This is a genomic window from Corynebacterium nasorum, from assembly GCF_032821635.1.
Lineage (GTDB): Bacteria > Actinomycetota > Actinomycetes > Mycobacteriales > Mycobacteriaceae > Corynebacterium > Corynebacterium kefirresidentii.
The window spans coordinates 55,617-113,287 of the sequence record NZ_JAVBIE010000008.1 but is presented as its reverse complement, the minus strand read 5'-3'; the positions used below and the strand labels follow the sequence as shown (position 1 = coordinate 113,287).

Annotated in this window: 52 protein-coding genes and 1 tRNA gene (1 of these 53 only partly in view); 19 read left to right on the top strand and 34 right to left on the bottom strand. The window is 59.7% G+C overall.

Annotated features, from left to right (window positions below; genetic code table 11):
- From RAE07_RS08155 to RAE07_RS08145, 3 genes are all read right to left on the bottom strand, one after another.
- Window positions 1–164: the beginning of a hypothetical protein gene (locus RAE07_RS08155; protein WP_316327379.1), read on the bottom strand. 679 nt of this gene lie to the left of the window's left edge; the window shows 164 of its 843 coding nt (coding positions 1–164); the start codon lies at window positions 162–164; the stop codon falls past the left edge of the window.
- Window positions 165–370: 206 nt separating this feature from the next.
- Window positions 371–1,219: a hypothetical protein gene (locus RAE07_RS08150; RefSeq protein WP_023021822.1), complete on the bottom strand. Its 849-nt coding sequence runs from the start codon at window positions 1,217–1,219 to the stop codon at window positions 371–373.
- A gap of 81 nt (window positions 1,220–1,300) precedes the next feature.
- Window positions 1,301–3,004, bottom strand: coding sequence for a carboxylesterase/lipase family protein (locus RAE07_RS08145; protein ID WP_200287749.1), 1,704 nt, complete (start codon window positions 3,002–3,004; stop codon window positions 1,301–1,303).
- 116 nt (window positions 3,005–3,120) lie between these two features.
- On the opposite strand from RAE07_RS08145, the gene RAE07_RS08140 reads away from it, so the two are divergent.
- Both RAE07_RS08140 and RAE07_RS08135 read left to right on the top strand, forming a co-directional pair.
- Entirely contained in the window at window positions 3,121–3,849 is a 729-nt protein-coding gene (locus RAE07_RS08140; protein ID WP_200287751.1) for a hypothetical protein, read from the top strand.
- 183 nt (window positions 3,850–4,032) lie between these two features.
- Complete coding sequence (locus RAE07_RS08135) at window positions 4,033–7,752, top strand: multifunctional oxoglutarate decarboxylase/oxoglutarate dehydrogenase thiamine pyrophosphate-binding subunit/dihydrolipoyllysine-residue succinyltransferase subunit (protein WP_408910312.1); 3,720 nt, start codon at window positions 4,033–4,035, stop codon at window positions 7,750–7,752.
- 440 nt (window positions 7,753–8,192) lie between these two features.
- On the opposite strand, the gene RAE07_RS08130 is transcribed toward RAE07_RS08135, so the two are convergent.
- The gene (locus RAE07_RS08130) at window positions 8,193–8,936 is read right to left on the bottom strand and encodes a hypothetical protein (RefSeq protein ID WP_259824389.1); all 744 of its coding nucleotides are present in this window, start codon (window positions 8,934–8,936) and stop codon (window positions 8,193–8,195) included.
- 105 nt (window positions 8,937–9,041) lie between these two features.
- Here RAE07_RS08130 and RAE07_RS08125 point away from each other — a divergent pair, with 105 nt between their 5' ends.
- Window positions 9,042–10,172 carry an Mrp/NBP35 family ATP-binding protein gene (locus RAE07_RS08125; RefSeq protein WP_023021827.1) on the top strand — a complete coding sequence of 377 codons (1,131 nt, stop codon included), beginning with the start codon at window positions 9,042–9,044 and terminating at the stop codon, window positions 10,170–10,172.
- Between the two features lie 3 nt (window positions 10,173–10,175).
- Here the strand turns inward: RAE07_RS08125 and RAE07_RS08120 are convergent, their stop codons facing one another.
- From RAE07_RS08120 to sigE, 3 genes are all read right to left on the bottom strand, one after another.
- Window positions 10,176–10,727 carry a twin-arginine translocase TatA/TatE family subunit gene (locus RAE07_RS08120; protein WP_200287762.1) on the bottom strand — a complete coding sequence of 184 codons (552 nt, stop codon included), beginning with the start codon at window positions 10,725–10,727 and terminating at the stop codon, window positions 10,176–10,178.
- 23 nt (window positions 10,728–10,750) lie between these two features.
- A complete protein-coding gene (locus tag RAE07_RS08115) occupies window positions 10,751–11,200 on the bottom strand; it encodes an anti-sigma factor family protein (RefSeq protein WP_023021829.1) in 450 nt (149 codons plus the stop codon).
- Window positions 11,201–11,284: 84 nt separating this feature from the next.
- Complete coding sequence (sigE, locus tag RAE07_RS08110; RefSeq protein WP_034656442.1) at window positions 11,285–11,914, bottom strand: RNA polymerase sigma factor SigE; 630 nt, start codon at window positions 11,912–11,914, stop codon at window positions 11,285–11,287.
- 151 nt (window positions 11,915–12,065) lie between these two features.
- On the opposite strand from sigE, the gene RAE07_RS08105 reads away from it, so the two are divergent.
- Window positions 12,066–12,713 (top strand): O-methyltransferase, encoded by a 648-nt coding sequence (locus RAE07_RS08105; RefSeq protein ID WP_200287764.1) that lies wholly within the window; start codon window positions 12,066–12,068, stop codon window positions 12,711–12,713.
- Here the strand turns inward: RAE07_RS08105 and glgC are convergent.
- Window positions 12,710–13,927: a glucose-1-phosphate adenylyltransferase gene (glgC, locus tag RAE07_RS08100; RefSeq protein ID WP_086588169.1), complete on the bottom strand. Its 1,218-nt coding sequence runs from the start codon at window positions 13,925–13,927 to the stop codon at window positions 12,710–12,712. The two genes, RAE07_RS08105 and glgC, sit on opposite strands and share 4 nt — an antisense overlap.
- A gap of 109 nt (window positions 13,928–14,036) precedes the next feature.
- Here glgC and glgA point away from each other — a divergent pair, with 109 nt between their 5' ends.
- Together glgA and RAE07_RS08090 are read left to right on the top strand one after the other, a co-directional pair.
- Entirely contained in the window at window positions 14,037–15,191 is a 1,155-nt protein-coding gene (gene glgA, locus RAE07_RS08095) for a glycogen synthase (protein ID WP_317001681.1), read from the top strand.
- Between the two features lie 12 nt (window positions 15,192–15,203).
- Window positions 15,204–16,646, top strand: coding sequence for a GH32 C-terminal domain-containing protein (locus tag RAE07_RS08090; RefSeq protein WP_200287768.1), 1,443 nt, complete (start codon window positions 15,204–15,206; stop codon window positions 16,644–16,646).
- 327 nt (window positions 16,647–16,973) lie between these two features.
- Here RAE07_RS08090 and RAE07_RS08085 read toward each other — a convergent pair whose 3' ends face one another.
- From RAE07_RS08085 to dapE, 7 genes are read right to left on the bottom strand one after another with little or no spacing between them, the layout of a single operon-like run.
- The gene (locus RAE07_RS08085; RefSeq protein ID WP_200287770.1) at window positions 16,974–17,840 is read right to left on the bottom strand and encodes a methyltransferase domain-containing protein; all 867 of its coding nucleotides are present in this window, start codon (window positions 17,838–17,840) and stop codon (window positions 16,974–16,976) included.
- Window positions 17,841–17,849: 9 nt separating this feature from the next.
- Window positions 17,850–18,017: a DUF3117 domain-containing protein gene (locus tag RAE07_RS08080; protein WP_005323535.1), complete on the bottom strand. Its 168-nt coding sequence runs from the start codon at window positions 18,015–18,017 to the stop codon at window positions 17,850–17,852.
- A gap of 12 nt (window positions 18,018–18,029) precedes the next feature.
- Window positions 18,030–18,323 (bottom strand): DivIVA domain-containing protein, encoded by a 294-nt coding sequence (locus RAE07_RS08075; protein WP_023021836.1) that lies wholly within the window; start codon window positions 18,321–18,323, stop codon window positions 18,030–18,032.
- Between the two features lie 3 nt (window positions 18,324–18,326).
- Window positions 18,327–19,049, bottom strand: coding sequence for a glucosyl-3-phosphoglycerate synthase (locus RAE07_RS08070; RefSeq protein WP_200287772.1), 723 nt, complete (start codon window positions 19,047–19,049; stop codon window positions 18,327–18,329).
- The gene (gene folP, locus RAE07_RS08065; protein WP_034656441.1) at window positions 19,046–19,858 is read right to left on the bottom strand and encodes a dihydropteroate synthase; all 813 of its coding nucleotides are present in this window, start codon (window positions 19,856–19,858) and stop codon (window positions 19,046–19,048) included. The genes RAE07_RS08070 and folP overlap by 4 nt, the downstream gene beginning before the upstream one ends.
- Window positions 19,859–19,872: 14 nt before the next feature.
- Window positions 19,873–20,637 carry an LOG family protein gene (locus tag RAE07_RS08060; protein WP_023021839.1) on the bottom strand — a complete coding sequence of 255 codons (765 nt, stop codon included), beginning with the start codon at window positions 20,635–20,637 and terminating at the stop codon, window positions 19,873–19,875.
- 3 nt (window positions 20,638–20,640) lie between these two features.
- Window positions 20,641–21,729: a succinyl-diaminopimelate desuccinylase gene (dapE, locus tag RAE07_RS08055; protein WP_034656440.1), complete on the bottom strand. Its 1,089-nt coding sequence runs from the start codon at window positions 21,727–21,729 to the stop codon at window positions 20,641–20,643.
- Between the two features lie 89 nt (window positions 21,730–21,818).
- Here dapE and RAE07_RS08050 point away from each other — a divergent pair, with 89 nt between their 5' ends.
- From RAE07_RS08050 to RAE07_RS08025, 6 genes are all read left to right on the top strand, one after another.
- Complete coding sequence (locus RAE07_RS08050; RefSeq protein ID WP_023021841.1) at window positions 21,819–23,177, top strand: amino acid permease; 1,359 nt, start codon at window positions 21,819–21,821, stop codon at window positions 23,175–23,177.
- Between the two features lie 17 nt (window positions 23,178–23,194).
- Window positions 23,195–24,166, top strand: coding sequence for a 2,3,4,5-tetrahydropyridine-2,6-dicarboxylate N-succinyltransferase (dapD, locus tag RAE07_RS08045; protein WP_023021842.1), 972 nt, complete (start codon window positions 23,195–23,197; stop codon window positions 24,164–24,166).
- 99 nt (window positions 24,167–24,265) lie between these two features.
- A complete protein-coding gene (locus tag RAE07_RS08040) occupies window positions 24,266–25,597 on the top strand; it encodes an amino acid permease (protein ID WP_234288193.1) in 1,332 nt (443 codons plus the stop codon).
- Between the two features lie 747 nt (window positions 25,598–26,344).
- A complete protein-coding gene (locus RAE07_RS08035; RefSeq protein WP_316327705.1) occupies window positions 26,345–26,818 on the top strand; it encodes an endonuclease domain-containing protein in 474 nt (157 codons plus the stop codon).
- A gap of 69 nt (window positions 26,819–26,887) precedes the next feature.
- Window positions 26,888–27,097, top strand: coding sequence for a helix-turn-helix transcriptional regulator (locus tag RAE07_RS08030; protein WP_023021845.1), 210 nt, complete (start codon window positions 26,888–26,890; stop codon window positions 27,095–27,097).
- Window positions 27,090–27,572, top strand: a complete 483-nt coding sequence (locus RAE07_RS08025; protein ID WP_308767269.1) for a transcriptional regulator — start codon at window positions 27,090–27,092, stop codon at window positions 27,570–27,572. The genes RAE07_RS08030 and RAE07_RS08025 overlap by 8 nt, the downstream gene beginning before the upstream one ends.
- A 188-nt stretch (window positions 27,573–27,760) precedes the next feature.
- Here RAE07_RS08025 and RAE07_RS08020 read toward each other — a convergent pair whose 3' ends face one another.
- The 7 genes from RAE07_RS08020 to RAE07_RS07990 are packed head-to-tail and all read right to left on the bottom strand — an operon-like array spanning window position 27,761 to window position 33,523.
- Window positions 27,761–28,324 carry a GtrA family protein gene (locus tag RAE07_RS08020; RefSeq protein ID WP_200287781.1) on the bottom strand — a complete coding sequence of 188 codons (564 nt, stop codon included), beginning with the start codon at window positions 28,322–28,324 and terminating at the stop codon, window positions 27,761–27,763.
- Between the two features lie 30 nt (window positions 28,325–28,354).
- Window positions 28,355–29,194 carry a pseudouridine synthase gene (locus RAE07_RS08015; protein ID WP_248099003.1) on the bottom strand — a complete coding sequence of 280 codons (840 nt, stop codon included), beginning with the start codon at window positions 29,192–29,194 and terminating at the stop codon, window positions 28,355–28,357.
- Window positions 29,187–30,275: a succinyldiaminopimelate transaminase gene (dapC, locus tag RAE07_RS08010; RefSeq protein WP_316327706.1), complete on the bottom strand. Its 1,089-nt coding sequence runs from the start codon at window positions 30,273–30,275 to the stop codon at window positions 29,187–29,189. The genes RAE07_RS08015 and dapC overlap by 8 nt, the downstream gene beginning before the upstream one ends.
- A gap of 3 nt (window positions 30,276–30,278) precedes the next feature.
- Entirely contained in the window at window positions 30,279–30,602 is a 324-nt protein-coding gene (fdxA, locus tag RAE07_RS08005; protein ID WP_005323553.1) for a ferredoxin, read from the bottom strand.
- Between the two features lie 53 nt (window positions 30,603–30,655).
- The gene (locus RAE07_RS08000) at window positions 30,656–31,033 is read right to left on the bottom strand and encodes a hypothetical protein (RefSeq protein WP_259824481.1); all 378 of its coding nucleotides are present in this window, start codon (window positions 31,031–31,033) and stop codon (window positions 30,656–30,658) included.
- Window positions 31,033–31,902, bottom strand: a complete 870-nt coding sequence (locus RAE07_RS07995; protein WP_316327709.1) for a PIG-L family deacetylase — start codon at window positions 31,900–31,902, stop codon at window positions 31,033–31,035. Before RAE07_RS07995 ends, RAE07_RS08000 begins: the two co-directional genes overlap by 1 nt.
- Window positions 31,892–33,523, bottom strand: a complete 1,632-nt coding sequence (locus RAE07_RS07990; protein WP_317001680.1) for an ABC transporter family substrate-binding protein — start codon at window positions 33,521–33,523, stop codon at window positions 31,892–31,894. The genes RAE07_RS07995 and RAE07_RS07990 overlap by 11 nt, the downstream gene beginning before the upstream one ends.
- A gap of 89 nt (window positions 33,524–33,612) precedes the next feature.
- On the opposite strand from RAE07_RS07990, the gene RAE07_RS07985 reads away from it, so the two are divergent.
- Entirely contained in the window at window positions 33,613–34,275 is a 663-nt protein-coding gene (locus tag RAE07_RS07985; protein ID WP_316327712.1) for a GOLPH3/VPS74 family protein, read from the top strand.
- Between the two features lie 11 nt (window positions 34,276–34,286).
- On the opposite strand, the gene typA is transcribed toward RAE07_RS07985, so the two are convergent.
- Window positions 34,287–36,197 (bottom strand): translational GTPase TypA, encoded by a 1,911-nt coding sequence (gene typA / locus RAE07_RS07980; RefSeq protein ID WP_316327714.1) that lies wholly within the window; start codon window positions 36,195–36,197, stop codon window positions 34,287–34,289.
- 227 nt (window positions 36,198–36,424) lie between these two features.
- Between typA and RAE07_RS07975 the strand changes: the two genes are divergently transcribed.
- Genes RAE07_RS07975 through RAE07_RS07965 form a run of 3 tightly spaced genes read left to right on the top strand, consistent with a single transcriptional unit; the run spans window position 36,425 to window position 38,689 of the window.
- Entirely contained in the window at window positions 36,425–37,201 is a 777-nt protein-coding gene (locus RAE07_RS07975) for an Rv1157c family protein (protein ID WP_316327716.1), read from the top strand.
- Window positions 37,202–37,738 carry a ribonuclease FAU-1 family protein gene (locus RAE07_RS07970; protein WP_284835702.1) on the top strand — a complete coding sequence of 179 codons (537 nt, stop codon included), beginning with the start codon at window positions 37,202–37,204 and terminating at the stop codon, window positions 37,736–37,738.
- A 3-nt stretch (window positions 37,739–37,741) separates the two neighbouring features.
- On the top strand, window positions 37,742–38,689 hold the full coding sequence (locus RAE07_RS07965; protein ID WP_316327720.1) for a DUF808 domain-containing protein: 948 nt from the start codon (window positions 37,742–37,744) through the stop codon (window positions 38,687–38,689).
- A gap of 24 nt (window positions 38,690–38,713) precedes the next feature.
- On the opposite strand, the gene zupT is transcribed toward RAE07_RS07965, so the two are convergent.
- The gene (gene zupT, locus RAE07_RS07960) at window positions 38,714–39,511 is read right to left on the bottom strand and encodes a zinc transporter ZupT (RefSeq protein WP_317001679.1); all 798 of its coding nucleotides are present in this window, start codon (window positions 39,509–39,511) and stop codon (window positions 38,714–38,716) included.
- A gap of 34 nt (window positions 39,512–39,545) precedes the next feature.
- Window positions 39,546–41,483, bottom strand: coding sequence for a BCCT family transporter (locus tag RAE07_RS07955; RefSeq protein WP_316327722.1), 1,938 nt, complete (start codon window positions 41,481–41,483; stop codon window positions 39,546–39,548).
- Window positions 41,484–41,674: 191 nt separating this feature from the next.
- On the opposite strand from RAE07_RS07955, the gene RAE07_RS07950 reads away from it, so the two are divergent.
- Complete coding sequence (locus RAE07_RS07950; protein WP_259824403.1) at window positions 41,675–42,766, top strand: hypothetical protein; 1,092 nt, start codon at window positions 41,675–41,677, stop codon at window positions 42,764–42,766.
- Between the two features lie 26 nt (window positions 42,767–42,792).
- On the opposite strand, the gene selB is transcribed toward RAE07_RS07950, so the two are convergent.
- From selB to RAE07_RS07935, 3 genes are all read right to left on the bottom strand, one after another.
- Window positions 42,793–44,565, bottom strand: a complete 1,773-nt coding sequence (gene selB, locus RAE07_RS07945) for a selenocysteine-specific translation elongation factor (protein ID WP_259824404.1) — start codon at window positions 44,563–44,565, stop codon at window positions 42,793–42,795.
- Window positions 44,566–45,828 (bottom strand): L-seryl-tRNA(Sec) selenium transferase, encoded by a 1,263-nt coding sequence (gene selA / locus RAE07_RS07940; protein ID WP_396335056.1) that lies wholly within the window; start codon window positions 45,826–45,828, stop codon window positions 44,566–44,568.
- 79 nt (window positions 45,829–45,907) lie between these two features.
- A tRNA-Sec gene (locus RAE07_RS07935) sits at window positions 45,908–46,002 on the bottom strand.
- Window positions 46,003–46,180: 178 nt separating this feature from the next.
- Between RAE07_RS07935 and selD the strand changes: the two genes are divergently transcribed.
- Window positions 46,181–47,164, top strand: a complete 984-nt coding sequence (gene selD, locus RAE07_RS07930) for a selenide, water dikinase SelD (protein ID WP_317001677.1) — start codon at window positions 46,181–46,183, stop codon at window positions 47,162–47,164.
- Between the two features lie 187 nt (window positions 47,165–47,351).
- Here the strand turns inward: selD and nrfD are convergent, their stop codons facing one another.
- From nrfD to pcp, 4 genes are read right to left on the bottom strand one after another with little or no spacing between them, the layout of a single operon-like run.
- The gene (gene nrfD / locus RAE07_RS07925; RefSeq protein ID WP_200287806.1) at window positions 47,352–48,467 is read right to left on the bottom strand and encodes an NrfD/PsrC family molybdoenzyme membrane anchor subunit; all 1,116 of its coding nucleotides are present in this window, start codon (window positions 48,465–48,467) and stop codon (window positions 47,352–47,354) included.
- Window positions 48,464–49,522, bottom strand: coding sequence for a 4Fe-4S dicluster domain-containing protein (locus RAE07_RS07920; protein ID WP_200287808.1), 1,059 nt, complete (start codon window positions 49,520–49,522; stop codon window positions 48,464–48,466). The genes nrfD and RAE07_RS07920 overlap by 4 nt, the downstream gene beginning before the upstream one ends.
- Entirely contained in the window at window positions 49,523–52,789 is a 3,267-nt protein-coding gene (fdnG, locus tag RAE07_RS07915) for a formate dehydrogenase-N subunit alpha (RefSeq protein WP_316327725.1), read from the bottom strand.
- 47 nt (window positions 52,790–52,836) lie between these two features.
- On the bottom strand, window positions 52,837–53,424 hold the full coding sequence (pcp, locus tag RAE07_RS07910; RefSeq protein ID WP_317001676.1) for a pyroglutamyl-peptidase I: 588 nt from the start codon (window positions 53,422–53,424) through the stop codon (window positions 52,837–52,839).
- A 355-nt stretch (window positions 53,425–53,779) separates the two neighbouring features.
- On the opposite strand from pcp, the gene RAE07_RS07905 reads away from it, so the two are divergent.
- On the top strand, window positions 53,780–55,141 hold the full coding sequence (locus RAE07_RS07905; protein WP_316327728.1) for a dicarboxylate/amino acid:cation symporter: 1,362 nt from the start codon (window positions 53,780–53,782) through the stop codon (window positions 55,139–55,141).
- A 59-nt stretch (window positions 55,142–55,200) separates the two neighbouring features.
- On the opposite strand, the gene RAE07_RS07900 is transcribed toward RAE07_RS07905, so the two are convergent.
- A complete protein-coding gene (locus RAE07_RS07900; protein ID WP_023021869.1) occupies window positions 55,201–56,130 on the bottom strand; it encodes a PRC and DUF2382 domain-containing protein in 930 nt (309 codons plus the stop codon).
- A gap of 513 nt (window positions 56,131–56,643) precedes the next feature.
- Window positions 56,644–57,555: a cation diffusion facilitator family transporter gene (locus RAE07_RS07895; RefSeq protein ID WP_259824412.1), complete on the bottom strand. Its 912-nt coding sequence runs from the start codon at window positions 57,553–57,555 to the stop codon at window positions 56,644–56,646.
- Window positions 57,556–57,671: the final 116 nt, after the last annotated feature.

The window sequence follows — 57,671 nt, the reverse complement described above, 5'->3', positions numbered from 1 at the left end:
GCCACCAAGAGCAGCACCCAGACGCTGGCGGTCAGATAAGACTCAAAAGTCACGCTCACCGTGGAGTACACGCCAAGCACGGTGCAAAACCACGCGGCAAGCGAGAGTGCTACGGCAACAACGACAAGAACGTATCGCCACGTAGTATCGCGGTTCACTGCCATGGTTTTCTACTCCTCATAAGGTTTGGCCTGGGGCGGATTTTCAGTCCCAGGCCGGGAACCTTCTAAAGCCTAGTTGCCGGCGCGTGAAAGTAGCAAGACAATAAGGAATATATAATCTATACCCCTACCTGCAATGATGCTTTGAAAAAGAGAAAGGCCCAGCCCCACCGCAAGAAGGCGGTGAGCTGGGCTATGGGAGGTAGGGTTTACTTATCTTCAGCTGCTTCGGCCTCGGATTCATCGTCCACGTCGGCATCATCGGTGTCGAAGTAGTCCTCCTCTTCGTCCCCGTCATCCTCACCGAAGATGTCGTAGACGTCCGGTTCTTCATAGTCTTCGTCATCGAAGGATACGAGCTGCGCTTCCCAGTCCAAAGCTTGCTCAGAAACAAGCCCCAGGACGTCGAAGAGGCGATCGAAATCGGTGTAGGTACCAAGCTCGAGGGCCTCGGCAGGAACCTCCACGATGGGGACATCATCAAAGTCGGCGTTATCAAAGAGGGCGAGGCGGTCGGCCTCATCGAGATCCTCATCCTCTTCATCAACTTCCCAGGCGAGGGTGACGGCCTCATCTTCCATGTCATCTAGATCGTCTTCGTCGAAGTCGAAAGCGAGGAAGCGGACGATGGCAGAAGGGACACCGTCTATGGTTTCCACAAGCACGCGCAGCTCCGAGTCATTGGCTACTTCAGCCACGACAAGGTGTGGGTTGAGCTCATCTTGGGAAAATTCTAGTTCCGCAATGCGTTCATCGGTGCCCTCCAGCAGGTCGCGCAGGACGGTGACCACTTGGTCGGTAGCGATGTGGCGAGAAACCGCCTCCACGGCGTCATCTACAGAGAAGGCGACGGAGACCAAGACTGCCTCAAATTCCTCATCGTCTTCATCAACGTCTGCCGCAGCGATATAGACATTTGCTGCAGGCAGGAGCGGATCGATTTCAATAAATTGGATTTCCAGATCAGAGGTGATTGGAACGAACATGACGTCATCATTGACGCGGGACTCGATGCCCTCGGCATCCAATGCAGAAGCAATATCTTCGAAAAAGCTCATGGTGGTTTAAAATCCATCCTTCGGAAGCAGAGGTCCCCACGGTAGGCAAGCCGCCGCCCGCGGTCACTGTGGAGTCTACCGCTATTCCCACCCGTATGGTTGGAAGCCCAAAGATTTCACCAGCTCTGGGCGCCCACTTCCCCACTCCAACATGTGGTATCCTTCCCACGCTTGCCGCTTGAGCTCGTGCGGGGCGTTTTCAATATAGGCTTCCGCATCAAAGATCATGGTGGCCCGCTGCTTGAGCCCGTAGCGCGGCCAGCTCATCTTCGGGCGGCCACCGTGGATAAAGGCGGACCAGTGCTGCTGCATGGTGGCGGTAAGTTCTTCCATCTCCGCGCGCGAGCCCCAATTAGTAAGGAAGGACGCGCGCGAAGAATGTGGGTCACCAAAGACGTTGCCCAGCTCCATCGAGTGCATGGCCCCTAGGCCCAACCACTTGAGTACGGCAGAGGCGAAGTCGAAGCGGTACATCCACGTTGGTGCCACCTGCGCGTGGGCGGCGGCGATGCGGGTGGAGGGTGCCCAAAAGAGGGCGTCGGCAAGCAGGTGCGCAAAGTCTTCGCGGGCCACTGCGCCGTCATAAGCGGCAACCACCTCAGGGGCATGCTGGGGATCGAAGGAGGCCAATAGGCGCAGGGCGGCGCGCTCACGGGAGCTTTGGCGCTGGAAGAGGAATTTGCCAAAGCTAGCCTCGTCCGAGTTCGTGCCGATGAGCAGCGGAACTTGATGCTGGTGGCCGTTTTCAAAGGCGGCAATGGGGTGTTCTGGAATAAGCTCCTCATCCACCGTGGGCGCATAGCAAGAATTAAGGTGAATGAGCTCTCCAGCCCGCCACATCATGGACTGGCCGGAGCGCACCAAATCAGCAAAGTTTTCCTGCCGCAGATCCTCTACCGAGGTGCGGCGCGGCAAGGCCAACCGGTGAACCAGCTCGCGCGCCCACAAGGTGGATTGAGCCCGGGAGTGAATCATGGCGATCGGCGGGGACTGGGCGATGGCGCGATGGAATAGGCCCTCCGCGGGCGGGCTCGTCATCAAGGTCAAAACGGCCGCACCGCCGGCAGACTCGCCCATGAGGGTGACAGAGTCAGGGTCACCGCCAAAGGCGGCGATATTATCGCGCACCCACTGCAATGCCAAGATCTGGTCAGCCACCGCCGGGTTGGCACTGCAGTCGCCGCCTAGGCTGCGCAGGTCCAAATAACCCAAAGAGTTAAGGCGGAAATTGATGGATACGTAGACCACGTCCATGCGGGTGGCTAGCTCGAAACCACGAAGCATGAGCATATGAGACGAACCCATAATGAAGCTGCCGCCATGTAAATAGACCACCACAGGAAGCTTCTCCTCGGTGCGCGGGCGCACGATGTCGAGGTACAGGCAGTCCTCGGAGCCGATAATGCGGTCGGTCCAGGAGTACGTGGGCTGCGGGGCCGGCGGGCCGAACTGACTGCAATCGCGCACGCCCTCCCACGCCGGCGCGGGCTGCGGGGCGCGGAAGCGATTGTCCCCAGCGGTGGTATCTCCAAACGGGATACCGCGCCACGTCAACACCGGCCCGGCGCTAATGGGGCGATCGGGGCGCAGGTCCTCTTCAATAACACCGCGCACCCAACCAGAGGTGGTGCGCACCGTCAGCTCATCTGCCAGGGCGTTTCGAGCTTCCTCGTAGGCGCGGCGGGCGCGTTCGTGCGCCTGCTCCGCCTTCAGTCGCGCCGCCGCGGAGGACTCCTCCGGGAAGACATCCCCGGAATCGCGGTAATTCTCGTGCGGCCTAACCATGTCCACTAGCTTAGGTGGCCTGCACGCCCAGGGCGATCTGATTGCGGCGCGGCGGCACATTAATGCAGCCTTTACTATGCTGGGCACGGATAAGTTTTAGCGAAAGAGAAGGACACATGGGTTTATTCACTAAAGATAAAAAGGACAACTCCACCGAGGTGGATACCGTCGATACCTATGACATCGATCCGGAGGACAGCAACCGCTTTACCTCTGCCCTGCTCAACTCTTTGGACCGCGCGGTATCGATACAATCTGGCGTCATCATCAAGTATGTCGAGAGCCTGAAAAAGCGCAATAAGGGCGCAAGCCCACAGAAGCTGCAGGAGCTCATTGACAAGCACTTCCTTAATATCACCTCCGGTACCGGTGCGGCCGCAGGTGCATCCGCCGCCATCCCGGGTATTGGTTTGGTAACCGGCGCTGCCACCATCGCAGGCGAGTCCGTGGTTTTCTTAGAGGCCGCAGCTTGGTACATCTTGGCTTCTGCCTACCTGCGTGGCGATGACATCAAGTCCCCCGAGCGCCGCCGCGCCCTTGTACTCGTCGTGCTCACCGGCTCGAAGGGGTCCGCTTTGGTCGATACCTTTGTCGGGGACCTCAATAGCGTTGCTGGTATGCGCTCGGCCGCTAGCCTGTCCCGATTCTCCGGCCCCACTCTATCTGGCATCAACGGCCGCCTGACCAAGCTTTTTACCAAACAAGTCACCAAACGCCTCAAGTGGGCGTGGGTAAGCAAACTGATGCCCATGGGCATTGGCGCGGTATTAGGCACCACCGCCAATCGCAAGCTGGCCAAGCAGGTCATCGAGCACGCCGGCGAGCAGCTTTCCCCCCTTACCTAAGGCTAGGGGTAGCCAGAAACCGGAAAGTGGGGCTATTGATACCCCTAACATAGTGAGTTTAGGGGTATGCCCCGTATCATGTAGGCAGACTCTTTGGCGGGTGACGTATGCGCTCGTACAAAGGCCGCACTAAAGTCGAATAAACGACCATTTTAAAGCAGAGAAATGAGGCGAATACCTGCCGTGAGCACATCGAATATCTTCGGCCCCAATGCGTGGCTGATAGACGAGCAGTTCCAGCAGTACTCCAAGGACCCGAGCTCCGTAGATAAGGAGTGGCGCGACTACTTCGAGGCAAACGGCGCGCCTAAGTCTAAGGCCCCAGCCAAGGAGGCCGCGAAGCCGTCTAAGCCAGCCGCGAAGAAGACTGAGGGTACTACTACCGCCCGCAAGCAGGAGGTCCGCGAAACCAACGTGGATAAGTCCGTGTCCAAGGCACAGGAGAAGTCCGCTAAGGCACAGCAGTCCGTAAAGAAGTCTGAGTCCCCGCTGGACCATATTGCGGACTACAAGGGCGGCGAAGAGCGCCAGCTCAAGGGCATGTTCAAGGCCATTGCTAAGAACATGGAAGAATCCTTGGAAATTCCTACCGCTACCACCGTGCGCGATATGCCGGTCAAGCTCATGTGGGAAAACCGTTCCATGATCAATGACCACCTCAAGCGCACCCGCGGTGGCAAGATCTCCTTTACCCACATCATCGGCTACGCCATGGTCAAGGCCGTGCAGCTGCACCCAGATATGAACGTGCGCTACGAGCTCAAGGATGGCAAGCCTTATGTCATCCAGCCCGAGCACATCAACCTGGGCCTAGCCATTGACCTCCCGCAGAAGGATGGCTCCCGCGCGCTGGTCGTTGCCGCCATCAAGGAGTGCGAGACCAAGTCCTTCTCCGAGTTTGTTGCGGCTTATGAGGATATTGTTACCCGTTCCCGCAAGAACAAGCTCACCATGGATGACTTCTCTGGTGTGACCATTAACCTCACCAACCCGGGCGGCATCGGCACCCGCCACTCCATCGCCCGCCTGACTAAGGGCGCAGGCTCCATCATCGGCGTGGGCTCTATGGATTATCCGGCCGAGTTCGCCGGTGCTTCCGCAGATCGCTTGGCTGACCTAGGTGTAGGCCGCCTGGTTACCTTGACCTCCACCTATGACCACCGCGTTATCCAGGGTGCAGAGTCCGGCGAATTTTTGCGCACCATTGGCCAGCTGCTTGTCGACGGCGCGTTCTGGGACGACCTCTTCTCCTCCATGGGCGTGCCTTATGAGCCATTCCGTTGGGCACAGGACGTGCCAAACTCCGGCGTGGACAAGAACACCCGCGTCATGCAGCTCATCGAGTCCTACCGCTCCCGCGGCCACCTGCTTGCCGATACCAACCCGCTGGGTTGGGTACAGCCGGGACTGCCTAACCCGGATCACCGCGACCTCGATATCGCGACCCACGGCCTGACCATTTGGGATCTGGACCGCACCTTCAACGTCGGTGGCTTTGGCGGCAAGGAGCAGATGACTCTGCGCGAGGTGCTGTCTCGCCTGCGCGCCGCCTATACCTTGAAGGTCGGCTCCGAGTACACCCACATCTTGGACCGCGATGAGCGCAGCTGGCTGCAGGACCGCCTCGAGGCTGGCATGCCGAAGCCCACCAACGCGGAGCAGAAGTACATCCTGCAGAAGGTTAATGCCGCCGAGGCATTCGAGAACTTCTTGCAGACCAAGTACGTGGGCCAGAAGCGCTTCTCCCTCGAGGGCGCTGAGACCCTCATTCCGTTGCTGGATTCCATCATCGATACTGCCGCTGGCCAGGATTTGGACGAGGTCGTCATCGGTATGCCGCACCGCGGCCGCCTGAACGTTCTCTTCAATATCGTGGGCAAGCCGCTGGCCGATATCTTCGGCGAGTTCGACGGCAACTACAAGGGCGGCCAGCTCGGCGGCTCCGGTGACGTTAAGTACCACTTGGGTTCTGAGGGCCACCACCTCCAGATGTTCGGCGATGGCGAAATCAAGGTCACCCTTGCTGCCAACCCGTCCCACCTCGAGGCCGTGGACCCAGTCATGGAAGGCATCGCGCGCGCTAAGCAGGACATTTTGGACAAGGGCCCAGAGGGCCACACCGTTGTTCCGGTCATGCTCCACGGCGATGCATCCTTCACCGGCCTGGGCATTGTCCAGGAGACCATCAACCTGTCCCAGCTGCGCGGTTATACCAACGGCGGCACCGTCCACATCGTGGTCAATAACCAGGTGGGCTTCACCACTACCCCGGATTCCGGCCGTTCCACCCACTACGCCACCGACTTGGCCAAGGGCTTCGACTGCCCGGTCTTCCACGTCAATGGCGACGACCCAGAAGCAGTTGTCTGGGTGGGCCAGATGGCTGCCGAGTACCGCCGCCAGTTTGGCAAGGATGTCTTCATCGACCTCATGGTCTACCGCCTGCGCGGTCACAACGAGGCCGATGACCCATCCATGACCCAGCCAGAGCTTTACTCTGTCATCGACGAGCACAAGGCAGTGCGCGAGCGCTACACCAACGACCTCATCGGCCGTGGTGACCTCTCCGCCGAAGACGCCGAAGCAGCCGCACGCGACTTCCATGATCAGATGGAGTCCGTCTTTGCTGAGCACAAGGAAGCTGGCAAGGCTCGCCCGAAGGAGCAGACTGGCATCACCTCCTCCCAGGAGCTCACCCGCGGCCTGGATACCTCCATCACCGCCGAGGAACTCGCCGAGCTGGGTGCCGCCTATGGCAACCCACCAGAGGACTTCGAGTACCACAAGCGCGTGGGCAAGGTAGCCAAGGATCGCGAGAAGTCTTCCCGCGAGGGCGGCATCGACTGGGGTTGGGGCGAACTCATCGCCTTCGGTTCCCTGGCCGGCGAGGGCAAGGTCGTCCGCCTGGCTGGTGAAGATTCCCGCCGCGGTACCTTCACCCAGCGCCACGCCGTTACATTCGACCCACGCAACGGCAATGAGTACAACCCGATGCACGCCATCGCCACCTCCAAGGGCAATGGCGGCAAGTTCATGGTCTACAACTCCGCGCTGACCGAGTACGCTGGCATGGGCTTCGAATACGGCTACACCGTGGGCAACCCAGACGCCCTCGTGGCGTGGGAGGCACAGTTCGGTGACTTCGCCAACGGCGCCCAGACCATTATCGATGAGTACATCTCCTCCGGTGAGGCCAAGTGGGGCCAGCTGTCCAGCCTGGTACTCCTCCTGCCGCACGGCTACGAGGGCCAGGGTCCGGACCACTCCTCCGCCCGCATCGAGCGCTACCTCCAGCTGTGCGCTGAGGGTTCCATGACCGTGGCTCAGCCTTCCACCCCGGCTAACCACTTCCACCTGCTGCGCCGCCAGGCTCTCGGTGAGATGAAGCGTCCATTGGTCGTCTTCACCCCGAAGTCCATGCTGCGCAACAAGGCGGCCACCTCCGCCGTGGAGGACTTCACCGAGGTCAAGCGCTTCCAGTCCGTTATCAACGATCCGAACTACGTTGACGTTGACGGCAAGAAGGTTGGCGATACCGACAAGGTCAAGACCATCATGCTGGTTTCCGGCAAGCTGTACTGGGATCTGGAGAAGAAGCGCGAGGCCGACGGCCGCGATGACATCGCCATCGTCCGCGTGGAGATGCTCCACCCGATTCCGTTCAACCGCCTGCGCGAGGCATTTGAGGCTTACCCGAATGCCACCCAGATTCGCTTCGTACAGGACGAGCCGGCCAACCAGGGTCCATGGCCGTTCTACAATGAGCACCTGCGCACCCTGATCCCAGATATGCCTGAAATGGTTCGCGTTTCCCGCCGTGCCCAGTCCTCGACTGCTACCGGCAATGCCAAGGTGCACCAGATTGAGCAGAAAAACCTGCTGGAAGAGGCTTTTGACATCTAAAGCTCTTCGAAATGTTTAAACCCCAGTGAGGACTCCTCACTGGGGTTTACTCATGCGGGCCAACGTTCCTCAGGAACTACGGACTCGGCTTGCTTCTCAACTAGCACTCTCTTCTTACTCGATTCTCCTCTCCTCTCACGTTCTTAGCGCAGACTTCACTCCTTTCGCGCTCACGGGGAGTGACCGCTGCGAGAAAGGTGCGTTACCGGTGAGCGCGAAGGGAGGGGGTGAGGGTATTGCTGTGCTATGGCCGACCGCGTTCGCACCAGCACCGTTGATCGGATCTGCTGAAATGTTCGGGAATTGGCATCTACGTCAAGCTCGAAGGCTTTGGGCGCCGTTCAGATAACCACGAGCTGTCGGGCCCGTTGGTTTTACTTGACTTGGTGGTTTCCGAGTTGTCGACGCCTGGAAACTTTCGCCTACCCGCCAAAGAAAAACTATTTGGAGCCTCCGGTGAGATCAGACCCACCGGAAGAATCTGAGTCGCCTTCCTCATCGAGCATTTTCGTGCCGGAGCCGTGCAGCCACGTGCGAACCACTTTTGCCACGTCGCCTTTTTGCTCTGCCTCTTGCGCCAATTCAGAGATGTCTTTTCGCGTGATGAACTTCGTCAATGAAGCTATAGATTGGCGTTCCTCGCGGTCCAAGAGATCATCCTGGTAGAGCGCCACAAAATTCTCGGGGAGCTTTGGCTCCGCGTCCTCACAGCCAGTGGCGCTGGATGGTTCCACCGCGCCTAGGTCGCCTGGAAGTGCAGACATTAAAGCGATGTGAGTACGCGCTAGGTAGTCCTCACCGCCTGGTTGGGAGGAGTGCTGAGCTTTTCTATAGTCCTTGGATATTTCCCGCGCCTCACCGGGATTGAGAACGCTGAGAAAAGCCCCCGTGCACCCGACATAAAAATTACCATTGGGGTTCAAATAGCGACCGGACCTAGACTCTTGGAAAATATCCTCCCTAACAAGGGAGGCCTCACGCCCCTGTCTGATCAGCTCTTGGCGAAAGATCTCCGCCAGCACTACTTGGTCGGTCTCACTAGCATCTACCATGATGCCAACGGGGGCACGCTTAGCATTATCCGCATAAGGATCTCCATCAAACTGGGAGGAGCAGCCGGTAAGCAGCATGGCAGAGAGCACCACGCCAGCAATGGCGTGGGCAGGGCGGGCACAGCTGCGCATGGCGATACTATTCTCCTTCAGATTGGCGGCGATCGAGCGTCTAGATGATTCTACACCGAGGGCGTGTTTACCTCCTGTTGCGGCCCGACTAAGATGGCAAGGGTTATGTCTAGCGTTATTACTGAATCCGCCGTACGCGAGGCACTTTCCCGCGTTGAAGATCCCGAAATCGGGCGTCCCATCACCGAGCTCAACATGGTGAAATCAGTTTCTGTCACCGGAAACGATGTAGCCGTAGAAATTTACCTCACCATCGCTGGCTGCCCCATGAAGTCCACCATCGAGTCCAATACTCGCGCAGCAGTAGAGGATATTGAGGGCGTAGGAAACGTCACCGTGACGATGGAAGCCATGAGTGATGAGCAGCGCCGCGAGCTGAAAAAGAAGCTTCGTGGCGGCCAAGCTGAGCCGGAAATCCCGTTTGCCAAGCCAGAATCCACCACGCGTGTCTTTGCGGTGGCTTCTGGCAAGGGCGGCGTCGGCAAGTCCTCGATGACGGTAAATCTCGCCGCGGCGCTGGTGCACAAGGGGCTTAAAGTCGGCATCGTCGATGCCGATATTTACGGCCACTCTGTTCCTAATTTGCTGGGCTGCACCGATGGCCCGACCGTTCTCGATGATGAGATGCTTTTGCCCCCGATTTCCCACGGCATTAAGCACATCTCCATCGGGCAATTCGTCGAAGGCAACGCCCCTGTGGTCTGGCGCGGACCTATGCTCCACCGTGCATTGCAGCAGTTCTTGGCCGACGTTTTCTGGGGTGACCTAGACGTTCTCCTGCTGGATCTTCCTCCAGGCACGGGCGATATCGCCCTGTCCGTGGCCCAGCTCATCCCTAATGCGGAGCTACTTATCGTAACCACCCCGCAGGCCGCGGCCGCCGAGGTGGCAGAGCGTGCCGGGTCCATCTCCCAGCAGACGCGCCAGCGCGTGGCCGGCGTGATTGAGAATATGGGCGCTATGGTCATGCCGGATGGCTCCACCATGGATGTCTTTGGTACCGGCGGCGGACAGATTGTGGCCGATCGCCTCGGCGTCATTCTTGGCCATGAGGTTCCACTGCTGGCTTCGGTGCCTCTGGATCCCACCCTGCGCAGCGGTGGCGATGCCGGCACTCCGATCGTTATAGATGCCCCCGAGTCCCCCGCCGCCCAACAGATCCAGGCGGTGGCCGATAAACTGGCCATCCGCTCCGATTCCCTAGTGGGCAAAAATCTGAACTTGGGCGTGAACTAGCCCCTAGGTTACATCTTCCCACATGCCGCCGCCGGTGGATTCTTCCCCACCGCGCGGCGGTTTCTTTTCGGTCGCGGGTTGCTCCGTCGATTGCGGTTGCGAAGCTGCGGCGCGCTGGTGCGGCTGTGGCTGTGGCTGCTGCGGCTGTTCGGCATAAACCTGGGAATAGTCGAAGCTTGGGCGCTGTTGCGGTTGTTGCTGCTCCGGCTCCTTGGGAGCGGTATTGCTCTTAATATCTTCTGCCATCTTCTGGGGATTGAAGTCATCCCAGGCGGATTCGTCGCCGTCGAAAAGCGCCTTGGTGATTGCGCCCTTCGGCCCCAGACGCGTCCACTGCGCGGCTTGGGTAAGCGGGCCACGGATATCATCAAATTCCGAGGTAATAGAGCCCATCTCCCCATTGAGCTCCGCCTTGGCATTATTGATGGCCTTCCGCGCCGCATAGATGGCTGCGCGCACGTCCTTAATCACCTCAGGCATGCGTTCTGGGCCGATGACGATGATGCCCAAGAGCACAATGACGAAAATCTCGGGCCAACCAATGGAAGAAAACACGCTTAAATACTAGTCCTTCGCTCTTAGCCGCGCTGATTGTGCTTGATTGCGCGAACCACCATCTCCACCTTGTCTAAGAAGTCCTGCTGGGGCCGGTGCGCCGGCGTTGCTGCATCAGGCCCGGGCGCTACCCCCTCCGTGGCAATGCCTGCGAGCTTCGCGAGCAAGGACTGCGGCGCCTTGACCGTTGCGGACTCCGCGCAGTGGCGCACCCATTCCGAGGCACGACGCTGCTGATGCACATCCGCGCGGCATTCAGCGCAGTGCACCAGGTGAATGCGCACACGGTGCATAAATTTTGGCTCCATCTCGCCGTCCACAAAGGCAACAACCGCCTCTGGGCCCAAATGCCCGATGGTATCGCTACGCCGCGCCTTGGCCTTCGCCCTATCGCGAGCCTTTGCTTGGGCGGCATCAAATCCGCCGTGCACGCTCAGCGTGGACAAGGTTCGGCGTCCTCGCAGCGAGTCCATCGATCCCTCCTCCACTAGTTGCTCGGCCTTCATTGACGCGGAAAGTCCCCGCCGGCAGCGGGGACTATGCAGTTTCTCTAAAGTTTAGCGCGTACGCAGCAGCATGCGCGTTTCCGCATTGGTTTGCGCCTCTTTTTCTAGCGCCGCACGTAGCTGGGAGCGGCCGCGGTGGATGCGTGAGCGCACCGTACCCATCTTGACACCAAGGGTCTCTGCAATCTCGTCATAGCTCATCCCAACGACATCGCACAGGACCACGGCCACGCGGAAATCGGGAGCCAGCCCGTCGAGCGCGGACTGCAAAGCTGGATCCAGGTTAGCCACGGAATAAGCCTGCTCCGGGGTCATATCCGTACCAGGAACGCGTTCATAATCCTCTGGCAGGGCCTCCATGCGGATCTTGGAACGGTGACGAACCATATCCAAAAAGAGGTTAGTGGTAATACGGTGCAACCAGCCTTCAAACGTTCCGGCTTGATACTTGTCCAAGGAGCGGAAGACGCGCATGAAGGTTTCCTGGGTGAGATCCTCGGCGTCATGCTGATTGCCAGACAGGCGATAAGCCAAGCGGTAGACCCCATCGGCGTGCTCGGCCACGAGGTCACCCCAAGCGGGCATGTCGCCCGTGCCAGCATCGAATGCTGCGGTACCGGTCAACTCTGCCTCAGAGGTTGCAGGTTGAAGGGATTCGGCATCGCGCTTCATTTTTGTCATGCATGTCATCTTTCTACACTCAGCACAGAAACTCCAGCCATAGTACTGATAATATCCTGTGAACCCGTCACATTATCCCCACCGACCACAACCTTGCTGGCTAAGCGCGTTTTTGCCACATTGGCGGACACTTTTCCCTATGGTTTATTACGTGACTAATACCGCATACGAAGCACTGCGTTCTTATATCGAGACCAACAGCGAAGCATCCCCGGCCCTAAGTGGCGCACGCGACCACGCCGCAGAGTACGGCTTGCCAGTCCCGGATGAATCCACCGGCCAGCTGCTCACCACCCTGACGGCCGCCTCCACTGGTTCCACCGAGCGTCCTCAAGCTGTGGCCATTACCCCGGCCGCCAATGTAGTGGGCCTCTATGTGCTCGCCGGCATGCCCGATAACGGCATTTTGACCTGCATCGACCCCGAGGCGGAGCACCAGCGCAGCGCCAAGACCGCATTCCGCGAGGCCGGCTACGCGCCATCCCGCGGCCGTTTTTTGCCATCGCGCCCACTCGAAGTCATGGGTCGCCTTGCCAACGATGCTTATCAGGTGATCTACGCCGACGTCGCCGCGCTCGAGTTACCAGCCATCATCAAGGCCGCCTGGCCACTGCTGCACCAGCGCGGCACCCTAGTCTTGGCTAATTCTTTGCTCGATGGCACGCTTGCCGACGCCTCCCGGACCGACCGCGACACCGCCGCCGCCCGCGAAGCAGACGAGTACCTGCGCGAGCTCGAGGGGGCGAGCGTAACCCGCTTGCCGCTGGGTTCCGGGCTCACCCTCGTGACGAAGCTCTAGACCTTTTGGTTTTTGCCGACGACGACCACGCCGCCGTCAGAAACCTTAAAGCGCTCTTCATCACGCTCGCGGTCCACTCCGATAATCGCGCCATCACTAACGACGACGTTCTTATCTAGGATCGCGCGGCGCACCACTGCACCGCGCCCGATACGCACGCCAGGCAGGATCACTGATCCTTCGACCGTAGCTCCGTCGGCCACATGGACATCGGACGCCAGCACTGAATTGCGCACAGTGCCGCCAGAGACGATGCAGCCTGGGGCCACCATCGACGACTGCGCGATGCCGTTTTGCACGAACTTGGCCGGTGGGAAATTGGAATCATCCGTCGAGTGGATCGGCCAATTCTGGTTATAAAGGTTGAAAATCGGGTGCACCGAAATCATGTCCATGTGCGCCTCGTAGAAGGAATCGATGGTGCCGACGTCGCGCCAGTAGCCGTGGTCACGCTCAGTAGCCCCTGGCACTTCATTGGCCATGAAATCGTACACATGCGCCTGTCCCCGCTCCACAAAGTACGGGATAATATCACCGCCCATATCGTGGGCGGAGTCCTCGTTCTTTTCGTCCTCCAAAAGGGCGTCGATAAGCGCCTGCGCTGTAAAGACATAATTGCCCATCGAGGCATAGCTCATATTCGGATCATCCGGAGTAGCCGGCGGGTCCGCGGGCTTTTCCACGAATTGCGTAATCGTGCCCATGCCATCGGCTTGGATGCAGCCAAAGGCCGTCGCTTCCGAGCGCGGTACGCGAATACCTGCCACCGAACAATCCAATCCGGTGGCGATATGCTCTTCTACCATCTGTGCCGGATCCATGCGGTATACGTGGTCTGCACCAAAGACGATGACATAATCCGGATTCTCGTCATAGATGAGGTTCAGCGACTGCACAATTGCATCTGCCGAGCCGTTGTACCAGCGCTTGCCGCGGCGCTGCTGGGCGGGCACCGAGGCAATATACTGCGGGGTCGGCCCCGCCAAGTTCCACGCCTGGGAAATGTGGCGGTCCAGAGAATGGGACTTGTACTGGGTCAGCACCGCAATCTTGAGATAACCGGCATTGACCAGATTGGACAAAACGAAATCAACGAGGCGGTAGGAACCACCGAAGGGTACGGCGGGCTTGGCGCGGTCTTCGGTCAGGGGGAAAAGGCGCTTTCCCTCACCGCCGGCGAGGACAATGGCTAGGACATTCGGCAGGCTTCTCACGTTTTCAAACCTATCCGCAAATCCCACATTCCGCAGCAGAACTTTGCACATTTTTACCCCCATATCGGAATTCTGCACATGACAGCAGAGATACGTATTCTGGGTGGGCATGAGAGCCGGAATCTTTTCCAAAGAATACCCGCCGGAAATATACGGCGGAGCCGGAGTTCACGTAGCTGAGCTCACCCGTTTCATGCGCGATATCATCGATGTCTCCGTGCACTGCATGGGCTCCCCGCGCGAAGAAAAAGACGTCTTTGTCCACGGCGTAGATCCCGCACTCGAGGGTGCCAACGGCGCGCTGCAGACCTTGTCCACTGGGCTGCGCATGGCCGATGCCGCCTCCGATATCGACATCGCCCACTCCCACACGTGGTATACGGGCCTTGCTGGCCACCTCTCCGCCCGGCTTTATGATATTCCGCATGTGGTCACCGCCCACTCTCTCGAGCCGCACCGCCCTTGGAAGCGCGAGCAGCTTGGCGGCGGCTATGACATCTCCTCATGGTCCGAAAAGAACGCCATGGAATATGCCGATGCCGTAATCGCCGTCTCTGCCGGTATGAAGGACTCCATCCTCGATGCCTATCCGCGCATCGATGCCTCCAAGGTCCACGTCGTCCTCAACGGCATCGACACCGAGCTATGGCAGCCGCGAGAGGGCGATGTTTTGGACAAGCTGGGCGTCGATAAGCAGCGCCCCATCGCTGCCTTCGTCGGACGCATCACCCGGCAAAAGGGCGTAAAGCACCTGCTGCAGGCGGCGCAGAAATTCGATCCAGACATCCAGCTGGTCTTGTGTGCCGGCGCCCCTGATACGCCCGAAATCGCGGCCGAGACCGAGGCACTGGTCGATGAGTTGCGCGCCCAGCGCGATGGCATTTTCTGGGTCAAGGATATGCTCCCGCGCAACGAGGTCCAGCAGATTTGCACCGGTGCCGATGTTTTTGTCTGCCCGTCCATCTACGAACCGCTGGGCATCGTGAACTTGGAAGCAATGGCCTGTGGCACGGCCGTTGTTGCCTCCAACGTGGGCGGCATTCCCGAGGTAGTAGTCGATGGTGAGACCGGCGTGCTAGTGCATTACGACGCCACCGATACCGCAGCCTTCGAGGCCGACCTCGCCGCTGCAGTCAATGACGTCGCCGCCGATAAAAAGCGCGCTGCCGAATTTGGGCGCGCCGGCCGCGAGCGTGCCATTCGTGATTTTTCTTGGGCTACGATTGCCGCCCAGACCGTCGATATTTACCGCAGTCTGATTTAAGGAAGGATAGCCGTGACAACCCACCGCCCCGAACTGCATTTTGTCCCTGAAGACGGCGTCCTCGACGCCCCCGCCGGAATCCTGCGCGATGGCGATACTTGGCATCTGTTCTACCAGTACCGCCCCACCGCGGACTCCCCGGCGCGCTGGGGACACACCTACTCCGAAGAGTCTCCCTTTGACTGGTTGGACTGTGACGATGCCCTCGCCCCCGTCGGCGGCGAGCTCTCCCTGCGCGCAGGTTCCGTAGCCCAAGGCCCAGACGATATCCATCTCTACTTCACCTCCGTGACCGCCGCCGGAATCGCCGTTCACCTCGCCCGCTACGCCAACGTGGACGAAATCTGCGAGGTCTCCGATGACCCACAGGCGCTCGACCCCAATGTCGTTCGTTTTGGCGAAGTCGTGGGCAATACCCGCAACTTCGATCATTTCCGCTCCCCCTCCGTGGTGCCCGACTGGGCCTCAGAGGACCGCGATGACGGCCACGACGGTTGGCTCATGTTGGCTCTCACCGGCCACTCCGACGCCCCGGTTCCCGTCATCCTCGAATCCGCCGACGGCGTGTCTTGGCGCCTGCGCGGCAGCCTCAAGTTCGACGGCGACCCTGGCTTCCTAGAGGGCGAGGTCCCCGCTACCTCGCCCATTCCGCCGGTCGTCTCCCCGCGCCTAGTCCGACTGCGCGATGAGGTTGACGGCAATGTCTACGACGTCCTCTTTGTCACCTTGGAGCGTGGCGGCCGCGACGTCTCCGGCTACCTCGTCGGCCGGCTGGAAGGCACCACCTTTACCGTGGTCTCCGGCTTCCGCCGCGTAGACTTCGGCCACGATTTCTCCCGCCCACGCAGTACCAACACCACCACCGGCACGCTCACCCCCGAGCAGCGCTATGAGCGCGCCGTTATCGTTGGCCTCCTCAACGGCAACGGCCGCGGCGATGACGCCACCAAGCACGCCTCGTGGGAAGCCGAAGGCTGGGCCAATGCCCTTTCCTTACCCCGCCGAGTTACCCTCGAGGGCGGCGTCCTCTACCAAGCCCCCGCCCGGGGCTTGCCCGATGCCGTTAAGCTTTCCGATTACGCCCGCTCATGGACCGGCGTCATGGAGGTGCCTTCCGGTTCCTGCGTCACCGTCACGCTTCTCGACGGCGCCGGTGACCCCGCCGCCACCATCCGCCACTCCGGCGATGACATCAGCCTCGATCGCTCAATGAACAAGGCTTTCAATCATTGCTTTGCCGATTCTGAGCCCGCCACCGCCACGCTTGCCGAGGGCGACTCCGACACCCTCACCATTATCCAAGACGGTTCCACCGTCGAGGTATTCGTCGATGGTGGCCTCATCGCCATGGCCTCCCGCGTCTACTTCGAAGGCGGCTGCTCTGGGCTGCGCGTCGAAACCTCCGGCGATGCCGTTATCGAGCAGGACTGGCAGCGCTCCGGCTCCAAGCTCTAAACATCACCCGACGCCCCGCTCGGTTCTCCACCCCGCCCTTCGCGCTCACCGGCACAGCCGCCCACTGCGGTTGCGCTGCTCCCGGTGAGCGGCAAGGGCGGGGTTGTGTGTTTCCGGACCCGCGGCACCCGCGCCACCCGCGGTACGGGGCGATGTCACGCCGCGCGCCCTTCGCGCTCACGGGGAGGCGATGGGGCGTCGGAAAGCGTGTGCTGGTGAGCGGCAAGGGCGAGGAACCACCCCTCGCGCTCACCGGAACAACGAAAAGAACCGCCCCACGCGCTGCTAGTGAGCGCGAAGGGCGGAGATGAGGCAGAAGGGCCGAGGCTAAACTGCGCGGAGGCGGTCCAGTCGAGCGCGGGCGGTAACCGTGAGCGTCGGGGGCAACGCTGCCATGCGCTCGGCGAGTTCTCCGGCGCTAATGTGACGCGCGGACGGGCTCATCCCAACCTGCGCGGCAACGGAGGCCTTATCGAGCTCAATGGGGAACGAAATATCCACCGGATCGGCCGCCTGCTCGAGGTATCCCTCGGCTTGCTCGTACATGCGCTCCACCTTGCCGTCTTCCACGCCGAGGATGCCCAAAGGCTCCCGCAGCTCGTCCAAGTGGCCGGCATCAGGGGTCAAGACGATGACCTGGCCGCCTGGGACGAGCACGCGCTGGAATTCGGCCGGATTGCGTGGGGCGAAGACGACGGAAATAGCGTCGACGGACTCATCACGAATGGGCAGGCGCTCCCACACATCGGCCACGACGGCACCGACGCGCGGGTGGCACTTAGCCAAGTGCTTCGCGGCGTGCGGGGAAATATCGAGCCCGACGCCGCGGGCCTCAGCGATGGAGTCGAGGGTGTGGGCCAAGTAGTAGCCCGTACCAGCGCCCACCTCAAGCAGAGAGGCGGGCGTAGATTCGGCCAACGATGCGGAATCCAGCGCACCTTGGACTGCCCCAGTCACGGCCTCCACGAAGGGCGCGAAGTGCCCCATGGCCAAATAGGTCTCGCGGGCGTTGACCATGTCCATGTCATCGCCCTTGTGCTTGAGTCCGGCGCCGGCCGCGAGGGTGACGTAGCCCTGCTTGGCCACATCAAAAGAGTGGCCGGATTCCGAGACCAAGCGAGAGAAATCATCGGCACCAGAAAGCGCGGTGCCATCATTGGGATCAGCCAGAATGTCGACGATATGAGAAAGCATGTATCTAGACTAGCTAGAAACCTCGGTCAACAGAGAACCAAGCTCGGCGGCCTCGTCCTTGCTCAGCTCGATGACGATGCGCCCGCCGCCATCGGAGGGGATGCGCATGACAATTTTGCGGGACTCCTCTACTGCTTCCATTTCTCCGCCCGTGGTGCGCGGCTTCATTGCTGCCATAGTGAGTCTCCTTTAGTTAACTTCTTTTCCTTCCAGCTTAGACCTTTTCGGCGCGGAAGATAGTTGCTCTTCTAGTTGTGCGAGGAGATCATCTACTTGGTCCTGGCGGTACCCGCGGGGCACAACCTCGAATTTCACCTGGTCAAGGCGCCCTTCGCGGGCAGCGGCGCGGTTATTTTCGCGCACCTTCTCCGGCTCATCGAGCGGGTGCATAACCTCGCCGCGGCCAAAAATCGACCCCCATACCCAGGTCCCGATGACGGTCAGGGAGAAAAGGACGAGGAGGAGCATAATCCAAGACAGCATGGCTTAAACCTTACCTTTTAGCGGCGGGCGTTGAGCAACGGGCGCAGTAACCCCGGCGCGGGAGAGCAGTGTGCGCGCGACTACCTCGGCCATCGGCGCGAGTTCATGTAGCGGCCGGTTGCGGTGCACCCGAGTTCCCAAGTCCACCTGCGCTATTGTGCCCCGCTTGCCGACGTCCACCAATAGCCCCGCTTCCACCCCGTAGCCTTCTACAAAGGGCAGAGTGAGAGCGGTGGTGCGGCGCAGGGCGTATTCGCCTCCGAGCGGCTGGTCGATATGAGCGAGCTCTGGGAAAAATTGCTTAATGAGCGGTTTGGCTGTCAGCTCGGTGACGCGGCCGCCGCCGGTGGGCTGGCCGTTGAGGCTGCGGCGGTAGCGGGCCTTGACCATTTCCACCGCGGGGTCGGCAAAGGGATCGGCCAGCGCGGTGACCATGCCGGGCGCGGCGGATTCAAGATCCGCATCGACGAAGACGACTATGTCTCCCTTCGCTGCGGCGACCCCACGCCAGAGGGATTCTCCTTTCCCGGGACGCGGCTCCACCGGGAGGATATCGCGCCAATTGTGCACGTCGGCTCCAGCTGCCGCAGCGCGAGACGCGGTGGCGTCTGAGGAGTCGGCGTCGATTACCAGCACCTCAAGCGGATTATCGGCAAGGCAGGCGCGCACGACGTCTGCGACGGTGCCCTCCTCGTTGAGCGCTGGAATGATAACGGAGACGCTCATGCAAGGCCTCGCGTGGTTGCTAGCGGGGCGACCTCGCCTTGGATGGCGGCAGTCATACGGATGACATCAGCGGTTTCTGCCACCTCGTGGACGCGGAAAGCGGCCACTCCGCGGGCAGCGGACCACGCGGTGGCGGCTAGGGTACCCGCAACGCGCTCTCCTACCCCGCGGTCTAGCGTCTCGCCCACAAAATCTTTGTTTGATAGCGCCATGAGCACCGGCCAGCCGGTGGCCACGACCTCGTCTATGCGCCGCAAAAGCTCGAGACCGTGGAAGGTGTTCTTGCCAAAGTCATGGGTCGGATCGATGAAGGTCAGGTCCTCCGGGCAACCGAGAGCGGCAGCGCGCTCGGCCAGCTGGGTGGTTTCCGCGATGACATCGGCCACCACGTCATCAAAATGGACACGGTGCGGCCGGGTGCGCGGGGTGATACCACCGGTGTGAGAGCAGACATAGCCCACGCGGTAGTGTCCGGCGACCTCGATGAGCTCGGGATCCCAACCCGCCCAGGTGTCATTTATGAGCCCGGCACCGGCTGCAATGGCTGCCTCTGCCACCTCGCTGCGCCAAGTATCGACGGAAATGAGGACATCCGGGTGGCGCTGATGCACCTTCTCAATGGTCGGCACCACGCGGTCGATTTCCTCCGCCGCGTCCACAGCTTTGCCGGGGCCAGCCTTCACGCCACCAATATCGACGATCGAAGCACCGGCTGCGATCACCTCATCGCAGCGGCGCAGCGCCGGGTCGAGGTCAAAGGTTGCCCCCTTGTCATAGAAAGAATCCGGGGTGCGATTGACAATCGCCATCACACGCGCGAGGCTCAACGCGGCTCCCTGATGCGCTTATCGCTCATAACCTCGTGACGCTTAATGATGTGGGAGACGGCTTCATCGGGGTCGTCGGTAAGCAGGAAAAGCTCCCGGTCGCTTTCGTTGATAAATCCACCCGCTGCTAGCGTCTTGTCCATCCATTCCAAAAGGCCGGTCCAGTACTCGGTGCCCATGAGCACGATGGGGTAATTGGTCACCTTGCCGGTCTGCACCATGCACATGACTTCGAAGAACTCATCCATCGTGCCCATGCCGCCAGGTAGGCAAATGAAGGCCTGCGAGTACTTCAAGAACATCGTCTTGCGGGCGAAGAAGTAGCGGAAATTCAGGCCCAGGTCGACGTACTCGTTGAGGCCCTGCTCATGGGGAAGCTCGATGCCCAAGCCCACGGACAGCCCGCCGGCTTCGTGGGCGCCACGGTTGGCTGCCTCCATGATGCCGGGGCCGCCACCGGTGATGACGGCATAGGAGTGCTCGGCCAGCTTGCGGCCGACCTCGACGCCCAGCTGGTAGCTCGCGTCCTCGGGCGTGGTGCGTGCGGAGCCGAAGACGGTGACGGCCTTCGGCAACTTGGATAACGCATCGAAGCCGGCGACGAATTCGCCTTGGATGCGCAGCACGCGCCACGGATCGGCATGCTGCCACTCGTGGTCTGCACCGGACTCCAAGAGCCGCTGGTCAAAGGTGGAGGCCTGTTCGCCTTCGGTGCGCAGCAGCATCGGGCCGCGCAGAGTGCGCATCTGCTCAGGAGTCATGGTCTATCCCTTCAGGTATTTCAGGAGGGCGGTGGATACTTCACTAATCTGCGCGGTGGGGACCTGCTCGTCCTTTTTATGCGCAAACCCTGGGTCACCGGCGCCGAAGTTCACGGCCGGGGTGCCCATTTCGGAGAAGCGGGCGACGTCGGTCCAGCCAAACTTGGCGCGGACGTTGCCCCCGACGGCGTCGATAAGAGCTTTGGCTGCAGGCTGGCCCAACCCAGGCTGGGCGGCCGGGGCAATGTCGTCGATGTCGATGGTGACATCTTCTTCCTCGCCGATGATGGATTTCATGTACTCCAGCGCCTCCTCGCTCGTGCGGTCCGGGGCGAAGCGGAAGTTCACAAACATCCAAGCCTCATCCGGCAGCGTATTTGTGGCCACGCCGGACTCGAGGTGAACGATATTGAGGCCCTCGCGGTAAGTACAGCCGTCAATAGTGACGTCGCGGGACTCATAGGCGGCGATGCGGCTCATAATCGGTGCGAGCTTGTGCGCGGCATTGGAGCCGAGCCAGGCGCGGGCCGAGTGCGCGCGGGTGCCGTGCGCGGTCACGCGCAGGCGGATGGAGCCCTGACAACCGGCCTCCACCATGGCGCCGGAGGGCTCGCCCAGAAGCGCGAAGTCCCCCTCGAGCCACTCCGGGTGGTCCTTTTGCAGATGGCCCAAGCCATTAAATTCAGTAGCTACTTCTTCACCCTCATAGGCGATGACAGTAAGATCATGTTTCAGCTCCTCCGACTCGTGCAGCTGGGCAAAGGCATTAAGGTAGATGGCCATGCCTGACTTCATGTCCACGGTGCCACAGCCCCACATAATCTCCACCCCGTCTTTAGTGGTTTCCATGTGATGCGGTACATTTTCTGCCAACGGAACGGTATCAATGTGTCCGGCGAGCACCACGCGGGAATCTAGCCCACGGTTCGTGCGGGCGCACACGGTATTGCCGTAGCGGGCAACCTCGACGTCCAAACCGCGCAGCGCTTCTTCGACGGCGTCTGCGATGGCCTCCTCATGGTGGGAGGGGCTCGGAATATCAACGAGCGCCTTGGTTAGTTCGATGGGGTCTGCATATAGATCTAAAGTCACAAAGCGCCATGCTAGCGCCCCGCGTAGCTCCCCGCATTGTGTAAAGTTCACTTCACTGTAAATATTTCGTCCTCCCTAAGGTGATAACAATGGCCGAAACCGCTCAATTGAAATCCCGTCATCTCACGATGATGGGCCTTGGCTCTGCCGTGGGCGCCGGCCTCTTCCTCGGCGTAGGCCTCGGCATCCAGATTTCCGGCACCTCCGTGCTCATTTCCTATGCCGTGGCCGGCGCGCTCATTGCGCTAGTGATGTGGATGCTCGGTGAGATGGCCGCCGCCCGCCCCTCTTTGGGGTCATTTTCCACCTACGCCGGTCAGGCCTTCGGACACTGGGCACGCTTTACCATGGGATGGATTTATTGGTTCATGCTAATCATGGTCATGGGCGCCGAAATCACCGGGGCGGCCGCCATCATCTCCAGCTGGTTCGATATCGACCCGTGGATTCCGGCACTTATCGCCGTGGCATTCTTCGCAGTGGTCAATTTCGCGGCCGTGGGCGGATTTGGCGAGTTTGAGTTCTGGTTCGCCATCATCAAGGTCGGCGTCATTGTCGCCTTCCTTGCCATAGGCGTGCTCATGGCGCTGGGCATCCTGCCCGGCATGGATCTCTCCTTGGCCGGGACCAATTTCACCGCTAATTTCCTGCCCAATGGCATGCCCGGCTTCGCCGCCGGATTGCTAGCCGTGGCCTTTGCCTTCGGCGGTATCGAATTGGTTACTATCGCGGCGGCCGAATCCGAGGACCCAGCACATAACGTGGCCACCGCGGTCCGCGCCATTATCGTGCGCATCATGATCTTCTACATCGGCTCCATCGTGGTTATCACCATGGCGCTGCCCTTTAGCTCCATCCAGGACGCCGACGTAGCCGCCGATTCCCCCTTCACCCTCGTGCTTGGGGCCGCCAAGATTCCCTTCGCGTCCGGTTTCATGGAAGCGATTATCGCCTTGGCGCTGCTCTCCGCCTTCAACGCGCAGATCTACGCCACTTCCCGCTTGGTCTTTGACATGGCTAAGGATCACTGCGCCCCAGGATTCTTCCTCAAGCAAAATCGCGCTGGCTCCCCCATCAACGCGGTCATTTTGTCCATGGTCTTCGCCTTCGCTTCGGTAGGCCTGCAGTTTTGGAACCCTCCGGGGCTCCTAGCATTTCTCTTCAATGCAGTGGGCGGGTGTCTGCTGGTCATCTGGTCCTTCATCGTGGCTTCCTTTATCAAGCTGCATCCCCAAATGCGCGGCAATGGCGAGTTGACCGATCTGCGTGTGCCCGGCTTTCCCTGGCTGCCGTGGGTCACGGCCGCGGCGCTGGGCGGGCTCACCCTGCTCATGCTCTTTGACCCAGATGCACGCAACCAGGTCATCTCGGTACTCATCCTCGCTGCGATACTCGTCGTCTTGTCCTTCGTACTACCCACCGGCCAGCGCGCAGAGACGCGGAGGTAGTTGCTAAGCTAGCGGGCATGACTTCTGCATCCGCACGTGGCCTGGCAACCATTACCCATGACGGCACCGTCTTGGACGTCTGGTTCCCAGCCGTTTATACCGATAAGACCGTAGAGACCACCGAGACCAAGCGCTTGGAGGAGGTCCCTCAGCAGTTCTCCGCGCTGGCAGGCCCGGACGAGGAGCGCGGCGTGGCCCGCGTTGCCGTCGAGACCTCCATCAAAGATCTGGATGACGCCCCCGTCGATACCTACGATGCTTACCTGCGCCTGCACCTCCTTTCTCACCGCGCGGTCAAGCCGCACGGCCTGAATATGGATGGCATCTTCGGCCACCTCAATAACGTGGTCTGGACTAACTACGGCCCCTGCGCCGTCTCCGATTTCCAGATGGTGCGCGGCCGCCTTGCCTCCCGCGGCCCGGTCGTTGTCTACTCCGTTGACAAATTCCCCCGCATGGTGGACTACGTTGTACCGTCCGGCGTTCGCATTGGCGACGCGGACCGCGTGCGCTTGGGCGCCCACCTTGCTGAGGGAACCACTGTCATGCATGAGGGCTTTGTGAACTTCAACGCCGGCACCTTGGGCGCCTCCATGGTGGAGGGCCGCATCTCCGCGGGCGTCGTCGTGGGCGATGGCTCCGATATCGGCGGCGGCGCGTCCATCATGGGCACCTTGTCCGGCGGCGGCAAGGAGGTCATCTCCATCGGCGAGCGCTGCCTGCTCGGCGCCAATTCCGGCATCGGCATTTCGCTTGGCGACGACGCCGTAGTCGAAGCCGGCCTCTACGTCACCGCCGGCACCAAGGTGACCGTCTTTGGCAAGGTCGCGGAAGCACTGGGCGTTGATAATGGCGAGAACGTCAAGGGCTCCCAGCTCTCCGGTGCCTCCGGTATGCTGCTGCGCCGCAACTCCGTCTCCGGTGCGGTTGAGGCTGTGGAATGGAAATCCGAGGCCGTCGCGTTGAACGACGAGCTGCACAAGAATTAATACCCCCGATTCCTATAGCCTTATCGGGCAAAATAAGATGGAGGGGTGACTGATAACTCCTCCACCCTCGGTTCTGGCCTGAAGGTCCGCCACCTAACCATGATGGGGCTTGGCTCCACCATCGGTGCCGGGCTATTCCTCGGCACCGGCGTCGGTATCTCCGCCGCTGGGCCCGCCGTGCTCCTCGCCTATATCATCGCCGGCTTCCTGGCCATTTTGGTGATGCAGATGCTGGGCGAGATGGGCACTGTTATCCCCGCCTCCGGCTCTTTTTCCGAATATGCCGAACATGGCATCGGCCGCTGGGCGGGCTTTACCCAGGGCTGGATTTATTGGCTAGCCACCGTCGCCGTACTCGGCGCCGAAATCACCGGCGCGGCCGGATTCATTGGCTCCTGGTTCGACGTCTCGCCGTGGATCCCCGCAGCTATCTGCGTGGTCCTCTTCGGCGTCATCAACCTGCTGCGCGTGCGTAGTTTCGGCGAATTCGAGTATTGGTTCGCGCTTATCAAGGTCGTCGTCATCGTGGCCTTCCTCATCATCGGCGTGCTGCTCATCCTGGGCCTCCTGCCTGGCCATTCTTTCATCGGCACCTCCGTCTTCCTCGAGGACGGCTTCATGCCCAATGGCCTCGGCGGCGTCGCGGCCGGCCTTTTGGCCGTAGCCTTCGCCTTCGGCGGCATCGAAGTCGTCGCCATCGCCTCTGCCGAATCCGAGGACCCCGAAAAATCCCTGGTCAACGCCGTGCGCTCCACCATCTTGCGCATCTCCGTGTTCTACTTGGGCTCCGTTCTCGTCATCACGTTCCTTCTGCCTTATTCCATCTTGGGAGGTGCCTCCACGGCCGCAGAATCGCCCTTCACCATGGTCCTCGAGCGCGCCGGCATCCCGGGTGCGGCCGGCATCATGGAGGTTGTCATCGTCCTTGCGTTGCTTTCCGCTTTCAATTCGCAGATCTACGCCTCCTCTCGCATGATGCACTCGCTGGCCTCCCGTGGCGAGGCTCCACGCATCTTCACCACCACCAATAAAGACGGCGTACCCACCACCGCTATTGCCCTGTCCGTCCTACTCTCGGCCGTCATGGTGGTGCTCAACTACGCCGATACGGGTTGGCTTCTTACCTTCATGCTCAATGCCGCCGGCGCCTCCCTGCTCATCGTGTGGGTATTCATCGCCGTCAGCCAGCTGCGCCTGCGCCGTCAGCTCGAAGCACTCCATCCCCTTCCCATCCGCATGTGGGCCTTCCCCTACCTGACTTGGTTCGCCCTCGCGCTCTTTGCGGCCATCGCGGTACTCATGCTTACCGACGCCACCGCCCGCACCCAACTCCTCTCCGCCGCCGCTATGTTCGCGGTGCTCGCCGTCGCCGGTGTCATCAACTCCAAGGTTCGCGGCATTGACCCCACCTCCACCCTGCCGTTGACTTAGCCCCTCCCCTCCCCGCTGTCCCTCCTCCCTCTGCCCTTCGCGCTCACCGGCGCGAGAATGGACGTCTCTTTTCGTCTCCCAGTGAGCGCGAGGGGGTGAGGTGCCCAACGCTCCGCCCGCCGCGCTCACGGGGAGCGAATGGGGACGTCGGAAAGCTCTGCCGGTGAGCGCAAAGGTCGTGGGCTTTCCACCGCTCCCCTCGCGCTCACCGTGAACACGGGTCGCTGCCAAAGCGCGGCTGCCGGTGAGCGCGTGGGGCGGTTATCCACAGCGTTCCAGGCCACGCGGCGGAAAATCGAGCCCCGTCCCTGAGTTATCCACAGGTTGCAGCGGGAAGCGTAGCCATCACGCACTGCGGCCGTTTACGTTTATTTCCATGGGGAATGGACAACCGCGGAACTGCGTGAGCAGGGTTTAAGTAAAGAGGCGATTCGCCGCAAGGTGCGTGAGGGCAAGCTGTACCGCGTGCATCGGGGGATTTATACCGATTCGTGGACGCCCCTGGCGGTGGCGCGGACCTTGGCGCATGGGCTCAGCCGAATCCATTTCACCGGAAAGACTGCACAAGAGATTTATCTCGGCCGGCAGCTAACCTTTCCGTTGGAAGCAGAGGGACCTCGTACATTGAAGGGAAAATGCTTCCGAGTTTCGCACTCGCGTCTCCGGGCCACACACAAGGTCAACGGCCTACCGGTGGTGCAACCGCTATGGGCTGCACGCAGAATTTCGCGCGCATGTAGGCCTTTATTGGAAGACTACTACCAAGGAAAGCACGGCCCCAACCGCCTAGAAGAGGACCGTCGGCGAATGCGGCGCGTCCCGACGCCTCTTAAAGAGGCTATACGACACGCTGCTATAGGCGCGGATAGCTCACCGGAACGCACGCTAAGCAGGCAGCTGCGCGCAGAAGGTATCTTCCCCAAGCACAATGTTCTCATCGCCGGCTACCGCTTTGACCTGAAGATTGGCAAGCTGCTGGTGGAAGTTGACGGCTGGGAATACCACAAGCACAGTGTGGCCTTTCAAGCTGACCGTACCAAACAGAACGCGGCTGTAGCTCACGGTTATACCGTTTTGCGTTTTACTGCCGATGACATCATCCACCACCTCAGCCAAGCCGTTTTGCTCGTCAAGGCCACGTTGGAAGTGCTAAAAGGCGGTAGTCCGCAGCTCCCTACCTCAGCCACTGTGCCCTATTGGCGGTGGCATCTGTGCGTATAAACCTTGCCCTGGTGACAAATTTACTTTACACTCGGTAATGCACGAATGACACCCCGTAAAGGAGACCAGATGGCCGAGCACCCCAACATGGTCCGCAAATGGCGCCGCTGGCTCGAATTATCACAAGCTGAACTCGCCAGAAGAGTTGGCGTCTCCCGCCAAACCATCGCCAATATCGAACGCGGCAACTACTCGCCCTCCGTGCACCTCGCACTGGATATTTGCCACGAACTAGGAAAAACCGTCGAAGAAATTTTTGGAGCTGAACAACATGATTAACGCCATCGCCAATTACTCCCTCAAGGAAATCGATCGCGCGACTCGCGATGAGTTCGAACGCGACACGCTCTACAAGTCCTGCGTAATCGGAATGACCCCAATCCCGTTCCTCGAACTCGTCGTCGCCGCAATTCTCGCCTGGGTCCTTCCTGGCCAAATGTCCATGCTGTGCTTCCTCGCGCTCGTGCCGTCCATCGTGGGCAACTCCATCGGTTCTGCTTGGATGCGCAAGCGCGTGGCCACCCCAATTGTTAGCCGCAATTGGACGGCTATCGCTGTCTACCTCATCCCTTTTATAGTCATGTTCGCCGGCATTGCCTATAACGCCTATGCGCCAGCCGACGGCCACGACCCCGTCTCCTACCTCATCGGTACCGCAGTCGGCGCCATTGCCGTGCTCGCCCTGACCCCCTTCATTCGTCGCCGCCAGCACCGCCGCGACCAAGCTCGCCTCGATGCCGAGTTAGAAGACTAGTTTCACTCCGGCACCTCACCCCGCCCTTCGCGCTCACCGCGGACGGCGGGTTTTCTCTGATTTCGTTCCCCGTGAGCGCGACGGGAGGTACTGTCCCCTTCGCGCTCACTGGGAGAAAGAAAAATCCCCGCCAACCTGCGCTGGTGAGCGCGAAGGGCGGCGGGGATGAAAATGAACACGGGACCTAGCTAGGCCGGCTCGGTTTCCTCGACAAGTTGAGGCGTCTTCGGCTGCGAGCGGAAGGTCCACAGCTTGTTCAAGATAAAGTTAATCGGCATAGCGACAATAATAGAAATGGCTGATGCCCAGTACACCTTTGTACGCAAACCGGTCGAATCATCCAGAATGTCTGTGGGCAAGTGCAGCGGCGAAGTCGGATTCATTAACAGTGTCGCCACAACTTGACTTACGATAAAAGCTCCAATTCCAGCGAGAAGGAATGGGAAGAAACCGCGCAGCCAAGACACCTTCGCCACCGATCGGAAAGTCCACATGCGATTCAGCTGGTAGTTCCAAGTGTTGGCGACCAAAAACGCAATGGTCAAAAACACATGGTACCAACGGATATGGAAAACAGAGCCGAAGAGATTGATGAAGGGATCATCCGCCTCGATGCCGCCAGACCACCAAGTAATCTTTCTGCACAAATAGACCACAAAGAGATTAACCGCGGTACCGGAGCCGCCAACAATGCCGAATTTGAGAAACTGCCCAAAATTGGACACAAAGCGCGCGACGCTGAGGTCTGCCATGGGCCGCCTTTCTAGCCAGTGATTTAATAACTACTCGATTGTAGTTCTTAAGTCCTGCGAACTGAAAAATTGACGCTCGGATTGTGATAGAGGATCTATAAAAGAGATAGCCTCATGGAGTAGGGCGAGCGGGGCGCGAAAATCATAGAGGTCGAGCTTGCGCGGGGCGGGGTACGTGTCATCCCCGAGAAGCGGGTGCCCCAGATGATTAAGCAGCACGCGCAGTTGGTGGGTATGGCCGGTGCGCGGCCACATGGTCACCTCCCGGCCGGCGGCGCGCACATACGTAGAGGTGGGCGTGCCATCGGAAGCAACGAGCACCTGGCGCGAGCCGCGGGGCTTGTGCATGTGCAGGGTGATTTCCCGATCCACATAAAGCGGCCGCTTGACGACGCCCCGATACCTCTTCACCGCACTCCCCTTGCCAAAGATGCCCTGGTAAGCGGCGCGAGTGGCGGGATTGCGAGAGCAAAGCACAAGGCCGGCCGTCAGGCGGTCTAGGCGATGCAGCGGCACGATATCGTCGTCGCCAAAATCTACGCGCAGGCGGGTTTGCAGAGTTTCGCGTTGTAATCGGCCATTGGTGGTCGTGGGCAGAAAGTGCGGCTTATCGACCACGATGAGGTCGCGGTCGGCGTAGATGACTGAGTAGTCGAAAGGAATAGGGCGCTCGGCAGGCACAGTGGGGTGATACCAGGCGGGCACGGGACGCGGCAGCTCGGCCCCAGCCGGCAGCAAAGCCCCAGGCGGATAAGGGGAATCGCCGGCGCGAGCGGCGAAGTACTCCCCTTTTTCGGGCACGTAGCCGCGCAGGACCGTCTTGCGCGGGGATATGCCCTCGCGTGCGGGAGGCCTGCCGGAATTAGGCACCGGCGAGGCGGTCTACTGCAGCATCGATGCGCTCATCGGTGCCGTTGAGACCAATGCGCACGTGCTTCTCGCCTGCTGGGCCATAGAAGTCACCAGGGGCGGCGAGGATACCTCGCTCGGCAAGCCAGTCGATGGTCTCGCGGCAATTCTCGCCGCGGGTGGCCCAGAGGTACATGCCGGCATCGGAGTGGTCGATGGTAAAGCCGGCGTCGACAAGCGCGTGCATGAGCACCGCGCGACGGGAGGCGTAGCGGTTGCGCTGAAGCGTCTCGGTGTCGTCGTCGTTAAGCGCGGCGACCATGGCGGCCTGGATGGGCCCTGGGACGATGAGGCCGGCGTGCTTGCGCAGCAGCAGCAGCTCGTCGATGAGGTCGTTATCACCCGCGAAGAAGCCGGCGCGGTAGGAAGCCATATTCGCGGTCTTAGACAGCGAATGCATGGCAATCAGCCCGGTGTTATCGCCGTCGGTCACGCGCGGATCGAGGATGGACACCGGCGGATTATCGTCATTCCAGCCCAAGCTCATATAGCACTCATCGGAGGCGATGATGGCGCCGGACTCGCGCGCCCACGCCACGATGCGACGCAGCTCCTCCACCCCGAGCACACGGCCCGTGGGATTGGATGGCGAGTTCAAAAAGACCAAAGAGGCGTCTTGGAATTCGGAATCCGCACGCAGCGGAGTGGCTCCGGCAAGCAGCGCGCCCACCTCATAGGTGGGATAAGCCACCGAGGGGAAGGCGACGGTCTCGCCGCGCATGCCCAAAAGCGTGGGCAGCCAGGCGATGGCCTCCTTGGTACCAACCACCGGCAGTACGCGATCGACCTGCATATTGTAGCGGCGGGTCAGCGCGGCGGCGATGGCCTCGCGCAGCTCCGGGGTGCCGGCGGTCTGGGGGTAGCCGGGGGCCTGCGCGGCTGCGGTCAACGCAAGCTGCACGCCTGGGGCTACTGGGTCAACGGGGTTGCCCACCGAGAGGTCAACGATTCCGCCCGGGTGGGTCTGGGCCTTCTTCTTGGCGCCGGCCAGTGAATCCCAGGGGAAGTCTGGAAGCGTCTTTCCTAGCGGTGCGCGAGCCATGTCTTACTCCTGATTCTGTGGCGGAAGCGCGGCAATCATCGGAACGTCAAAGTCCTGCGGGCCGAGGGCAGCTGCGCCACCCGGAGAGCCCAAGTCATCGAAGAAGGCTGCATTAGCGTCGTTATAGTCCAGCCACTCATCGGGAACGTCATCCTCGTAGAAGATGGCCTCGACCGGGCAAGCCGGCTCGCAGGCGCCGCAGTCCACGCACTCATCCGGGTGGATGTAGAGCATGCGCTTGCCCTCGTAGATGCAGTCAACAGGGCATTCCTCAACGCAGCTGCGGTCCATTATGTCAACGCAAGGCTGTGCGATCGTATAAGTCATGGAGATTCCTTGAAACTTCCTGATGTCTCGGATTTGGGATGTTTAACAGTATGTCACTTCTGCTTGAAAAATGGCCAAACGCCCCCGCCTATACCGGCCAAAAGCAGGAGCAGGCTGAGAATATTATTGGCCAAGAGCATGTCTCCTGTCATCGGCACGAGGAGCATGAAGGCAAAAAAGCCCAGGCACCAGACGATGAGCGGGATGGCGCTGACTACCGGCGTGCGGCTCCACAAGCGGGCGGTGCGGGTAAGCACGGAGTTGAACCACCACGCGATCACAATCGTAATGGGAAAGGCTACGCTCGCCCCATTGGATAGCGGGATGCGGGCGGTGAGATAAATGACCTCGAGAAATACCGAAAGCAACGCGCCAATAGCCAACCACACCAGGCCGGTTACCTGCTCGCCGCGGCTAAAATCCGTGCGCATCACAGCCCACCGAGCAAATCATCGGCCGGCTCGCCTTGACCCAGTTGGAAGTATTCGGCAGGCAGCAGCGGCATAACTAGCAGATTGGACAGGCCAAAGGCGCCGGGTACACGCTGAGGTTCATGGATCGCGGCCACAGCGGACGCGGGATTGGTGCGGGTGGTGGAGCCATCGGCCAACCAAATTTGGGAGGCGTGAGCGCGCATGGCGCGGCGCTTGGCGTCCAAGGCGGCGTCAGAGAGAGCGACAGTGACATCAGCACCCTCGTTGGTGAAATTGTCCAAGTACTCCTGGCTGGGCTTGGTCCATCCAGCTGGGGCATCGAGGGTTTCCAGGCCGGCGTAGTTAGCGGCGCGGTCAAAAATGCCGTACCAAATGCGTGTGCTTGGCGACGCCGCCTTCATCACCGCCTTATGCACCGCAATGTGGTCCGGGTGGCCATATCCGCCATCGGGCCCGTAGGTCAAAATGGCGTGGGGGTCAATTGCTTCGAGCTCGTCACCGAGGAAATCGGCCGCCTCCTCGATGCGATTGACCAGCGCGCGCGAATCTTCGTGGGAGGGTGAGCCCGCCATGCCGGAGTCACGGAAGTGACCGAAGCCGCCGAGCTGGATTCCCTTTACTCCAAGAGCCTCCAGTGCGTTAGCCAATTCGCGAGCGCGAAAGCCGCCGAGCTGATCATGGTCGGCCAGGCCCTGGTAGGGCTCACCAATAACCTCGCCGTCCTCGCCCAAGGTGAGCGTAATAACGGTGACCTCGGCGCCGCGTGCGGCGAGGCTCGCCAGGGTACCGCCCATAAAAAGGGTTTCATCATCCGGGTGGGCGTGGACTGCCACCACGCGATAGCCGGTTAAATCCTTAGTCTTCATCTATCCTCCAGCGGGGCGCGGTGATAAGACCCCCGTCCCAATCATCAATGCTTTGGCCGGGGCCTACAATACCCTTCCCGAGCGCGTGGATACGCGTCTCATCCATCAGCGGCACGTAGAGCGCTTCTTTAGAGTTCACTTCTCGAATGCGGCCGAGCGCCTCCTTCGGGCTCATGGTCCCGGACAAGATTTCCTCGCGAATCTCGTCCGCATTCTCCGGACAGATTCCGGACAAATCGCCTGCCAGTGGTTGTTTATTATCGCAGCTAAAGATATTTGCCGCGGCCAACGAGTTCAAGGAGATATCTTCCCAAGTAACCACGGCATCCACATCGCCTTCTGGCAAAAGCTTGGAGGTTATTGTGGTTAGGCGCTCGGAAACCACCTCGGCATCTATCCCGTGGGCTTCCAGAACATCGTAGAGGGTATTTGCCGCGGCCAAGGCAGTGGGGCTAGTAGGATCTACCGCAAAGCGAATCGGTTTTTTGCTGGCGCGTGCGCGCAACGCAGTAAGATCCGTGTCTTTGCTTATAGGGTTATGTCCGGGCTCCAGATTGGAAGCACGACCGGTGGCCAAGCGGGCGACCTGATCCGTATCAATCAGCGAGGCCAATCCGCGGCGCTCTGCCCTTTCCTCCAATGCGCCTTCCGCAGTAGACATATGCAGGCGCAGTTGGCGTGGGCGAGTAAGTGCTTTTTCAGAAACATGCCCTAAAAGACCCAACGCCTCCTCTGAGGTTTGGTCCGGAGTAAAGTCCGCGAATCCAATCTGTCCGGAGCGCAACATATTCAGCGCCTGGGTGCTATCGCGCACCTCACTTAGCTGGATGACATCCACTTGGGCCGGGTTAGCGCCCCAGAACCGATCATTTCGGTTCAAGGTAATGACTCCGCGCCCGCGGTCCACGCTATCGACAAGGAAGCGTCCGGCCGATGCCGGAATCTTATCCGCTAATGCAGAGCCGAAATTATCATCTTGCAGCAAGTGCGAAGGCAGTAGGTTATGGAAAAGCAGGTGCCAGTCCTTGACCGTCTGGGAAAAATCTACCGTGACTACGCGACCACCATCAGAGGTATTCACGGCCGAAATAGCGTGGTATCCGGCGGGATCTCGTACACCGGAGGTCGTGGTCATCTGCTTCCACAAGTAGCTAAAGTCCGCACCAGAGATAGGCGTACCATCTGACCACTGCGCAGGTGAAGCAATAACGTAGCGCACTCGCTGCGCCACCCCCTTGGGGGCGTTGACCTCAGCGGCGGATTCCAGGATATCGGCATCCCTCTGACCGCCGTGGAAGGTTGAAGGCAACACCAGTTCCGCAATCTGGTCCACCAGCTCGGAATTATTGGCCACCAGATGAGGGTTTAAGCCCGCGCGCAAGGGATCTACGCCCACTGAGATAGTAGGACGCTTAGCGGAATCGGCGTCTTGGGGTAGCTCTTCTTGCTGTTTTGCAGTGGTGGTGGCCTGATCCTCTTGCAGCGCAGAGGCATTATCCTCCACCACCGGTGGAGGACCAGGGTTAGCCGCGCAAGCGCTTAAGAAAGCCAGGCTAGCGGTGCTCAGCACCGCCGCCATTGCCGACGCCGCGCGCCTTGTTGAAGCCGGATTCTTTTTCATCGCGGACTACTTTAGTCCCTCTACCCCGCCGAAACGAAGATATTCGGCGCTAGACTCAGGCTCAGACCGCAACTTTGAGGGAGGCACCAATGCTGATTTGCCAAGAAATGTTCCTGCTATTAACCAAAGACAATGGCAAGAAAGAAGACTGGGTGTCCAATAATGAGGCCGCCCTACGCGCTACCGTCCTCGCGGACCTACTGCTGGGCGGGCACGTCGAACTTGCGGAAAAGAAAAAGGTAGTAACTACCACCCAGCGCCCAAAGAACCCAGTTTTGGCCTGGGCATGGGAGGAGTTACAGCAGCACAAGACCGCCAGTACGAAGGAGCTCTTGGAAGCTTCTTGGTTTACCCCACGGGAAATCATCGCCTTGGATTTCCACGCGAATGGCCAGCTCGACATAGAAAAAGCCAAGTGGTGGCAATGGGGCGGCGACCGCTACATCATGACGAACTTGGAATTAGAGCACCAACTGCGCGAGCGGCTGGTCGCGGTGCTGGAAGCACAACGCCCAGCCGAGGTCAATGACGTCATCATCCTCGATATCCTCCGCGAAGTCTCCGGTGCCTATACTCTGCTCAAAAATGATGCGGAGGGCATGAAGCGACGGGAAATGCGGGCACGCATTCAGCAGATCAAAAAGGAGGTGGCATATGACAAAACCGCCTCCTCAGCGGTTAAGGCCGTAGTAGAGGAGGCGGCAGCAGTAGCGGCGGTGGTTGCCACCTCAGCGGCAATCACTACCACCTAAGGTGGTGCTCACTACTTATTCATCTGCTTCGCGCGCGCAGCAGCACGCTTGCGATCAGTAGCGGAAAGCTCAACCTTACGTACGCGCAGAGCATTCGGGGCAACCTCGACGCACTCGTCGTTGCCACAGAACTCCAGCGCCTCTTCCAGGGAGAGGGTGTGTGCCTTGGCAAGGGTGACCGTGGCATCCGCCGTTGCGGAGCGCATATTGGTCAGCTTCTTTTCCTTGGTGATGTTGATGTCAATATCCTCGTCGCGGTTATTGGCACCAACGACCATGCCCTCGTAGGCCTCAGCGCCTGGTTCGACGAAGAAGTTGCCACGGTCGGCCAGCTGCATCAGCGCGTACTGGGTGATTTGACCGCTACGGTCAGCAACCAAGGAGCCGGTCGGACGGGACTTGATCTCGCCCGCCCATACGTCCAAGCCATCAGAGATGGAGTTGGCGATGCCGGCACCGCGGGTCTCGGTCATAAACTGGGTGCGGAAGCCAATGAGTCCACGGGCGGGAACGCGGAAGATCATGCGTACCCAGTCCCCCTCGCGCACATCCATAGCCTGCATCTGGCCCTTGCGGGCTGCCAGCAGCTGGGTGATAGCGCCCTGGTGCTCAGAGGGGGAGTCGATGGTGAGGATTTCGTACGGCTCGTAGGTCTTGCCGTCGACTTCCTTAGTAACAACCTGCGGCTTACCGACGGTCAGCTCGAAGCCTTCGCGACGCATGGACTCGATAAGCACGGACAGCGCCATTTCGCCGCGGCCCTGTACCTCCCAAGCATCAGGACGCTCGGTCGGCAGCACGCGCAGGGAGACGTTACCGATGAGCTCCTGCTCGAGACGAGCCTTGACCATACGGGCGGTGAGCTTATCGCCGCCGCCCTGGCCTGCCATCGGGGAGGTATTGACACCAATGGTCATGGAAATGGCCGGCTCATCCACAGTGATGCGCGGCAAAGCCTCTGGGTGCTCCGGATCGGCGATGGTGTCACCAATCATGACGTCAGAAATGCCGGAGATAGCCACGATGTCACCGGCGATGGCTTCCTCGGCCGGCTGACGCTCGAAGCCGACGGTGCGCAGCAGCTCGGCGACCTTCACGGTCTTGGTGTGCTGGTTGCCATCCTCGTCGTAGTGGATCCAGGCCACCTGCTGGCCCTTCTTAATGCGGCCGGCGTAGATACGCAGCAGCGCGATACGGCCTAGGAAGTCGGAGGCGTCCAGGTTGGTCACGTGCGCCTGCAGTGGGGCGTCGACGGTAGCGGAAGGCTCTGGGAGGACGTTATAGATGACGTCGAAAAGCGGCTGCAGATCCTCGCCCGCAGGGACGTTGCCATCGCCTGGGTTCTCGGTGGAGGCAACGCCGGCGCGGCCGGAAGCGTAGAGAACCGGCAGGTCCAGCAGCTCCTCGGCGGCGGCTGCAGCTTCCTCATCCTCCAGGCCGGCGGCGATTTCCAGCAGGAGGTCCTGGGACTCGGAGACAACCTCGTCGATGCGGGCATCCGGGCGGTCAGTCTTGTTCACGCAGATGATAACCGGCAGCTTGGCTTCCAGTGCCTTGGTGAGCACGAAGCGGGTCTGCGGCAGCGGTCCCTCGGAGGCATCGACGAGCAAGACGACGCCATCCACCATGGAAATACCGCGCTCGACCTCGCCACCGAAGTCGGCGTGGCCTGGGGTGTCGATGACGTTAATAATCAGGTCCTGGCCGTCCTTGCCTAGGCCCTTGCGGTGAATGGCCGTGTTCTTGGCCAGAATGGTAATGCCGCGCTCGCGCTCCTGATCATTGGAGTCCATGACGCGGTCCGTGTGTTCACCGTGGTCACCAAAGGCGCCGGACTGCTCCAGCATGCCGTTGACCAGGGTGGTCTTGCCATGGTCAACGTGCGCGACGATGGCAACATTACGGAACTCGGTATTACTCACTAGTGGGGTTCTCCTTCGGAGGATCTACAGCGCTTGCGCGCGCGAATTTGATCTTGAACGAGCTCCCACGATACCCCCTTAAAGGGCCAAGTGCAGCATTGGGGTTGGCTTTACCCGGTAACGCACCGTATAGGGCGAGCGAAGATTCTTATAGATCGCAAACACACTTGACACCTCCCTAGCTATCACTATCGTTACTTTAGGTACTATTGTTACGATTGTGACTAATGGGGTTTGAATGCCCTGACCGAGACCGCACCCAAGGAATTGATAACGTGAGCAACGCCCGCACCACCTGGCGCCTATCCGGCCGCATCGGTTATATTACCGCCGCCACGGCCGCGCTCATCGGCCTCGCCTCCCCACTCGTCGCCCCAGCGCAGGCATCTGCACCAGACCTTTCTATCCTGGTGCAGCAGGCTTCTTCCCATAGCCCCCTCGACGAGCTAGGCCGCCCCAATCAGGAAACCCAGGACCGCATCCGCGCTTTTGCGGCACAACCTTGGATTCCCGAGGATGTTCGCAACGCTATTCTCTCGGGCCTCGCGTTCTTCGCCGGCGGCGGCGATGGCAAGGGCGGCGTGGCTATGCCGGAGGGCAATAACCCGAATTTCCGCCAGTTTTATTGGCCCACCGTCTCCGCACATTGCATCGGCGGCACCAGCGATGCCATGGGCTCGGCCATTGCCGTACCTGGCCCCACGGAAATGCCAGCACCTGGTGCACAACCCGGCGAGACCGTCTTCCTCTTTACCGCTCTTGGCACCCCTCCGGCCGCGCGCGAGCAGGGCGGAATGAATGTGCAGTGGTTCAACCTAGATACCCTGCGCAGCGGCATCACCCCGCTGAATAACAATGGCATCAACCAGGATGGCCCCACCACCTTGTCCGGCACCGCCCAGACCGGCAAAGGCACCGTTATCGCGCTTCTATCCGGCGGCGTTAATACCCAAGAGTCCCACTGCAAATTCGCCCCCACTGCCGCTTTCCTTGAGGTGAAGTAGATGGCGGTGGACCTCCATCCGGTCAAGCGCGAGACCTTTAATACCATCGATTACACCAATACCGACCCCAAAGGTTTCCTGCGCGAGGTCGATACCTACACCGAAACCGAGTTTGGTCTGTACATGGCCCGCGGCGCCGATCACCCACGCTTTGGTTACCTAGAATCGTGGCTGCTACCCGGCCTTAACCTGCGTGCCAATATCTTTCACTTCCGTCCGGGCGTAGACGTCCACCAAGATTTTTATATCGACGTTGCCGAAATCCAGCGCGATGGTGCGCTCTGGACCACCCGCGATCTTTATGTGGACCTGGTCGCAACGCGCGACGAGCCCATTTCCGTCCTCGATATTGATGAGCTCTCTGCCGCCACCTCCGCTGGCTTGATTACTGCCGAGGAGGCAGAAAAAGCGATCGACACCACCCTAACCGCAGTGGAAGGCATTACTCGCAGCGGTGACGATGCGATGGCTTGGTTGGCACATCAAGGGATAAACTTGACGTGGTCCGATGACATTACCCTAACCCCAGAAGGATAATCTATGGCCGGTGGCCTATTTGCGCTGCTTGACGACGTCGCTTTGATCGCCCGCTCCGCAGCTTCCAGCGTTGACGATGTGGCCGCACTCGCGGGCAAGACCTCGGTGAAAGCCGCTGGTGTTGTAGTCGATGATGCCGCGGTAACCCCGCAATACGTCGAAGGTATTAAGCCGCAGCGCGAGCTGCCGATGATTTGGCGCATCACCAAGGGCTCGCTTATCAATAAGCTCGTTATCATCTTGCCTATCGCGATGATCCTCTCCTGGATCGCCCCGTGGGCACTCACGCCTATCTTGATGTGCGGCGGTACCTACCTTTGCTTCGAGGGTGCCGAGAAAATCTTGCACCACCTTCTTCCCCACCGAGAGAAAGAAACCGAGTCGGTGCAAGAAAAGGGTGCCGACGCCGAAGACAGCTTAGTCAAGTCCGCGATTACCACTGACCTCATCTTGTCGTCTGAAATCATGGTCATTTCCTTGAACGAGGTCATCGACCAGCCGTTCTGGATGCGACTCGGGGCCCTCATTTTCGTCGGCATCATATTGACCTTGGGCGTCTACGGCGCCGTGGGCCTATTGGTCAAGATGGACGATATTGGCATGGCCTTAAATGAGCGCCACAATGGCAAGTCCACGGTGGGCAACGCGCTTGTCAAGGGCATGCCCATTGTGCTCGATATCATCGGTGTCATCGGCACCGCCGCGATGCTATGGGTCGGCGGCCATATCGTAGTCAAGGGCTTGCACGAATTCGGCATGAACCAGCCGCACGAATTCATCGCTTCCGTGACCGAAAAGATTTCTAATGGCGCCCTGGCTTGGCTGGCAGAGACCGGCATGTCCATGGTTTGCGGACTGGTTCTCGGCACGGTCATCGCCACCATCGTCATGGCGGTCAAGGCCTCCTTTGGCGAGTCCTCGGCCTCCTCTGCCAAGCAGGCGGAGGCTTAGGCTTAAATCACCACAGCCCAGCAGCTACATAAATAGCATGAGCGATACCGCCATTACGGCCATGCCGGCGCTCAGGCCATAAATGGCATGGTGATGCTCGCCGGTTTCTTCGGCGGTGGGCAAAAGCTCATCCAGTGAGATAAAGACCATGATGCCGGCGATGGCGGCGAAGCTGATTCCCATTGTCGCCGGCCCAATAACCGGCATGAGAAGGCCGAAACCAATGAGTGCGCCAATCGGCTCTGCCAGTCCAGACAAGGTGGCCCACCAAAAGGCCTTCGTGCGTGATCCGGTTGCCTCCCGCAGCGGGACGGCCACCGCGATGCCTTCCGGGATATTGTGAATGGCGATTGCCACCGCCACCGGCACCGCGATTTCCTTAGACTCTAGGCCGGATAAGAAGGTAGCGAATCCTTCCGGAAAATTGTGCAGCCCCAGCGCGCAGGCGGTAAATACGCCAGTTTTCATCAGCTTTTTGCGGCGGGCCTCTTCGGCCGTTGTAGCCGGCTCATGGGGGTTGATCTCTTCCGGCACGAGCCGGTCAATGATGGCAATGACGGCAATGCCAGCAAAGAAGGCACCGACGGCGGCCCAGGTGCCAGCGGTTTCTCCCCCGAGGGCGTCGGAAAGCTGGGATATGCCTTCGGGGAGAATCTCCATGAAGGAGACGTAGAGCATCACACCGGCCGAAAGACCTAGAGCTGCAGCCATGAAAGCCGGGCCCGGCTGGCGCTTTCCCACCGCCAAGGCTCCGCCAATCGAGGTCGATAGCCCCGAAAGCAGCACCAAGGCGAAGGCGAAAACAAAGGTACTAAGAGTCATAGCTGGCACCCTACCTGATAATAATTATCAGGTATTAACCCTCATCTTTGTCCTCAGGCACAGGAGAGATAAATTCGCCATTCTTGATAGAAGGATCATTATCCACGTACTCGCCTGTCTCGTAGTCATAGCCCACAGCGTGGCCTTCCTCGTCCGTGCGCGCGTACCAATCGGTCACCTCTGCTGCAGTGGAGTTAAAGTGCGCGCCCGTTGCATAGTCCCCCTCCGTCGGTTCAATGGACAAGGCAAAATTATCGCCATAATCGCGCACGCCACGCACAATCGCATTAGAAACCGCCTCATCCTCGTAGAAGTGACGGATAGAGATTGGATCATGGCGCAGCTCGCGCACCAGCGCGATACACATAAGCACAATGATGACCGCAAATGGCAGAGAGGTAATCGTAATAAGATTCTGCAGGCCCTGCAGCGCATTGCGTCCGCCAGCGAGCAAAATGACCACGGCGATGCCGGCCATGCACACCACCCAAAAGACGGTAACAATAGGGTTTGGCTTGGGGTTACCCCGCTGCGTGAGCTGCGAGTTCACAATGGATGCGGAGTCCGCCGTGGTAATGAAGAAGACAACCAGCATGAGAATGACAATGGGTGCCATCCACTCTGCACCTGGGAAATGGTCCAGGACCTTAAAGAAGATATCTTCTGCCGCCGGCATAGAGTCAATAGTGCCGTCCGGGGCGATATCGCCATCGCGGCGCTGCAGCCAAATGGTGGTGCCACCAAGAATGGTAAAGGCAGCAACAATGATGGCCGATGGAATAAGCAGCACGCCAAGCACGAATTGGCGGATGGTACGCCCGCGCGAAATCTTGGCTACGAAAACACCCACAAACGGTGACCACGATACCCACCAAGCCCAGTAGAAGGTGGTCCATGAGGAGAGGAATGCCACCATATCTTCGCCCTCGCCCATATTGGCAGAGAGCATCTGCGGCATTTCATCGAGATACTCAATCACCACTGCCGGCAACATGTTGATCAAGAAAGCGGTGGGACCTACCACGAAGAAGAACAGCGCCAGCGCAAGCGCTAGCACCAGGTTGATATTTGAGAGCCAACGAATGCCCTTAGCCACGCCCGAAACGGCCGAAAAAATCGTGCCGATAGACAGCACCACGATAATGACCAGCGCCGCAGTATTGCCGGTGGTGGACCAGCCGCTAACCAATTCCACGCCGCGGCCGATCTGCAGCGCACCAATGCCCAAGGTCGCGGCGGTACCAAAGAGCGTGGCAATAATGGCCAGGCCGTCGATGATGCGCGCCGGCAGGGAATCCGTAGAACGATTGCCGAAAAGCGGCATCAAAATGGAACTCATCAGGGGAACGCGGCCGCGGCGGAAAGACACATAGGCCACGCACAAGCCCACGATGGCATAGATTGCCCAAGCATTAAATCCCCAGTGCATTGCGGCCTGAGCCATTGCCCCAAGCATGGCTTTATCGCTAGCTGCCTCGTACGCGCCTGGCCGCGGCGAAAGGTAGTAGCTCAGCGGTTCGAAGGGGCCGAAGAAAATAATGCCGATACCAATGCCAGCACCAAAGAGCATCGCAGCCCAGCTCACCGTGGAAAACTCTGGCTTCTCCCCATCGAGCCCCAGTGGAATCTTTCCGTACTTGGAAAAGGCCAAGATGAGGAGCAAAAACATCAGGAACGTAGCCAAGGCAGTAAAAATCCAACCCAAGTTGCGCATTACCCAATCCAGCGCGGCCGAAGAGGCATCAAAGACTTGCTCGGGCGCAACCACACCCCAAATGACGAAGGCCATGACCAGGCCGCCGACCGCCACAAGGATCGGCTTATCCACTCCATATTTAACCTTCTGATCCTCAATGGAAACGCCCGGCACCAGCGCAGGGTGGATATTATGCGGGTACATAATGTCTTTGAGAATGCGCTTGGCGTTACGGGTGCGTTTTTTACTTTCTTCCGAGCTATTTACCCCGCGCACAGGGCGGGATGAAGAAGACGGTGAAGAAGAGATGGTTCTACTCCTATTCTATTTTCAGGCGTCACTTTGAAAGAGCTGTCTACACATTAATAAAAACTCGCTGGATATAAAGCTGGCATCAGCCTTACCCCCATATGCGTAAAATAGGTCCAGCATTGTTTACCGGCCTTAAACCTTGGGAGTGACTTTCTATGGCGCTTTACCCGCTCGCGACTAGTTACTTCGGCGTGGAGCATGTCGCAGTCCTTGAGCACCCCGTGCTGGGCACCGCGTTGAGCATCCCCGGCGTGGCCGAGCACGCAGCGCTTGTCGATGTCTCCCTAGAGCCCGATACCTACACCAACGGCTGGCGCATCCGCTCAGACTTCGGCTTTTTAGGTTTTTTGGATGAGGTAGAAGCCGCGGAATATCCCGCCCTAGAGCGTTTGAAAAACTCGTTTGCCCAGCCACAGACTAGTGCCACAGTGGAAGTAGTAGACGGCAAGGTGGAGGTTGCCGTGTCCCTCGGCATGTGGCCGTGGATGGTTCCGGTCAATGACCAGCCCCAAGGAACCGCGCTGCTAGCCGGTGGACGAGGCGTGCTTATCGACGTCGCCGCCGGCGACCTTTCCTCACCCCAGCTTCAGTGCATGGGTACGCAACAATTCTTCGTTACCCTGGAAGACCTTTCCGGTACGGCTGTGGCTACCTGCGACGATATGGTTCTCGGCCCCTGCGGCGATATCGCCTCGCTGCCTGGTCTGCGTGCCGCATTCGAGGCTGCTAGTGCCTCCGGAGCGGGGCTGTCCGCCCGTGCCTACACGAGCCACGGCATGCTTGCAGTCGATATCCCCGCTGATACGGCCACCACCGAGGAAATCTTCTCCCCCGCCGTCCCACCATTGCGCGTGCCTGCTCCCCAACCTGCAATTCCTGCCGCCGCACCTGCATCCATGCCCACACAGCCCGAAGTCTGGGATCACACAGTATCCGGCGAGACCATCGTCACTGCACTTCCCACGGGCTCGCGTCGTCCGCAAGGACCGCACGCGCAGCCAGCCGCACCCGCTGCGCCTTCCCAGACGGCTTCGCCACAACAAACTGCTCACTCGGCCACGCCGCCTAAAGCCAGCGCCAAGCTTGCAGAATTGGTCTCCTCTGTCCCAGGCGAGCAGAGTTTTAGTTGGCGCGTGCTCCCGGTAGCCGAGGAACCAGGCCGTTATTCTTCCGAATCCGCGCGCGTGCGGGCTCGGCGCGTAGCACGCGAGACTTCCCACCACCGCGGAGGAAACCACCGCAAATAGCTACCGGCCCCGCCAAAGTGTCCTTGCTAGCGCAAGGTTCTGCAGCCTCCCTCCCCGCGGCGAGTAATCCGCTGGGCATCTAAATATTCCAGGAGCGGAATGGCTACCCGTCGCGTCGTCCCCAAGGCCCGGCGGGCAGCAGAAAGCGTGAAGGGCTGTTCCAGCTCGGCCAAGTACCGACGCGCTTCCTCTGGTGCCGAGGGCAAAAGCACGATGCTGTGCTGAAGACGCAACAGGCGCCCGGCGCGCTCAGCGGCAGCAAGCTCCTTGGACCCCAGACCCAGCTCTGCCAAATCATCTGCCTCTGGTGCCGCAAAGGGTGACGCTTTAAGTCTCTTCTCGATAACAGCAATGCCCTGCTCAGCCGCGCCGAGATCCACCCGTTGCCCAGGCAAGCGAAGCACTCCCTCACTGCTTTCTGCTTTCGCAGCGGCGATCGCAAGCCCTAGCAATCCTTCGTCGCGCAGGCCGAGGGCATCCATGGCCGCCTTGCGAGGCATTCCCTGCGCCAAGGGATGTGCGGCAGCGTGGGCATGCAGAGCATCGTTGAGTGCTTCCTTCCACCGTGTTACCTGGGAAGCGGCTATCCACCACTCGCGGAAGGCGATGATGCCTGCGGGTGGCGCGGCAGTATCGAAGCCATCGCGGGCGAGGTCTTCTAGGAGGGCGTAGCCGACGCGCCGCAGATAGGAGGCAGGATCCCTAAATGACTCCTGCGCGCTGAGTTCTTCTGCGCGGCGGCGAGCGGCACCGCGACGGTTAAGCTCTGGCGGGCGAAGATCTACTGCTTCTACCCCGGCGACGACGTGGCGGCCGCCGGGGCTGCGGACGACGAAGCGGTCGAGGAGCTGAAGGGGCAACGGATGAGCCAAGCTAAGGCGCGCGAAATCGGACGAAAGGGGCCGCAAGTGGCCCTCTACCCCGGCGGTTCCGGTATGGACGACGAGGTTATCCGGCAGCCCATCGAGCTCGGCGCCAAAGGTGCGGCGAATATCGAGGTGCTCCACCAGTCGCCATGCGCCCAGGCTCAGCACTACGTCGCCGCGATGAATCTCGGCGGCATCTACTCCCCGCAGGTTGACGGCCGCGCGGGTGACAGGGCCAAGGGATTCCTGTGCACGATTTTCGCTGTGCAGTCCCCGAATCTCCACCGTCTTTTCGCCCTCAGCTGTCACCACCTGCAGGCTATCGCCTACGCGCAAGCTGCCCGCGGCGAGTGTTCCGGTGACCACGGTGCCCGCTCCCTTTACGCTAAACGCACGGTCGATCCACAGGCGCACTGGGGCTGTCGGATCGGGAGCAGGTACTTCAGCAAGCACATCATCCAGCGCCCGCCGCAGCTCTGCAATGCCTTCGCCGGTAGGGGCGGAGACGGGGATAATGGGGGCGTCGGCAAGCGGGGTATCTGCCAGCTCCGCACGGATCTCGGCGGTGCGATCTACGGTGGCGCGGTCGCTGCGGGTAAGTACGATAATTCCATGCTCTACGCCCAGTGCCCGCAAGGCATCGCGATGATCGGTGGACTGGGCTTGCCACCCCTCATCAGCTGCCACCACGAAAAGGACCACTGGGGCCGGGCCTACGCCGGCAAGCATATTGCCCAAGAATTTTTCATGGCCAGGCACGTCCACGAAAGCCACATCTGCACCAGAGGGCAAGGTGGTCCAGGCAAATCCTAGGTCAATGGTGAGCCCGCGGCGCTTCTCTTCTTCCCACCGGTCCGGGTCCATCTCCGTAAGTGCGCGCACCAAGGTGGACTTGCCATGGTCTACATGACCGGCGGTAGCAACGACGTACACCTAGCCCACCGCCTTAATCGCGGCAATGACCACGGCGTCTTGGTCTGCGGGAACGCAGCGTATATCCACTAAGCAGTTGCCCTGATGCACCCGGGCTACCACCGGTGGTTCGTGGTGGCGAAGTGCTTCCGCAAAGTGTTCTGGCAGGCTAACTGCATAACCGGGTAGCGGGTATTCGGGCGCCCCGCCACCGCCCACGCGGCCATCGTGGGGCACTACATGCGCACCGACTGCCTCCGCTATCGCTTCCGTGCGCGCGCGATGGGTCTCCCGGTCCAGATGCAATGCATCTTGCACCGCATTCGAAGGCGTGGAAATGGCAGCCTCCAAGGCGTTGAGGCGCAGCTTGTCTATACGCACGGCGCGCGCAAGTGGGTGCTTTTTCACCGCAGCAATCGCCTCCTTGGTGCCGAGCAAAATTCCTGCCTGCGGGCCGCCGAGTAGCTTATCGCCGGAGGCAATGACGATATCGGCGCCGGCGCGCAGCTGGGCCTGAATATCTGGTTCCTCTGGCACTGCGGGATCATGGTTCAGCAAACCAGAACCTAAGTCCACAATGAACCGAGTATGGTGCTGCGCTGCTAGGCGGTGCAGCTCATCCACGCCGACTGCGGAGGTAAAGCCCTCAATGCGGAAGTTAGAAGGGTGCACCTTCAAAATGGCGCCAGTATTTTCCCCCAGCGCGCGCTCATAATCGGCCAGATGCGTGCGATTAGTCGCGCCGACTTCCTTGAGGCGCGTGGCCGTAGACTCGATGAGCTCCGGCAAACGAAAGCCCGCACCGATTTCAATAAGTTCGCCGCGCGAAATGATGACGTCTTTGCCCGGGGCGAGTGCGGCAGTGGCCAAGAGCAAGGCACTGGCGCCGTTATTGACCACGAGGGCATCTTCTGCACCGGGACAGGCCGCAAGCAGCGCAGCCGTGGCGCCAGCTCCGCGGTTTTTTGAGCGCTTGCCGGAGTCAAGGTCCATTTCCACGTCGGTATAAGAGGCGGCGTCATGAAGGGCCTCTACTGCGGCTCTCGGAAGAGGGGCGCGCCCTAAGTTGGTATGGATGATGACGCCGGTGGCGTTGATGACCGGCCGCAGGGAATGCACCCTCTGCTGACCCAGGCGCTGCGCAATTTCTGTGGGGATATCGTTGATAGGCAGCTCGCCGCGGCGTGCTTGGGCAACTGTGCGCTGAACAATTGCACGAATGGTGTGCTCGGCAAGGCGCTGTCGCGCGGTTTCTACTTCTGGCAGCTGGAGCAGCTCATCCATGCGGGGAATATTCCGACGGGGATCGGGGCTGGCTGCAGGGGTGGGCGTGGGCACTGTGGCATTCCTCCTTGCGCGCGAATGGCGGAGACGGACAGGAATCGAACCTGCCAGACCGAGATGCTCGGCCTCACCGGTTTTGAAGACCGGGGCGCCCACCAGGACACGTACGCCTCCGTGTGCTCACCTTACACGCGCATTCCCCGGCGCCAATACACCTGTCATCCCTACGTCCACCAAGCCCCTCGAAGGCGAAACCTCGGCGCCCTCTGTCCTATCGCCACACGCCGCCGCAAGCGGGTTCCCGCCCTAGCTTTGCAGCCAGATACTCTCTGGAGATGAGTAAAATGGCGCTATGACCGAAGAAATTAAACTCACCTCTTTCGCCGCAGGCGGCGGTTGCGCCTGCAAGATTCCCGCTGGACAGCTTGAGTCTGCCGTCGAGGGCCTGATAGGCAAGTCCGACCCTAATGTACTGGTGGGCCTAGATGACGGCGATGATGCTGCGGCCGTCAAAATCCAGGATGGTCTAGCAGTTATTTCCACCGCGGATTTTTTCACCCCGATGCTCAATGACCCCTACGATTGGGGGCGAGTGGCTGCGGCCAACGCGCTTTCTGATGTCTATGCCATGGGCGGCACCCCCGTTACCGCCATCAACCTCGTAGGCTGGCCCAATGAAAAGCTCGGACTCGACGTGCTGCGCGAGGTCTTGCGCGGCGGCATGGACGTAGCCACCGAAGCCGGCATCTCTGTTACCGGCGGCCATTCCATTACCGCCCCTGAACCGCTCTATGGCATGGCCGCCACCGGTATCGTCGCGCCCGAAAAGCTCATGCGCAACGACGCCGCCGAGCCCGGCTTGCCCATTACCCTCACCAAGCCCATCGGCGTAGGCATCCTTAACAATAAACACAAGGCCACCGGCGAGGTATCCCAAGCCGCAGTCGATTCCATGACCACCTTGAACCGCGAGGCCGCCCGTGCCGCGGTGGAGGCGGGCGTGCGTGCGGCCACCGATGTCACCGGCTTCGGCCTGCTCGGCCACCTTTATAAGATGTGCCGCGCCTCTGGCATCGCCGCGGAGCTCGACTTTTCCGCCGTGCCCACCATCGACGGCGCGAAGGAGGCCTTGGCGGAAGGATTCATCCCCGGTGGCTCCCGCCGCAACCTCGACTGGGTACGCCCACACCTGGAAACCTCCTTGAGCGAGGAAGAGCTGGTGCTGCTTGCCGACGCCCAAACTTCCGGCGGACTCCTCCTCATCGGCGAGGTCCCCGGCTACCCCGTCATCGGCCACACCACCGAGTGCACGGGCGATGCTTATATCAAGGCCTAAATTTTCTCCTCCCCAGCGCCCCTAGCCGCGCTGGGGTTGATGGGGTGTGCAACCGGAGGGAGCATCGCCAAGCGCATGCTCCCCTCCCCTTCGGGTCCACCGACCGGCAGTTTTATTGCTCCGCAGCCGAGCAACAACGCAGGAAAGATATCGGCGCGGAACTCGCTCCCGCCCTACAGGAGGTGGACTAGTCCGGGCTCACCACATCGTGGTCGAGGCCCTGCTCGCGCCGGCGCTTTTCCGCCCGGCGCTTTTGCGGCCCGATGGTAGTCTCCGGATTCTTCACTGCTTCTAGGCCGGCGTTGAGCACACCAAAGCGGGTGCACGCCGATCCCGCCAATAGCGATAGCCCCGCGGCCACCGATACCGCGCGGGACTTTGTGGCCGCAGCCAGCATGCTCCCCACGCCACCGGCCGCAATGAGGTATTCCGAAGCCTTCATCAGCATGCCCGGCTTTCCCTCGTGCAGCTCCTCGCGCGGCTCCGGCTCCATGCCTTCTTCCAAGACCTTGGTCGCCGCTAGATCGCTGGCCGCGGCGGCCATGCCCAACACGCGGGCAGGACCTGCGTGCTCGACCGGGGTGGTCACCATAGCCATTCCTGATGACGCCGCCGCTGCCGAGGAAACGAAGACATACGGCAGGTGCTTTTTCATGTCATTCCACACCGGGTTCGAGGTATTCGACAGCAATACCGCGGTATATCCCGCTAGCGGACCACCGAGCACTCCCGCGACTGCGCCTGCCGGTCCACCAGCTTTCTGCAGCGCCGTGCGCACGAACTTAGGCAGGGGCAGCTTATGTCCAGTCGCTGCATCCACTTCCGCTGCGGCCGGCAGCGCGGCCGCGCTCGCAAAGCCCGACAGGATCCACGATCCCAGAGACATCGGCGAGGTCACCTTGAAGACGCGGAACATATTCAGCGCGCGCTCCGGGCGGCCCAAATCTAGAATCAAAAAGACTGATCCCGCGGCCGCCGCGCCAAAGGCAGAAAGGCGGGTGGTACGACGCAGCGGTGCATTGCCTACGGCCTGTGCGCCGGCGGCCAAAAGCCCCGATCCGCCACTGACGCCGCCCAAGAAGAGATACGCACCGATTGGCCATTCCCACGGCGGCGCCTTAACTACTGGGCGGCCGTAGTAGGACGAGAACTCGAAATCCTGCGCCATGCGCTCTTCTTTGGAGCCATCCTGCGCGCCCGCGCCCGGGCGCTTGCGCTTCTTTTTAGGTTTGGTGCCATCAAATTTCCGGTAGCGGTTACGACGCTCCGGCTGCGGCGGGCGGTACTCATCAAAGTTGCTCATTTACGTCCCCCAATCAGGAAGGAACCGGCCACGGCCAGCGCCATGCCGCCGATGGCCTTCACTGCGGTCTTATACATCTGCGGCAAATCCGCCGTCGGCACGCGTGGATCTGGCGGAAGTCCATAGACCTCTGGCGAATCCAAAAGCAAGAAGATGGATCCGGTTCCGCCCACACCATCATCGTGATTAGCACCATAAAGCCGGGCTTCAGTAATCCCCTGCTCGTGCAGTACCCGCACGCGTTCCTTGGCGGCTGCCACCATCTCCTCATAAGGGCCAAACTGGATGGAATCCGTCGGACAGGTCTTAGAACACGCTGGCTGCTCGCCCTGCTTCAGCCGGTCGTAGCACATAGTGCACTTCTGGGCCACGCCCAAGTTCTTGATCGGCATCGCCTCGCCCGGTGTATGGTCCGGGCCTTGCGGGGCAAGCTGCTTGAGCTTTTTCAACACGTTGACGCCAGCATGGGAATTATCGACGTAATCCACCGTGGCGGTCTTGTCATATTTCAGCGCCACACCGCCATCATCGCGGCGTTCAATGACACCGAACGGGCAACCGGCTACGCATGTCCCGCAGCCATTGCACACGTCATCTTGCACTACCACAGTGCCAAACTCGGTGCGAAACAGTGCGCCGGTAGGACAGACATCGAGGCAACCTGCATGCGTGCAGTGCTTGCAGACATCCGAGGACATCAGCCACCGGAAGGTATCGGTATCCGGCGGAGTGGTATCAACTTCCTGCGGCTGCGCCCCGACCGAAGGCATGCCCAAAGAAATGAGCTTCTTTCCCTCCTCGCGGGCGTGCTCGATACGGTCATTATTTTGTTCCACGAAGGCCACGTGCCGCCAAGTATTAGCGCCCAGCGCACCGGTGTTGTCATAGGAATCACCGGTGACGTCATAGCCTTCGACCGGATTGCGGTTCCACTCCTTGCACGCCACCTCGCAGGCCTTACAACCAATACAAATGGAGGTATCGGTAAAAAAGGCCATGCGGCGGTACTTATCGTAGCCGTGCCGGCTCGCGTTCTCGGTCAGTAGATTTGTCATTTACTTACCTTCTTCGCTTTCCTCGCCCTTCTCGCCGGGTGTGTCCGCATCCACGGGCTGCTGCGGCTCTGGATTATAGGTGAAGGAATCATCCACGGTGAGTAGATCATTGCCGGAATCTAGGTTCAGGTGCGCACGCTTCTGGTATTCCTTGAGCATCTCCACACGGGCCTCACCACGCGGACGACGCCCCGGCTGGATATCGCAGGCACCGATCTTGGAATTCTGAATGAATACGTTCGGCTCCAGCGTGAGGCCCAGCAAATCATTGGCACCATCGCCAGCTACGGCTGTGGAATCGGACTCGCCATAGTGATACGGCAAACCAATTTGGTGGAACTCCTCACCATTGATCTTCATCATCTGCATACGGTCAGTGACCAAGACCTGCGCCTCAATCACGCCGCGAGGCGAGACGATGGTGGCCCACTTTCCATTTTCTAGCCCACGCTTTTCTGCCAAGGCCTTATCAACCTCGCAGAATAGGCCCGGCTGCAACTCCGCCAGATACGGCAAGCGGCGTGACATCGCACCCGAGGTGTACATCTCCGTGAGGCGATACGTGGAAAAGACGAACGGGAAAACCTCAGAGCCCGGCTCGCCCGGCTCTGGACGCGACAGGTTATCTGGACGCTTAATGGTCAGACGCGTCGGCGACTGCTGCTGCTTGTACAGCACATTGTGTACCGGGGACTCGTGCGGCTCATAGTGGGTGGGCAAAGGGCCGTCGGAAAGCCCGGTCGGCGCAAAGAGCCAACCGCGGCCATCAGCCTGCATGATGAAGGCATCGGTGCCATCGAGGGCGTCCGGCCCCACGGCGTCGACCGGAGCCTTGTAGTCAGGGGCCTTAGTAACCGGGAAGTCCGGCACGTCATCGCCAACCCACTTTCCTTTGTCAGCATCCCACCACACATACTTCTTGCGCTCCGACCACGGAGTGCCATCCGGCTTCGCCGAAGCGCGGTTGTAGAGCAGGCGGCGGTTTGCCGGCCACACCCAGCCCCACTCCGGAGCAACCTCATTTTGCTCCGAACCAGGAACCTTGCGGGCGGACTGATTAATACCATCCTTAAACACGCCAGTGTAGATCCAGCAGCCACCCGAGGTGCTGCCATCATTTTTCATCTCCACGAAGGCAGGCAAAAGCTCGCCCTTCTTCGGGCCCTCAAGGTAATAACCATTGATCTCCTTGAGGACGTCCTCAGAATTCGGCTCACCTTCCTCGGTTTCCACATAATCCCACGTGACCTTCTGCAAAGGCAGATCTCGCGGATCAGTGGAATCGCGCAGACGCTCCTTAATCTTCTTGCCCAACTGGTAGAAGAACCACAGGTCACTCTTGGCATCACCTGGCGGCGGTGCCGCCTGGAAACGCCATTGCAACATGCGCTGGGTTTGGGTGAAGGTACCGGCCTTTTCCACGTGGGTTGCCGCCGGCATCAAGAAAACCTCGGTACCGATATCTTCGGTCTTGAGCTCGCCGTTTTTAATCTCCGGCGAATCCTTCCAGAACGAGGCAGTCTCAATCTCCTGGAAATCGCGCACAACCAGCCACTTTAGCGCCGCCAAACCACGGCGCTGCATGCCGCCATTAGACTGCGCCACTGCCGGATTCTGGCCGAAGACAAAATAGCCTTCCACCTGCTCATCCAGCATTGCCATGAGCGTTTCATAGGTCGAATGCGCACCAGAAATACGCGGCATGAGGTCATAACCCCACCCGTTTTCCTTGGTCGCTGCATCGCCCCAGTAGGACTTCATCAGCGAGACCGCATAGTTCTCACCGATCTGCCAGAAGCCCTTCTGCGACTCATTACGGATGCCATCCACGAACTCCGGCCAGCTCTGCTTCTCGACGCTCGGCATCGGCAAATACCCCGGCAGCGAATGGAACAGCGTCGGAATATCGGTAGACCCCTGAATAGACGCGTGTCCACGCAACGCCATAATGCCCGAGCCTGGTCGGCCCACATTACCGGTCAGCAGCTGCAAGATGGCTGCGGTACGGATGAACTGTGCGCCCAAAGTGTGCTGAGTAAAGCCCAAAGCATAAGCAAAGCACGTGGTGCGATCCGGCGTGGAATTCTGCGCAATCGACTCCGCAAGGTAGTAGAAGTCCTCTTGCGCAATACCGCAGGTCTCCTCCACTATCTCAGGCGTATAGCGTGCGTAATGGCGCTTGAGAATCTGGAAAACCGAATTAGGATGCTCCAGCGATTCATCGCGTTCCACATTCCACGACGCACCCTTGGGCTTCTGCACGTACTGCCACGAATCCGTGACGTATTTTCCGGTCTCTGGGTCATAGCCAGAGAACAAACCATCTAGATCCTCGGTGTCTTGGTAGTCCTCCGAGATAATCATCGGCGCATTGGTATACGCCACCACATAGTCATGGAAGTACAGCTCATTTTCCAGCAGATAATTAATCACTGCACCCAATAGCACGACATCCGTGCCACCGCGAATACCAATGTGGCGATTCGCAAACGCGGACGTACGCGTATAGCGCGGATCCACGTGAATGATGCGTGCCCCACGCTTTTTGGCCTCTACTACCCACTGGAATCCCACTGGGTGGCACTCGGCCATATTAGAACCCTCAATGACGATGCAGTCCGCATTCGCCATATCCTGCAGCGGTTGGGTTGCGCCGCCGCGGCCAAACGAAGTTCCTAGACTAGGAACGGTGGCGGAGTGTCATATACGCGCCTGGTTCTCGAGCTGTATCGCACCGGCTGCGGTAAACAGCTTCTTAATAAGGTAATTTTCCTCATTGTCCAAGGTCGCACCGCCGAGACCGGCGATGCCCATCGTGCGATTGAGGGTACGTCCCTCATCGTCGACATCCTGCCAACCGTTGCGGCGAGCCTCAAGGAAACGATCCGCGATCATTTCCATCGCGGTATCTTCATCAAGGTCCTGCCACTGCGAAGAGTAAGGCGCGCGGTACTTAATCTTGGTCAGGCGCGTAGCGGAGTTAATGAGCTGCTCCGACGCAGATCCCTTCGGGCACAAGCGCCCACGAGAAATGGGCGAATCCGGATCACCCTCTACCTGGATGACACGGTCATCTTTGACATACACGCGCTGCGAGCAACCGACCGCACAGTACGGGCACACTGACTGCACCACGCGGTCCGCTTCCACGGTGCGTCCATGTTTATCCTTGCTCTTTTGAGACTGCGTATTGACGTCCCTGCCAAAGGGATCGCCGCTGCGCAGCTGGCGCACAACCGGCCAGTTGAGAGGGCTAAAGCGAGACATATCCATAAATCTATATTTCGCTGGTCCAAAAAGCCACAAAGGCTACCCTAACTAGCCTGCACCGCCCAGAGTGCCTGCTTTATCCCCTCGACTATCTCAGCTAGCGCCATCATGGGCTTATCCGCTTTGTTCTGCTCCTGAATATAGGGAACATGCACAAATCCCGCGCGCACCTCCGTCCCCGCGAAGTGATGCAGGAGACCATACAGGAGCTGATTGCACACGAAAGTCCCCGCCGTATTCGACACCCGCGCCGGACAATCATCCATCGCCGCGACCATTTCCTTTACCGGTAGCGTGGAAAAATACGCCGCTGGGCCACCCTCTACGACCGGTACATCCACTGGCTGATAACCCGCGTTATCAGGAATCTCGGCATCCATCACATTAATGGCGACTCGCTCCGGGGTGATATGTTTCCGGCCGCCTGCCTGTCCCAAGCACACAATTGCATCGACTGATGATTCCCCTGCGAGTGCAATTACTCGGCGCAGGGATTCCCCAAACTTGGTCGGAATCACCGTCTTGACAAGCTCCGCTCCCCCAACCTCCTCTGGTAATAGCTCCAGCGCTTGTTCTGTAGGGTTAATGCTTTCTCCGCCGAAGGCGTCAAATGCAGTCACGAGGATTTTCATGCCGCCAGTATTCCAGAAATCGCAGCCCCTCCTCGCTCTGCACCTCGCGCTCCGCCCTTCCCCCCTCCGCCCTTCGCGCTCACTAGCAGCGTAAAGGTGATGCTTCCACCCCGCTCTGGTGAGCGCCGAGGGCGCACACCGCAATTCCTCCTCCCCCTCGCGCTCAGTGGGAAAAGAACCCCAGGTATTAAGAAGCCACCCGGTGAGCGCGAAGGATGAGGTCGCAGCCACGGGAGAATCCCCACGTCTTGTGCCTAAAGACGTCGAAGGAATAAACTGAGCGAAGTTGAAGTTGAACAGGACAGTATCTGAAAACTAGTCCGATCTGTCCATTTTTATTTTCAAAGGAACCTTTATGTCTCAACAGGAATCTTCGCGCTCTAGGCTCCCAGGCTGGGCCACAGGATTCGGCGCGCAAGTTATTGCCGGCCTTGTCATCGGCCTCATCTTGGGTTTCATCGCCTCCGGAATGGATACTGACCCAGACAATCCCGGTTGGTTGACCACCCTGCTCACGGGAGTCGGTAGCGCCTACGTCCAGCTGCTCAAGGTGATGATCCCGCCGCTGATCTTCGCCGCTGTTGTTACCTCTGTCGCCAATTTGCGCAAGGTAGCTAACGCTGCTTCCCTGGCGATTTCCACACTGGTGTGGTTCGCCATTACCGCATTCTTCTCTGTCTTGATGGGCATTTTCGTTGCCGTCATTATGAAGCCGGGCGTCGGCACGAGCGTCGATGCCGCCACTGCACAGGATCCTTCCCACGTCGGCTCGTGGACCGCGTTCTTTGAGCAGCTTCTGCCGCAGAACTTCGTAGGCCTTTCTGCCTCGCTTTCCGACGGCGAAGTATCCCTCAGCTTTGGCGCGCTACAACTGCTTGTCATTTCCCTGGCCATCGGTATCGCCGCGGTCAAGACCGGCAAGTCCGCCGAGCCATTCCTGCACTTTACCGAGTCCTTCCTCAAGGTCATCCAGATCATCTTGTGGTGGATCATCCGCCTTGCACCGATTGGCACCGCCGCCCTTATCGGTAAGGCAGTAGCAACCTACGGCTGGGACGCCTTGGGCTCGCTGGGCAAGTTTGTGCTGGCCATGTACGTGGGCCTTGGTCTGGTTTTTGTCGTGGTCTACCCCGCCGTACTGAAGTTCAACAAGATTCCAGTCATGGGCTTTTATAAGCGCGTTTGGCCGGTCACCTCGCTGGGCTTTGTTACCCGTTCTTCCATGGGTGTCATGCCAGCTACCGAGCGCTTTAGCGAAAAGGCCATGGGTGTTCCTTCTGAATACGCTTCCTTTGCCGTTCCGCTAGGAGCAACCACCAAGATGGACGGCTGCGCCTCCGTATACCCGGCCATCGCAGCCATCTTTGTTGCCCAGTTCTACGACATTAACCTCGACTTCACCCAATACCTGCTCATCATCTTTGTTTCCGTCATTGGTTCCGCTGCTACCGCAGGCACCACAGGCGCAACGGTTATGCTCACGCTGACGCTATCTACACTTGGCCTTCCGCTGGCTGGTGTCGGTCTCCTGCTGGCCATTGAGCCGATTATTGACATGGGACGCACTGCACTCAACGTCACCGGACAGGTACTATGCGCCACCGTCGTTGCTAAACGTGCCGGCATCCAAGACAAGGCAACCTGGGACGCAGCAGAAAGCGGCGTCAAAGACATTATGGATTCTGACTCGGCCGCAGCCATCGGTGCCAAGGCTTAAGCCCTCAAACATAATAAACGCCCGCAAGGAAAACCTTGCGGGCGTTTAGCTATGCGCTTTTACTTCTTGAGGCCATCAACACCATCGGTGTCGATCTGCTCCTTGCGCAGCTCCTCGGTGTGAGTCTCGGTGTCGCGAACGGTGTCCTTCTTCAGGTTGATCTTCTCAACCGGAACGGTTTCCTTGTTCACGTTAACCTGCTCCTCGTGCAGGGTGACGGAAGCTTCCTCAGTGTCACCGGAGATGGTGCCGTTGTAGTTCTTGGCATCTTCAGCGCTGATCGGAGTGCGCTCAACGCTGACCTCTTCGCGCTCAACCGGAACCTCAACGGTCTCGGTGTCGGTTACAACGTACTTGCGCAGGCGAGCCTCGCCGGTAGCCACACGCTCCTTATTGACGTTCATCTGCTCCTCAGAACGGATGAGCTCGCCGTCATTGTTGGTGTGCGCAGCTGCGGTGTTCTTGGAAGCAGCGTTATCGGCAACGCCAGCCTTACGCTCAGCAGCAGCCGCATCAGTGGTGTGGGTAGCTTCCTTCTTCTCGTTAGCGTGTGCACCAGCAGCGCCTGCACCAGCGCCAGCAACGCCGGCACCTGCGGCCAAGTTGTGGTCCTTGTCAGCGCCAGCCTGAACGTCGCGCTTGGAGTCCAGGTTGGAGTCCTTGTAATCGGTAACGTCCTGTGCATTATCCAGGCCGTAGTGCTTGAAGATATCGGACTGTGCCTCTGGGGTCAGCGGCTTATCGGAATCGAAGTCTGGGGCGTCCTTGATGCGGTCCTTGGAGAAGCCCAGCTTCAGGTCATCGCCGGAGAAGTCGTGGCCGCGCAGCGGAACGAGGCTGGAGTTCATACCGAACAGGCCGTGGTTAACCTCAACGAAGGTAGGCTGGCCGGACTGGTCATCAACGAATACCTCGTTAACGTTGCCCAGCTTCTCGCCGTCCTTGTCGTATGCGGTTGCGTTAAACAGATCCTTGATGTTCTTACCCATTGTCAGTAAATCCTTTCTGCTATTGGTATAGCTCTCTTCAGCCAATCAAAAGGACATATTCTTGCCCCCACATGTGGAATGCGGGGGTGAGAATCGCTATTTGCTTGGTGTAACAACCACCATACGGAGAATTCAAAATTTTTCGACCGCCAGCAAGAAATTTTTGCCGTTTTATTCACCCAGAGAAGACTTCATGCAGCTCAGAGCAATCAATAACATTTTCATAACGTTAAGAATTCTGTACCATAAATGGCCCGAATCTAAAAAATAGATGTCGTTTCACGACCCCGCAGCGCCGTAGTCAACACCCTCGACTTTCTCCAAATCATTCAAGACTTACCCCACCCCCAAAAGGCGGTGCCACTAAACCCACAGAGTTCTTTCAGAAGGGTGTATGCTTTCTGCGGAAAAGCACAGGTTATGTACAGGCCCTATTCACTCGAACGGGTCTACACACATGTCGGTCTAAAAAATCAGCCACAGTGACCGCCCGAAAACTTAGAAAGTTAAGGCCTAGCGAAATAGGTACGGGCGGCGGTTTTCCACGCCCGCCGGCTCCACGTGAATGAACGCACTGCAGCCTGGATACAGCTCATCTAGGGCGATTTCCACGACGTCAGCAACCTCGTGGGAATGCATAACGCTCCACTCTCCTGGCACCTCCATGGTCAGGTAGACCAAGCGCTGACGGCCGGAAGCGACAGTACGCCGGTCCGTGAAGGTAACCGATTGCTCCTTTTCCAACCGGGCCAGCAGCTGGCGAATCTGCTGGCGCTCATCCGCGGGAAGTGCTTCAGAAAGCAAACTGCTCACGGAATCGCGCAGGAGGGTGTAACCAGTCCACAAGATATTGATACCCACAGCGAGGGCTACTACAGGGTCTAGCCACATCCAGCCAGTTAAATAAACGGCGGCGATACCGACAAGGACGCCGACGGAAGTCCAGACGTCGGTAAGCAGGTGATGCCCATCCGCATCCAAGGTGGCAGAACGGTAGCGCTTGCCGGCGCGGATGAGCGCGATACCCACCGCCAGGTTAAGCACAGACGAGAGCGTAGATAATGCCAAGCCCCAGCCTGCCTCAGCAATCGGCTGCGGAATAAAGAAGCGCTGGATGGCCGTATAGATGATCATGCCGGCCGCAATGAAAATCATCGCGCCCTCCACCAAGGCGGAGACGTACTCCGCTTTGCCATGGCCAAACTGGTGGTTATCATCGGCCGGCTTGGCAGCAATCCGGAGGGCATAAAAACCGGCGACGGCCGCCACGAGGTTCACTACGGATTCGAGAGCATCAGATAGGAAGCCCACCGAGCCGGTAAACCACGCGGCCAAGGCCTTAAGGATGATGGTAGCCACAGCGGCGGCGATGGATAGCTGCATGAAGCGCTCAAGAATGCGCTGCTCTGAGCCCATGGAGGACATAGTCACTTCTCCCTTCGGTTCGGTTGCGGACCGAAGGTCTCGTTCACGGCCGCGGGCACTGCGGGCGCTGGCTGGCCGGGCTAAACGCCAGTATGTCGACCAGTCATCTCGGAATT

Excerpts from the sequence above, each read along its gene's own strand:
- RAE07_RS08150 (WP_023021822.1), bottom strand. The coding sequence starts at position 1,219 with ATGAGCTTTTTCGAAGATATTGCTTCTGCATTGGATGCCGAGGGCATC.
- RAE07_RS08145 (WP_200287749.1), bottom strand. The coding sequence starts at position 3,004 with ATGGTTAGGCCGCACGAGAATTACCGCGATTCCGGGGATGTCTTCCCG.
- RAE07_RS08140 (WP_200287751.1), top strand. The coding sequence starts at position 3,121 with ATGGGTTTATTCACTAAAGATAAAAAGGACAACTCCACCGAGGTGGAT.
- RAE07_RS08130 (WP_259824389.1), bottom strand. The coding sequence starts at position 8,936 with ATGCGCAGCTGTGCCCGCCCTGCCCACGCCATTGCTGGCGTGGTGCTC.
- RAE07_RS08125 (WP_023021827.1), top strand. The coding sequence starts at position 9,042 with ATGTCTAGCGTTATTACTGAATCCGCCGTACGCGAGGCACTTTCCCGC.
- RAE07_RS08115 (WP_023021829.1), bottom strand. The coding sequence starts at position 11,200 with ATGGACTCGCTGCGAGGACGCCGAACCTTGTCCACGCTGAGCGTGCAC.
- sigE (WP_034656442.1), bottom strand. The coding sequence starts at position 11,914 with ATGACAAAAATGAAGCGCGATGCCGAATCCCTTCAACCTGCAACCTCT.
- glgA (WP_317001681.1), top strand. The coding sequence starts at position 14,037 with ATGAGAGCCGGAATCTTTTCCAAAGAATACCCGCCGGAAATATACGGC.
- RAE07_RS08085 (WP_200287770.1), bottom strand. The coding sequence starts at position 17,840 with ATGCTTTCTCATATCGTCGACATTCTGGCTGATCCCAATGATGGCACC.
- RAE07_RS08080 (WP_005323535.1), bottom strand. The coding sequence starts at position 18,017 with ATGGCAGCAATGAAGCCGCGCACCACGGGCGGAGAAATGGAAGCAGTA.
- RAE07_RS08075 (WP_023021836.1), bottom strand. The coding sequence starts at position 18,323 with ATGCTGTCTTGGATTATGCTCCTCCTCGTCCTTTTCTCCCTGACCGTC.
- RAE07_RS08070 (WP_200287772.1), bottom strand. The coding sequence starts at position 19,049 with ATGAGCGTCTCCGTTATCATTCCAGCGCTCAACGAGGAGGGCACCGTC.
- folP (WP_034656441.1), bottom strand. The coding sequence starts at position 19,858 with ATGGCGATTGTCAATCGCACCCCGGATTCTTTCTATGACAAGGGGGCA.
- RAE07_RS08060 (WP_023021839.1), bottom strand. The coding sequence starts at position 20,637 with ATGACTCCTGAGCAGATGCGCACTCTGCGCGGCCCGATGCTGCTGCGC.
- RAE07_RS08050 (WP_023021841.1), top strand. The coding sequence starts at position 21,819 with ATGGCCGAAACCGCTCAATTGAAATCCCGTCATCTCACGATGATGGGC.
- dapD (WP_023021842.1), top strand. The coding sequence starts at position 23,195 with ATGACTTCTGCATCCGCACGTGGCCTGGCAACCATTACCCATGACGGC.
- RAE07_RS08040 (WP_234288193.1), top strand. The coding sequence starts at position 24,266 with ATGATGGGGCTTGGCTCCACCATCGGTGCCGGGCTATTCCTCGGCACC.
- RAE07_RS08030 (WP_023021845.1), top strand. The coding sequence starts at position 26,888 with ATGGCCGAGCACCCCAACATGGTCCGCAAATGGCGCCGCTGGCTCGAA.
- RAE07_RS08025 (WP_308767269.1), top strand. The coding sequence starts at position 27,090 with ATGATTAACGCCATCGCCAATTACTCCCTCAAGGAAATCGATCGCGCG.
- RAE07_RS08020 (WP_200287781.1), bottom strand. The coding sequence starts at position 28,324 with ATGGCAGACCTCAGCGTCGCGCGCTTTGTGTCCAATTTTGGGCAGTTT.
- dapC (WP_316327706.1), bottom strand. The coding sequence starts at position 30,275 with ATGGCTCGCGCACCGCTAGGAAAGACGCTTCCAGACTTCCCCTGGGAT.
- fdxA (WP_005323553.1), bottom strand. The coding sequence starts at position 30,602 with ATGACTTATACGATCGCACAGCCTTGCGTTGACATAATGGACCGCAGC.
- RAE07_RS08000 (WP_259824481.1), bottom strand. The coding sequence starts at position 31,033 with ATGCGCACGGATTTTAGCCGCGGCGAGCAGGTAACCGGCCTGGTGTGG.
- RAE07_RS07995 (WP_316327709.1), bottom strand. The coding sequence starts at position 31,902 with ATGAAGACTAAGGATTTAACCGGCTATCGCGTGGTGGCAGTCCACGCC.
- RAE07_RS07990 (WP_317001680.1), bottom strand. The coding sequence starts at position 33,523 with ATGAAAAAGAATCCGGCTTCAACAAGGCGCGCGGCGTCGGCAATGGCG.
- RAE07_RS07985 (WP_316327712.1), top strand. The coding sequence starts at position 33,613 with ATGCTGATTTGCCAAGAAATGTTCCTGCTATTAACCAAAGACAATGGC.
- RAE07_RS07975 (WP_316327716.1), top strand. The coding sequence starts at position 36,425 with ATGGGGTTTGAATGCCCTGACCGAGACCGCACCCAAGGAATTGATAAC.
- RAE07_RS07970 (WP_284835702.1), top strand. The coding sequence starts at position 37,202 with ATGGCGGTGGACCTCCATCCGGTCAAGCGCGAGACCTTTAATACCATC.
- RAE07_RS07965 (WP_316327720.1), top strand. The coding sequence starts at position 37,742 with ATGGCCGGTGGCCTATTTGCGCTGCTTGACGACGTCGCTTTGATCGCC.
- zupT (WP_317001679.1), bottom strand. The coding sequence starts at position 39,511 with ATGACTCTTAGTACCTTTGTTTTCGCCTTCGCCTTGGTGCTGCTTTCG.
- RAE07_RS07950 (WP_259824403.1), top strand. The coding sequence starts at position 41,675 with ATGGCGCTTTACCCGCTCGCGACTAGTTACTTCGGCGTGGAGCATGTC.
- selA (WP_396335056.1), bottom strand. The coding sequence starts at position 45,828 with ATGGATGAGCTGCTCCAGCTGCCAGAAGTAGAAACCGCGCGACAGCGC.
- selD (WP_317001677.1), top strand. The coding sequence starts at position 46,181 with ATGACCGAAGAAATTAAACTCACCTCTTTCGCCGCAGGCGGCGGTTGC.
- nrfD (WP_200287806.1), bottom strand. The coding sequence starts at position 48,467 with ATGAGCAACTTTGATGAGTACCGCCCGCCGCAGCCGGAGCGTCGTAAC.
- RAE07_RS07920 (WP_200287808.1), bottom strand. The coding sequence starts at position 49,522 with ATGACAAATCTACTGACCGAGAACGCGAGCCGGCACGGCTACGATAAG.
- pcp (WP_317001676.1), bottom strand. The coding sequence starts at position 53,424 with ATGAAAATCCTCGTGACTGCATTTGACGCCTTCGGCGGAGAAAGCATT.
- RAE07_RS07905 (WP_316327728.1), top strand. The coding sequence starts at position 53,780 with ATGTCTCAACAGGAATCTTCGCGCTCTAGGCTCCCAGGCTGGGCCACA.
- RAE07_RS07900 (WP_023021869.1), bottom strand. The coding sequence starts at position 56,130 with ATGGGTAAGAACATCAAGGATCTGTTTAACGCAACCGCATACGACAAG.
- RAE07_RS07895 (WP_259824412.1), bottom strand. The coding sequence starts at position 57,555 with ATGTCCTCCATGGGCTCAGAGCAGCGCATTCTTGAGCGCTTCATGCAG.